The organism is Belnapia arida (assembly GCF_016773205.1).
In the GTDB taxonomy this organism is placed as follows: Bacteria; Pseudomonadota; Alphaproteobacteria; order Acetobacterales; family Acetobacteraceae; genus Belnapia; species Belnapia arida.
On the sequence record NZ_JAETWB010000012.1, the window covers coordinates 1 to 57,671 of the forward strand.

Annotated in this window: 48 protein-coding genes and 1 tRNA gene (1 of these 49 running past the window's edge); 21 read left to right on the top strand and 28 right to left on the bottom strand. The window is 68.8% G+C overall.

Translation table 11 applies throughout. The features are described 5' to 3' along the window. Positions 1-508 precede the first annotated feature (508 nt). Entirely contained in the window at positions 509-676 is a 168-nt protein-coding gene (locus JMJ56_RS19525) for a hypothetical protein (protein ID WP_202833452.1), read from the top strand. Positions 677-685: 9 nt separating this feature from the next. Here the strand turns inward: JMJ56_RS19525 and JMJ56_RS19530 are convergent, their stop codons facing one another. The 8 genes from JMJ56_RS19530 to JMJ56_RS35550 form a co-directional block, all read right to left on the bottom strand. Then, positions 686-1,735 (bottom strand): 5-methylcytosine restriction system specificity protein McrC, encoded by a 1,050-nt coding sequence (locus JMJ56_RS19530; RefSeq protein ID WP_202833453.1) that lies wholly within the window; start codon positions 1,733-1,735, stop codon positions 686-688. Then, complete coding sequence (locus tag JMJ56_RS19535) at positions 1,735-3,759, bottom strand: AAA family ATPase (RefSeq protein WP_202833454.1); 2,025 nt, start codon at positions 3,757-3,759, stop codon at positions 1,735-1,737. The genes JMJ56_RS19530 and JMJ56_RS19535 overlap by 1 nt, the downstream gene beginning before the upstream one ends. A gap of 561 nt (positions 3,760-4,320) precedes the next feature. After that, positions 4,321-4,890: a hypothetical protein gene (locus JMJ56_RS19540; protein WP_202833455.1), complete on the bottom strand. Its 570-nt coding sequence runs from the start codon at positions 4,888-4,890 to the stop codon at positions 4,321-4,323. 41 nt (positions 4,891-4,931) lie between these two features. Next, positions 4,932-7,520 (bottom strand): hypothetical protein, encoded by a 2,589-nt coding sequence (locus tag JMJ56_RS19545; protein ID WP_202833456.1) that lies wholly within the window; start codon positions 7,518-7,520, stop codon positions 4,932-4,934. An 11-nt stretch (positions 7,521-7,531) separates the two neighbouring features. After that, positions 7,532-7,846 (bottom strand): hypothetical protein, encoded by a 315-nt coding sequence (locus JMJ56_RS19550; protein ID WP_202833457.1) that lies wholly within the window; start codon positions 7,844-7,846, stop codon positions 7,532-7,534. Positions 7,847-7,982: 136 nt separating this feature from the next. Next, positions 7,983-8,204, bottom strand: coding sequence for a helix-turn-helix transcriptional regulator (locus JMJ56_RS19555; protein WP_202833458.1), 222 nt, complete (start codon positions 8,202-8,204; stop codon positions 7,983-7,985). A gap of 88 nt (positions 8,205-8,292) precedes the next feature. Next, a complete protein-coding gene (locus JMJ56_RS19560) occupies positions 8,293-8,805 on the bottom strand; it encodes a hypothetical protein (protein ID WP_202833459.1) in 513 nt (170 codons plus the stop codon). 274 nt (positions 8,806-9,079) lie between these two features. Next, entirely contained in the window at positions 9,080-9,358 is a 279-nt protein-coding gene (locus JMJ56_RS35550) for a helix-turn-helix transcriptional regulator (RefSeq protein WP_202833460.1), read from the bottom strand. 1,039 nt (positions 9,359-10,397) lie between these two features. On the opposite strand from JMJ56_RS35550, the gene JMJ56_RS19570 reads away from it, so the two are divergent. Then, on the top strand, positions 10,398-11,138 hold the full coding sequence (locus JMJ56_RS19570; protein ID WP_202833461.1) for a site-specific integrase: 741 nt from the start codon (positions 10,398-10,400) through the stop codon (positions 11,136-11,138). Positions 11,139-11,376: 238 nt separating this feature from the next. Here the strand turns inward: JMJ56_RS19570 and JMJ56_RS19575 are convergent, their stop codons facing one another. The 9 genes from JMJ56_RS19575 to gyrA all read right to left on the bottom strand — a co-directional run bounded on the left by JMJ56_RS19575 (position 11,377) and on the right by gyrA (position 20,579). Then, a complete protein-coding gene (locus JMJ56_RS19575; protein ID WP_202833462.1) occupies positions 11,377-13,209 on the bottom strand; it encodes a hypothetical protein in 1,833 nt (610 codons plus the stop codon). After that, positions 13,166-14,377 carry a VPA1262 family N-terminal domain-containing protein gene (locus JMJ56_RS19580; RefSeq protein WP_202833463.1) on the bottom strand — a complete coding sequence of 404 codons (1,212 nt, stop codon included), beginning with the start codon at positions 14,375-14,377 and terminating at the stop codon, positions 13,166-13,168. Before JMJ56_RS19580 ends, JMJ56_RS19575 begins: the two co-directional genes overlap by 44 nt. A 483-nt stretch (positions 14,378-14,860) precedes the next feature. Further along, a complete protein-coding gene (locus JMJ56_RS19585; RefSeq protein ID WP_202833464.1) occupies positions 14,861-15,079 on the bottom strand; it encodes a hypothetical protein in 219 nt (72 codons plus the stop codon). A 198-nt stretch (positions 15,080-15,277) separates the two neighbouring features. Continuing rightward, a complete protein-coding gene (locus tag JMJ56_RS19590; RefSeq protein WP_202833465.1) occupies positions 15,278-15,469 on the bottom strand; it encodes a hypothetical protein in 192 nt (63 codons plus the stop codon). Between the two features lie 470 nt (positions 15,470-15,939). Next, positions 15,940-16,015 (bottom strand) — tRNA-Lys (locus tag JMJ56_RS19595). A gap of 60 nt (positions 16,016-16,075) precedes the next feature. After that, positions 16,076-16,669, bottom strand: coding sequence for a peptidylprolyl isomerase (locus JMJ56_RS19600; protein ID WP_202833466.1), 594 nt, complete (start codon positions 16,667-16,669; stop codon positions 16,076-16,078). A 22-nt stretch (positions 16,670-16,691) separates the two neighbouring features. Further along, positions 16,692-17,237, bottom strand: a complete 546-nt coding sequence (locus JMJ56_RS19605; protein WP_202833467.1) for a peptidylprolyl isomerase — start codon at positions 17,235-17,237, stop codon at positions 16,692-16,694. A gap of 29 nt (positions 17,238-17,266) precedes the next feature. Further along, positions 17,267-17,779 carry a pantetheine-phosphate adenylyltransferase gene (gene coaD, locus JMJ56_RS19610; protein ID WP_202833468.1) on the bottom strand — a complete coding sequence of 171 codons (513 nt, stop codon included), beginning with the start codon at positions 17,777-17,779 and terminating at the stop codon, positions 17,267-17,269. Next, entirely contained in the window at positions 17,772-20,579 is a 2,808-nt protein-coding gene (gene gyrA, locus JMJ56_RS19615) for a DNA gyrase subunit A (protein ID WP_328702427.1), read from the bottom strand. Before gyrA ends, coaD begins: the two co-directional genes overlap by 8 nt. 194 nt (positions 20,580-20,773) lie before the next feature. Here gyrA and JMJ56_RS19620 point away from each other — a divergent pair, with 194 nt between their 5' ends. From JMJ56_RS19620 to JMJ56_RS19630, 4 genes are all read left to right on the top strand, one after another. Next, complete coding sequence (locus JMJ56_RS19620; protein WP_202833469.1) at positions 20,774-22,975, top strand: N,N-dimethylformamidase beta subunit family domain-containing protein; 2,202 nt, start codon at positions 20,774-20,776, stop codon at positions 22,973-22,975. 104 nt (positions 22,976-23,079) lie between these two features. Next, positions 23,080-23,781, top strand: a complete 702-nt coding sequence (locus tag JMJ56_RS19625; RefSeq protein WP_202833470.1) for an ImuA family protein — start codon at positions 23,080-23,082, stop codon at positions 23,779-23,781. Beyond that, positions 23,778-25,277, top strand: a complete 1,500-nt coding sequence (locus JMJ56_RS33990; RefSeq protein ID WP_328702428.1) for a DNA polymerase Y family protein — start codon at positions 23,778-23,780, stop codon at positions 25,275-25,277. The genes JMJ56_RS19625 and JMJ56_RS33990 overlap by 4 nt, the downstream gene beginning before the upstream one ends. Continuing rightward, positions 25,274-28,576 carry an error-prone DNA polymerase gene (locus JMJ56_RS19630; protein WP_328702429.1) on the top strand — a complete coding sequence of 1,101 codons (3,303 nt, stop codon included), beginning with the start codon at positions 25,274-25,276 and terminating at the stop codon, positions 28,574-28,576. The genes JMJ56_RS33990 and JMJ56_RS19630 overlap by 4 nt, the downstream gene beginning before the upstream one ends. A 10-nt stretch (positions 28,577-28,586) precedes the next feature. Here the strand turns inward: JMJ56_RS19630 and ssb are convergent, their stop codons facing one another. Further along, complete coding sequence (gene ssb / locus JMJ56_RS19635) at positions 28,587-29,111, bottom strand: single-stranded DNA-binding protein (protein ID WP_202833472.1); 525 nt, start codon at positions 29,109-29,111, stop codon at positions 28,587-28,589. A gap of 135 nt (positions 29,112-29,246) precedes the next feature. Between ssb and uvrA the strand changes: the two genes are divergently transcribed. Next, entirely contained in the window at positions 29,247-32,129 is a 2,883-nt protein-coding gene (gene uvrA / locus JMJ56_RS19640) for an excinuclease ABC subunit UvrA (RefSeq protein WP_202833473.1), read from the top strand. Here uvrA and JMJ56_RS19645 read toward each other — a convergent pair. From JMJ56_RS19645 to JMJ56_RS19655, 3 genes are read right to left on the bottom strand one after another with little or no spacing between them, the layout of a single operon-like run. Next, a complete protein-coding gene (locus tag JMJ56_RS19645) occupies positions 32,126-32,731 on the bottom strand; it encodes a thiamine pyrophosphate-dependent enzyme (RefSeq protein ID WP_202833474.1) in 606 nt (201 codons plus the stop codon). The genes uvrA and JMJ56_RS19645 overlap by 4 nt on opposite strands. Continuing rightward, complete coding sequence (locus JMJ56_RS19650; protein WP_202833475.1) at positions 32,728-33,258, bottom strand: thiamine pyrophosphate-binding protein; 531 nt, start codon at positions 33,256-33,258, stop codon at positions 32,728-32,730. The genes JMJ56_RS19645 and JMJ56_RS19650 overlap by 4 nt, the downstream gene beginning before the upstream one ends. A gap of 5 nt (positions 33,259-33,263) precedes the next feature. Next, positions 33,264-33,659, bottom strand: coding sequence for a VOC family protein (locus JMJ56_RS19655; RefSeq protein WP_202833476.1), 396 nt, complete (start codon positions 33,657-33,659; stop codon positions 33,264-33,266). Positions 33,660-33,755: 96 nt separating this feature from the next. On the opposite strand from JMJ56_RS19655, the gene JMJ56_RS19660 reads away from it, so the two are divergent. Continuing rightward, a complete protein-coding gene (locus JMJ56_RS19660) occupies positions 33,756-34,406 on the top strand; it encodes a TetR/AcrR family transcriptional regulator (RefSeq protein WP_202833477.1) in 651 nt (216 codons plus the stop codon). Here JMJ56_RS19660 and mfd read toward each other — a convergent pair. Together mfd and JMJ56_RS19670 are read right to left on the bottom strand one after the other, a co-directional pair. After that, on the bottom strand, positions 34,403-37,903 hold the full coding sequence (gene mfd, locus JMJ56_RS19665) for a transcription-repair coupling factor (protein WP_202833478.1): 3,501 nt from the start codon (positions 37,901-37,903) through the stop codon (positions 34,403-34,405). The two genes, JMJ56_RS19660 and mfd, sit on opposite strands and share 4 nt — an antisense overlap. Next, entirely contained in the window at positions 37,900-38,220 is a 321-nt protein-coding gene (locus JMJ56_RS19670) for an FAD assembly factor SdhE (RefSeq protein ID WP_202833479.1), read from the bottom strand. The genes mfd and JMJ56_RS19670 overlap by 4 nt, the downstream gene beginning before the upstream one ends. An 87-nt stretch (positions 38,221-38,307) precedes the next feature. Here JMJ56_RS19670 and recG point away from each other — a divergent pair, with 87 nt between their 5' ends. The 7 genes from recG (at position 38,308) to JMJ56_RS19705 (ending at position 46,351) form a co-directional block, all read left to right on the top strand. Next, positions 38,308-40,389, top strand: a complete 2,082-nt coding sequence (gene recG / locus JMJ56_RS19675; protein WP_202833480.1) for an ATP-dependent DNA helicase RecG — start codon at positions 38,308-38,310, stop codon at positions 40,387-40,389. A 74-nt stretch (positions 40,390-40,463) separates the two neighbouring features. Then, positions 40,464-41,192, top strand: coding sequence for an ABC transporter ATP-binding protein (locus tag JMJ56_RS19680; protein ID WP_202833481.1), 729 nt, complete (start codon positions 40,464-40,466; stop codon positions 41,190-41,192). Beyond that, complete coding sequence (locus tag JMJ56_RS19685; protein ID WP_202833482.1) at positions 41,192-41,923, top strand: ABC transporter permease; 732 nt, start codon at positions 41,192-41,194, stop codon at positions 41,921-41,923. The genes JMJ56_RS19680 and JMJ56_RS19685 overlap by 1 nt, the downstream gene beginning before the upstream one ends. A gap of 4 nt (positions 41,924-41,927) precedes the next feature. Continuing rightward, positions 41,928-43,874: a GldG family protein gene (locus JMJ56_RS19690; RefSeq protein WP_202833483.1), complete on the top strand. Its 1,947-nt coding sequence runs from the start codon at positions 41,928-41,930 to the stop codon at positions 43,872-43,874. A 10-nt stretch (positions 43,875-43,884) separates the two neighbouring features. After that, entirely contained in the window at positions 43,885-44,907 is a 1,023-nt protein-coding gene (locus JMJ56_RS19695) for a DUF4340 domain-containing protein (protein ID WP_202833484.1), read from the top strand. Beyond that, complete coding sequence (locus JMJ56_RS19700) at positions 44,904-45,332, top strand: NUDIX hydrolase (RefSeq protein WP_202833485.1); 429 nt, start codon at positions 44,904-44,906, stop codon at positions 45,330-45,332. The genes JMJ56_RS19695 and JMJ56_RS19700 overlap by 4 nt, the downstream gene beginning before the upstream one ends. A gap of 26 nt (positions 45,333-45,358) precedes the next feature. Continuing rightward, the gene (locus JMJ56_RS19705) at positions 45,359-46,351 is read left to right on the top strand and encodes a Bug family tripartite tricarboxylate transporter substrate binding protein (RefSeq protein ID WP_202833486.1); all 993 of its coding nucleotides are present in this window, start codon (positions 45,359-45,361) and stop codon (positions 46,349-46,351) included. A gap of 37 nt (positions 46,352-46,388) precedes the next feature. Here JMJ56_RS19705 and msrP read toward each other — a convergent pair whose 3' ends face one another. Then, positions 46,389-47,321: a protein-methionine-sulfoxide reductase catalytic subunit MsrP gene (gene msrP, locus JMJ56_RS19710; protein WP_202833487.1), complete on the bottom strand. Its 933-nt coding sequence runs from the start codon at positions 47,319-47,321 to the stop codon at positions 46,389-46,391. A gap of 190 nt (positions 47,322-47,511) precedes the next feature. Between msrP and JMJ56_RS19715 the strand changes: the two genes are divergently transcribed. Together JMJ56_RS19715 and JMJ56_RS19720 are read left to right on the top strand one after the other, a co-directional pair. Then, entirely contained in the window at positions 47,512-48,291 is a 780-nt protein-coding gene (locus JMJ56_RS19715) for a response regulator transcription factor (RefSeq protein ID WP_202833488.1), read from the top strand. Positions 48,292-48,446: 155 nt separating this feature from the next. Further along, a complete protein-coding gene (locus JMJ56_RS19720) occupies positions 48,447-49,178 on the top strand; it encodes a transglycosylase SLT domain-containing protein (protein WP_202833489.1) in 732 nt (243 codons plus the stop codon). On the opposite strand, the gene JMJ56_RS19725 is transcribed toward JMJ56_RS19720, so the two are convergent. Continuing rightward, complete coding sequence (locus JMJ56_RS19725) at positions 49,175-49,645, bottom strand: DUF192 domain-containing protein (RefSeq protein ID WP_202833490.1); 471 nt, start codon at positions 49,643-49,645, stop codon at positions 49,175-49,177. The two genes, JMJ56_RS19720 and JMJ56_RS19725, sit on opposite strands and share 4 nt — an antisense overlap. Between JMJ56_RS19725 and JMJ56_RS19730 the strand changes: the two genes are divergently transcribed. Beyond that, positions 49,644-50,582, top strand: coding sequence for an alpha/beta fold hydrolase (locus JMJ56_RS19730; RefSeq protein WP_236038053.1), 939 nt, complete (start codon positions 49,644-49,646; stop codon positions 50,580-50,582). The two genes, JMJ56_RS19725 and JMJ56_RS19730, sit on opposite strands and share 2 nt — an antisense overlap. Before the next feature lie 7 nt (positions 50,583-50,589). Here JMJ56_RS19730 and JMJ56_RS19735 read toward each other — a convergent pair whose 3' ends face one another. From JMJ56_RS19735 to tpiA, 3 genes are read right to left on the bottom strand one after another with little or no spacing between them, the layout of a single operon-like run. Next, positions 50,590-51,777, bottom strand: a complete 1,188-nt coding sequence (locus JMJ56_RS19735) for an aminotransferase (protein WP_202833491.1) — start codon at positions 51,775-51,777, stop codon at positions 50,590-50,592. A gap of 27 nt (positions 51,778-51,804) precedes the next feature. Next, a complete protein-coding gene (locus JMJ56_RS19740) occupies positions 51,805-52,932 on the bottom strand; it encodes an acetoin utilization protein AcuC (RefSeq protein ID WP_202833492.1) in 1,128 nt (375 codons plus the stop codon). Next, positions 52,929-53,675, bottom strand: a complete 747-nt coding sequence (gene tpiA / locus JMJ56_RS19745; RefSeq protein ID WP_202833564.1) for a triose-phosphate isomerase — start codon at positions 53,673-53,675, stop codon at positions 52,929-52,931. Before tpiA ends, JMJ56_RS19740 begins: the two co-directional genes overlap by 4 nt. A 117-nt stretch (positions 53,676-53,792) precedes the next feature. On the opposite strand from tpiA, the gene JMJ56_RS19750 reads away from it, so the two are divergent. The 3 genes in view from JMJ56_RS19750 to JMJ56_RS19760 are tightly spaced (at most 16 nt apart) and all read left to right on the top strand, a layout consistent with a single transcriptional unit that may run on beyond the window. Beyond that, a complete protein-coding gene (locus JMJ56_RS19750) occupies positions 53,793-55,682 on the top strand; it encodes a peptidylprolyl isomerase (RefSeq protein ID WP_202833493.1) in 1,890 nt (629 codons plus the stop codon). Between the two features lie 16 nt (positions 55,683-55,698). After that, positions 55,699-57,204 carry an anthranilate synthase component I gene (trpE, locus tag JMJ56_RS19755; RefSeq protein WP_202833494.1) on the top strand — a complete coding sequence of 502 codons (1,506 nt, stop codon included), beginning with the start codon at positions 55,699-55,701 and terminating at the stop codon, positions 57,202-57,204. Beyond that, positions 57,201-57,671: the 5' portion of an amidohydrolase family protein gene (locus JMJ56_RS19760; protein WP_202833495.1), read on the top strand. It continues 396 nt past the right edge of the window; only the first 471 of its 867 coding nucleotides appear in the window; it begins with the start codon at positions 57,201-57,203; its stop codon lies off the right edge, out of view. The genes trpE and JMJ56_RS19760 overlap by 4 nt, the downstream gene beginning before the upstream one ends.

The following is a 57,671-nucleotide window of genomic DNA, read 5'->3' on the forward strand; positions in this document are numbered from 1 at the left end:
GCCAAGCTCGATCCGACGCAGCGCGTCCAGGCGTTGCTGCGTGGGCTCACCTACAACCTTCAGCGCCTCGTCCGTCTCGGTGCTCCCGCGTGAGCCTCGCGACAGGGCAACCCAAACTCACAATCCTGGCGTGGTCTGGCCGGAGAACGAACCCGCTACCGCGGGAGTGGTCCTGTTGGCGCTGACGCGGCGCCACCTCGCACGGCGCGCTTGAGTTGAGCGGGCCCAGACCCGGGCCGACGCTGAGAGCTCCCCCGATCCAGAGGAGCTCTCCATGACCCTTCTCTCACCCGCAACGGCCCAGTGACGGCCTGCGTGAGCGCTTCATCGCCGACATGACCGAGCGCGGGTTTACCGACAAGACCCGCAAGGACTATCTCCGCACCGCCACGGGCTTTGCCCGCCTTTCTCGAGCGCTCGCCCGGCACGGCGACGGCCGCGGAGATTCGCAGGCGTCGCCGATAACCAGAGGCCGGTCAAACTCACCCGCCGGCTATCGACACATCTGATGCATCAGAAGTTTTCCAGATATTTTCAGATGGCAGGAGGAATTATCGCCGGACAGATCGTGACCAAATGGATGTCCGGGCAAGCAACGCCTTTCTTGTTCCTGCAAATGACTGATATTGCTTCCGGAAAGGCTTTGGGAATTTCCCACGAAGCCGCAGAACTCTGAGGTCCGATCCTAGCCCAAGGCCAAGCCGAGCATCCGCTCGTGAACGTGTGTCCAATGGCGCGCCAGGTCGATCACCCGAACCCCAATGCGGTGCGATCCGAGCGTGTAGTCGAGGCGGAGCTCCTGTCCGTCTATAGACGGATAGACGAGCAGACCTCGCACAGGCCTGCGCCACAAGTCCGCACGCCCGGCATGCTCGAGGTAGGACAGGATCTGGTACAGGTGCTCTGACCGGATTCGCGGATGCCCTCCGCGGTAGGCTCTGAATGTTTCGGCATAGAACTTGGTATCGATGATGACGACCTCAGCGTCCGATCGCAGCACGACGTCCGCCCGCATTCCGGGCAGATAGCGTTCGTGCAGCTGATCCAGTTCCCCGGCGCTCCATTCAACGAACTCCGCGCCAACGCGGTAGGCCAACTGCTCCCGATCAAGGAAGTTGCGCACAAACTGCTCGAAGACCATCGACATGCGAACCTCGTCCTCAAGCAAAGCAGTGAATTTTGACCCTCGGCCGCCCTCCTCGGGTAGCGAAGCCTCGAACGCCATCTCGCAGATCCGCAGCAGCAGGTCGTAGTGGCCACCGCCTCGCGGCGGTCGCGTGCGGCGGAACAGGTTTCTCGAAAGCGGGACGTCGTGCACCTCATCGAAGCGCCGTGCCAAGGTTCTGAGCTCATCTCTGAGGCCGGGCTGAACCTCATGGTGTGCGGCAAGCCGCCGTAGGGTAGCCTTTAGGATGCGGTTGGCCGGAGCGTCCGGCGTCAGCTCGTCGTAGGCACAGACTAGCCTTTGGCGCACCAGCGCGCCGCCGGCGATAGATGGAGAGGGCAAAAGGCGTCCCCGCGGGTGTCTCAGCTCCTCGATGCGCTCCTGGTAATCGCGGTCAATCCCACGCCGGAGGAGACGCCGCACCCCGTTGGCCAAGACTCGCGCGAGCAGGTTGGCTAAGTCCGGGCTGTCGTCTGTGCCGACCTCCACCTGCCGCCCCTCGGCGAAGCGCCCCCAGGCATACAGGAAGAGGTAGTAGATGTTCCTGATCGGGATCGCGCGCGCGCGCATCAGGGCTCGGGCGCTAGCAGCATCCGGCGCCACTGCTCGACCTTGTCAGGGTCGTCGAAGCTGTACTCCTCGAGGAGTGGCAGGACTTCGGTTGCAATCACAGCTTCGTACCAACCCTCTCCCGTGACCTCGGCGTCGTCGCGCGGCACGAAGAAGCTATGACCGATGCAGAAGCCCGGGCCGAGGTTGGCCCGGTCGGCGGCGATCTCCCGGTTCAGCGCCGCCATCCGACCGCAGATCTGCGCTACCAACGCGACTGGCACCCCCTTGCCGGCAAGGTGTGCAGCGAAGGCCGGCCGGTCGTAAGCCGGTTGCGCCGTGACAAAGGCGAAGCGCCGGCGCAGTGCGTAATCGACCACCGCTAGGCTGCGGTCGGCGGTGTTCATCATCCCGATGAGGAATACGTTTTTTGGTACGTGGAAGGGCTGATGCATGGGGTCGCCAGCAGCCTGCCGGTCAGGCGAGGCGTAAGCAAGCCGGGTAGCCCAGCTTCGGTCCCGCTTGTCCGGCTCAATCAACAGCATCATCTCGCCAAGGATTTTCGACAAGTTGCCGCGGTTGATCTCGTCGATGATAAAAACGTAGCTTTCATCCGGGTCCGCGAGGGCGCGACGGCAGAAGGCGACGAAAGCGCCGTCCTGCAGCTCGAACCCACCGCCTTCGCGTGGGCGGAAGCCTTGCACGAAGTTCTCATAGGCATAGGACTGGTGGAACTGCACCATGGCGGCCCTGCCTGGGTCCTCGTAGCCGATCAGCGCATAGGCGAGGCGGCGGGCGATGAAGCTCTTGCCGACCCCAGGCGCCCCCTGAAGCACCAGGTTGCGCTTGCCGCGCCAAACCGCGAGCCAGCGTGCGAACTCCTCCTCCGGCAGGAACAACCCCTCAACGGCCCGCTCCATGGGATAGGGCGGCCGCGCCTCGACCGCCTGGGCGGGCGCCGCATCTGAGTTCACGGGCGGGACGCTGTCGTCGAGGAAAGGGGGCGTTGGCGGCAGCTCGCCGGGCTCGCTGCCTGGAGTGAGGTCATGCAGAAGCGGGCCGAAGAGCTCGACGGCCTCGCAAAGCTGGGTCGTGAAGTCCGAGCCAACCTGCCCCAACTCGTCCGCGGTGACGTAGCGGCTGATTGCGCCGCCTGCCCAATGGCGGCCGCGATCGGACCTCAGGAAAGCAAGCCATTCGTCGAAATTCTCGAACTCGCCCGGTCCAGGCTCAAGACGGGTCTTCTGACGGAATCGCCAGCCGCCGCTGCGCCGGAGTTCCGCGGCCAGCCGCGCCGCAGGCGCCGAGCCCGGGGCAGGCAGACGAGCGAAGATCTCTGGGGCAGCCGCGCGGACCTTGTCCTTAATCCCTTGCTGGGAGAAGTCGCTGGGGTGGATGGCCGGCGCGAAGCCGTATTCGACCCCGCGCTCGGATACAATTGTGAAGAGCTGCGGCATACCGACGAAGTCGGGCAGGTTCGCGGCGTTGTGGACGCCGAACCACAGATCCTTGGGCAGAGCGCCGCGCACGCCGCTCTGCGGATTAAAGCCGCTGGTTAGCTTGGCTGGAAAGGCGGCGTCCGACCCAAGCGCCGCCTGTACCGTCCTCGCCATGTCGCGCAGGAGGAGGTCGATGCGCGAGTAGACATCCCGCTCCTCGTCCGAGAGCTCGGCGTAGCGCTTTTGCCGCCTGCTCTGGCGCAGAAGTAGGAGGTCGCGCCCAGTTAGGAGCCTGGACGGCTGGAGTTGTCTTGGCTGTGGCTGATCGCTTTCGGGCACACGGTGTCTTACGTCCATCCCCCGATAGCAGCAACGGCTTGACCTTGAGCTAAGACCTAGTCGCCGAGAGCGTGACTCGTTAGGGATTCCATATCGCCGACAGGCTGATTCAATCTGGCGACCAAGGGAGGTTCGCCATGCCCATCCCACCTCAGGCTGATTTTGCCGCAGGCGGACAGCACGCGGCAGCGCGGCAGACGAAGGACGCGGCCCAAGCCGCGTCGCCTGGGTGGCCTTGGCTACCATCAACGATGCAGCATCCTGCATCGAGGCTGCCCGGATGCGTATCCATCGATGTGTTAGACCGGCCTCAGCGGGTCATCCTGGCCGTTAGGCGACTGGCACCCCCAACGCATTGAGGAGGTGCCGAGCTTCGGCATCGAGATGTCGGAGTTGTCGAAGGCGAACCGGCCGAGGCCGGCATCGCCCCTGGAGCGTGCCGAGCTGGCGCAGGAGCCACCGGGCAGTCTTCAGGGCCGCGGCTGTCTCCGCACGCTGGATTTCCGCCTGCCGGGACCGCCGACCATGCTTTAGGGCGTTGGAATTGCCTGGTTGTCCACCCCGGCGATGGAGTATCGGTCCGGCGAGTTGTGCCGGACCTGCCTCAGGTCGCTCGGTAAATCGCGCTGCAGGGTGTTGAGGAGAACTCAGTGTGGCCGTTCCATCTCCCCTGCCACCAGCCTTCATGGCCGCCCTAGACGCATTCTGACACATCCTCGACGAGCTCCCAGCTCAACCATTCCGCCGATACAGCCGAGACCTACCGTGCCCCTATTTCGACCCATCGCGGTCCATCCTGCTCCCTATCCGCTGGACAGCCCTCCCAGATCACGTCCGCACCTCCACCACAGCTGTCGCTGGCCGTCCATCCGGTGGATGGCAGGTCCAGCAGCACCAACCCGGCCTCTCAGCCTCGCGCCACCAGCGCCCGCCGGTCTGGGTGAACCGGCCGCAGGCCGTGCACCAGCTCCCCGATGGCGGACTGAACGGCTCGGACCAGGCGGGCGGGCAGCCCAGGTCGGAGGTGTCCATCTCCTGCTCCGGCGGCAGTGAGGGCAGCAGCCCAACCTCGGCCAGCGAGGCGACAACGTGCGGCGCCACCATGGCCCGCCGGCCGTCCGGGCGGACCAGCACGAGCCAGCCTGCGGGGTCGCGCTCGCGGCACGCCCCCTGCGCCAGAGCTCGGGCAACAGACCCAGCGATCGAACGGAGCCATGTGTCCGGGCAAGACGGGATGGCGGACAGGCCAATGCTTCCCGGTGCCGCGGTCTCGGCGGCGCGGGCGGCGAGAAGGGCCGCCATATCCTCCCGGTGCTGACGCGCCTCCTCCAGCAGCTCCGTTGGGAGGCGGGAGGCGTTGCCGATCGCCACCCGCCCATCCGGCCGCAAGGAGGCCATGCCGCCGGCCTCCTCGATCCGCGCCAGGACCGTGGCGGCAGTCAGAGCAACACCTCATCCGCCGCATTTTCGCACGATGGACCAGCAGCGTTCCCAGCGTCCCCAGTGTCCCAGCGATCCGGTTCAGAAGCGGAGGCTGTCTGGCCGGAGCGCTCGGAACACTCGGAACGCTGGGTGCCCACTGTACGGATCGTGATCATGCGGCCGCCCCTGCCGCCGCTCTCAGGTAGGGCCAGGTCGACCCCGGCGCGACGCAGGGCCGGCGCCACCCGCCGCAGCTTCCCCGACATCCGGGTCGCGTCCTTCGGCCAGTCGCGCTCACGCTGGCGGTCAGGGGAGGTGCGACCGTTGATCTCCAGCAGCAGCTCCGACGCTGTACCCTGCCAGATGCCCTCCTCAGCGGCGATCGCCTGGACCGTCGCGGCGATGGTGTCGGCCTCGATCACCCCGGCCACGGCGCCGGCCCGGTTGTCAGCCATGGCGGCGAGCATCTGGTCGACCGTCCAGCCGAAGGCGGGTGCCGCAGCGCAGGCGACCCGTGCGAAGTCGGCCATGCGCGGCAGTCGCTCCAGTTTCATTCCAGGCGCGTCGCGCAATGCCAGCACCAGCGCGTCGAGCAGCAGCGCGAGGACGCCTGGCGCGGCCGCGTTGAAGTCCTGCCAGACCTCAGCCTCCGGGCGGCGTTGATCGTCGGGGATCGCCGGCAGGGTGATGGCGACGGCCCGGTCGGCTAGATCGCCGCGCGCGAGCAGGGACGGGATGCCATTGAGCAGCACCGGGTTTTGCGCATAGGCGACGTGCTCCTCGCCGTTGGTGAATAGCGCCCGCTCCCCAAGCCCGCTGCCGGTCGCTAGGCGGCACAGCGCATCAGCCATCTCCGGGGACAGCGAGGAGAGGTTGTCGAGCGCCACGACGCGGCCATTGCGCGCGGCGATGACAAGATCGCGCTCGTCCTTCGGCACCGCCCGCACGTCCGCCGTGTTCGGGTCCACCAACCGTCGCAGCATTTTTGCCGCGGTCGTCTTGCCGCTGCCCTGTTCGCCGTCGAGCGCGAGAACCGCGAAGGGACCTTCTGGGTAAAGCGTCGCGACCAACCATGTAGTTGCCAGTATGAAGTCGTCCGAGGGGCGCCCGTCCTGCCCCGGTCGGACGTTGAGGAGGCGATGCAGCCCATCCTGTGCGCCTGCCGCACGCTGCGGCACCGGCAACGCGCCGAGCCCCGCCGGCCGGATCAGCGGCACGTCGGCACCATCGATCACCTGCCAGCCCTCTGGCGTTACCCTGACCAGCGCCCAGTCCGGGCAGCCGAGGTCGAGCCACACGGCACCGTCGGCGGTGCGGCAGAGGCGCGGGCGCGGCTCCCGCTCGTCGCCGCGTAGCGCGAAGGCATCGAAGGCCCCGAGCGCTTCAGACAGCGAGTGATCCGACACTGCCCCTGGCCGCACCGTCTCCCCGGCCTTGCCCTTCACCGTCACCGGGTTCGCGTCGCCATAGATTAGTCGCACGATGTTCTTGAACGCAGTCCAGCGGACCGGATAGCGCTCGGTCCGCCCTTCGCGGGGTACGGTCGCGTAAGCGGTCCCGCGCGGATCACGCCAGAACGTCACCCCAGCGTCGAGGACCGCCGCGATGATCTTCTCGGTCTTGGTCTCGCGTATCGCAACCCGGTCGAGAGTTTCACGAGACTCAGAGTCGGCGCTCGCTCGATTCCACATCCGGTGCAGCTCGCGGGCTCCCGCCACCTCGCCCTTCTCAACAACCCAGTCGCGGGTGTGCTCGCACCGCCGCAGCAGCGCGCATGTCTCATCGAAGCTGAAGCCCTCGCGTTTCAGGAGGGCACCCAGCGCCATTGCGAGCGCAGACCGGCTGCCGTCGTTCATGTCCGCCATGTCGCCCGCCCAGCGTCGGGCGAGCGTGGCGTTGGACCCTATCGCCCGGTGGAGGCGAGCCACCAGCGTGTCGCCGCCGCCCGGAGCGGCGCTGTCTTGGGATGCCTTGCCGACCGTGACGAAGGCTGGGCCAGCCTCGCGCGCCAACCAGAGCAACGTCGCCACATCGACTGAGCGGATATCGGCCGGCGTGTTGGTCAGGTGCTGGTCGGTCACCGCGAAGTATTTGTTCGCCAGGTACAGCTCGATGGCGGGCGGGTGCTCTTTGCCTGGGCGCTTCCACGTCCTGCCGTACTTGCTGCCCATGGCGGCGCGTAAGGGTGGCAAGACAGTGGTCGAGTACAAGAAGTAGACCTTCACGCCGGTCCCCGATGGGGACACTTCGGTGTAGCTGGCGAAGCGATGGATCACCTCCACTGCCCAAGCTTCGATCTCCCCGGAGGCGGGGTCGCGGCAGGTGTCGAGGTCACAGCCGCCAAGGGCGAGGGTGCCCCCCTCCTGGAGAGAGCCCAGCTCTAGACCGACGCCGCCGCCTTCGCCGTTGACGTGCTGTGCTGCCCATCGCTCGGCCGCGCTGCGGGGCGCCCAGGTCGCAGGATTGTCGGCCTCAGCCCGTCGTCCGGTTCTTGCGTCGAAGGGGACCTTCGTGGGTCTGGCGTCGGGCTTGTCGCCGCGGAGGACGTTCTTCCAGCCAACCCAGCGTGGCATCGGCGCGACGGCTTCCATGCTGATCGGGCCCATACTGTCGGCACTCACGCCACACCGCCCGGGGCGGAGGCCCGGTCGTCGTGAGCGATACGCGATGCATAAGCCATGGCATCGGTGGAGTTGTCGAAGAGCAGCGCGACGACACCACCCTGCGAGAGCGCGCCAGCGGCCAGGGCTTCGCTGAGGGGATCGAGATGGTCCGCCCCTGGGGCAATATGCGCGAAGACCACCATCCCGCCAGGCTGGCCCAGGAGATCGGGTGTCGGCTCCAGCGGCGGGCGGGCCAGGATCATGACGGGCTGGCCGTGCAGGACGTGCAGCCGCGCCGCAGCACCGGCGTGGAAGCAAGAAGCAGACATGTCGAGGTCCTTGCAAAAAGGGACCGCGCCTGCGAACACTAGGTTGTTGGCAGAGTATTCGGCGGGGCGGCAACGTTGAAAGACGAGGCAGCCCCGCCATTTCGCGGAGCTAAGACCGCGTGTGTGGCGAAATGGGCTATTCGCAGTTGCCCGCTGCGTTCTCCGCCATCTCTGCAATCCGGTTCGGGTGAGTGTTCCCTGCAACCCAGGCTGCAAGGCCGGCAGCAGCGTAGGCGACGCGCCGCCGCCCAAGGCGAAGGTACGGCGGCCCCTCGCCTTCCTCGCGCCAGCGTCCCAGGGTGCACTCACTGATACCGAATCGCTCAGCGACCTCCTTCGCGGAGTGGTAGGCGTTCATGTCCTTTCATGGCTCCTGTATCGGGATGCGGACAGTTTCGGCGTGACGCCAGACGTCTGTCGTGGAACAGGTGTGCAGTTCGACCCGTTCACTCGGGGAGCAGCGGCAGCCGATCGATGTTGAGGACAACAGATTCTGGATCTAGGGCGGCCGCTGCCGTCCGGTGCCCGTTCGCATACTTCTCATAGAGAGTGACCCGCCGAATCACAGCCAGAGTTACGGCACGGAGAAAATCACCGCCGACGGCGTAGGTATTGATCCCCAGCGCCCGTGCGTTCTCAGGTGTCATGGCTTGGGCGACCCGGCGCGCCAACATGTTGCGGGTTGGCTGTGGGTTCTCCCCCTCGGCCTTCTGCCGCTCGGCCAAATAGCGTCGCACCAGGCCGAGGTCACCATCCGATAGCTGTTTAATGCTACGCTCGCGTGGCTTCCGCGAGGCCTTGGCCCAGATCCGCTTCGCCACGTCCGACCCGAAAGTCACCTCGATAAATCGGAACAGATATGCTGCAAGGATAGCGCAACGCTCCTCGGTCCATACCAGGGAGGCTGGTGAGGGCTCTGCCGGACGGCTGGCGGTCCGACCGGTCTTCGGTGTTCTCATGTCAATTTGCCCGCGAGTGGCGAGGTGCACGGAAAGTGAGTAGCCGGACGGCGCCAACGGAGTGACGGACCTCCAGGGTTTGCCTCTACCGCTGCACGGCGTATTAGACCGTGCGCCATCGACCCGGCGCTCGTCCCACGCATCTTCCGGTGCACTACACCGGTCCGCTCCGGGTGGCCAAAGACCGCAACCGACCGGTTACCTCTTGAGCTGCTGTCCTGGATGTGTCCGATGGACAAGGCACCAAGCAAGCGCCGATGATAGATCTTCACGATCAGTGCGCCGGCTCGCGCGCTGCGAGCCACGCCTCGATCTCTGAAATCCGCCAACCTACGCGCCTACCCAGAAGGCGAACGGGCCGAGGGAAGGAATCGTCGGTATGGACTGCGCGCCACACGGTGGCACGAGCGCAGCCAAGCAGACGAGCGACCTCTCGATCGGAAGCGATAAGCGGTGCGGAATTGCCGCCGAAAGAATTCGCAGCGGGCGTGAACGGAGGGGTTCGGATCATGGACGGTCCCAACAAGCGTCGATCGTGATTGATCGGCCGCATCTGTTGGCTTGCACCGTCGCCCGCCTGCCGTGCTTGTCCCACGTAGCCTCTCAGATGTCAGCTACAAAGTTTTGGATTTCATCCATCGGGATAGGTTGGAGTCTTCCGGGCGGAGAGATACCCGAAGGGTTTGAGGACCCAACAAAGATCCTGGGAGCGGCGGAATTGGAGATCGGGTGAGCAGAACTCGATGTAGTCGGCCGCGGAGGACCCTTTCGCGTTACCTCCTCCCCCACCCGGTACCCTCGCGCGGTGCGCGCGTGGGCGCGCGTCTCGCCGCCGCAATCCGTCTCTGTCGTGCAGGGCCACGGCGGTGCCGCCCTGCCGCCGAGGTATCCTGACCCCGCGCTTCGCGTTGTACGCGCTATAAGCGAAGATGCCCGCGCATTCGGCTGGGGCGATTTCCAGAACCCGCAGCTACTCCCTGGCCGTGGCCGCCAAGTTGTTTCGGTAATTTGCCGCGATGAGGACAAGTTAGCGGGCGACGGGCTGATCGCCCTTTCGGACGAGGCGATTAGCCATGGCCAGCGTTTTTCCGAATGTGGCCATGATGCCTCCTCAGCCCGCGCCCTATAACCAGCGGGCCTGGTTCACTTGCGGGAGCCATCAGCACCGCCGCGCGGCAGAGAGCCCCGCCATGCTGTCTCGCAGTCTCGGTTTCAGCCTTCGCCAACATCGTCTGCGGCACCACCAAGCTCCAGCTCCGGCGGTAGCTGACCGCCCTGCTGTCGGCTTTGCAACGATGGCGCTTGCGCCTGCATCCTGGCTTCCGATAAGAGAACCTTATCGGAAGTGTAAGAAATAGTCAGGTGGCCGCCAGCAGTCTCACCACGTCCACCCAGGGCAGCATCGCCACCCTCCACGCCGGCCCCTTCGCCCGCGCCGCCGGCTATGCCAGCACGGCCAGTGCCGACGCGACTCGGAAGGGGTACGGCACCGACTGGACCTGCTTTGCCGCCTGGTGCCAGGGGCAGGGCCTAGAGCCCTGCCCGCTCGTCCGGAGACAGTTGGCGGCTACCTGGCCGACAAGGCCGGGACGTTGAAGGTCAGCACCCTGGGCCGCCGGTTGGCGGCCATCGCCATCGGCCACCGCATGGCTGGGCACCAGCTCGACATGAAGCACCCCGCCATCGCCGCCGTGCTGAAGGGTATCCGCCGGCAGCACGGCAGCGCCCAGCGCCAGGCCGCACCGGCGACGGTGGACGTGGTGAAGGCCATGGTCGGCACCTGCCGTAGCGATCTGGTTGGACTGCGCGACCGGGCGCTCCTGCTGCTGGGCTTTGCTGATGCCTTCCGCCGCGCCGAGTTGGTGGCGCTGCGGGTGGAGAACTTGGCCGAGGATGCCTCTGGTGGCGGCCTCCGCGTCACCATCCGCCGCAGCAAGGGCGACCAGGTCGGCGAAGGTCAGGTTGTCGGCATCGCCGGGACCGGCACCGCGACCTGCCCGGTCGCAGCGCTGGCCGCCTGGAGACAGGCCGCCGGCATTGAGACAGGCCCCTTGCTGCGCTCCTTGGATCGCCATGGCCGCGTCGGTGACAGCCTTTCGGACAAGGCCGTGGCGCTGGTGGTGAAACGCCGCGCGGAAGTCGCCGGCCTCGACCCCGCGATGTTCGCCGGGCACAGCCTCCGCGCCGGCCTCGCCACCAGCGCCGCCGCGCATGGCCTGGAAGAGCGCGACATCCAACGGCAGACCCGGCACCGCAGCGTCGCCATGCTGCAGCGCTACATCCGAGACGGCGAGTTGTTCCGCGCCAACGTGTCTGGAAGGATCGGCTTGTGACAGAGAATGTAGATGATGACATTGGCCTTGGCACGCCAGTTAACGAGCTGCCATTTGCATCTGCCCCCAATAGGCCCGGACCTGTAGATTACGGTCCTTGGGCCGGGGATTTGATCATGGCCTGGCTCTGATCAGTAGCTAGACCGGAGCAATGTTCTAGAAGCGGCACCGCCAAAATCGGCTAGTCAAGTTCATAATGCGAAATCCGCTTGCGCGAAAATTCGCTAATCGAAAGAAGTCAGAGGCGGGCCGCGAAGTCCAACAGATCGGCACGTCCGTCTTGGTCGAAGACAGTATTCCATTTACGCGTGGCATCATCCGCAAGTGCCGCCTGAAGTGCTTGACGCACTTCAGGTGCTCCTACGAAGCGACCTACCTCTATCGCCGTGGCGTCTGATGCCGCTGATCGTACTATCCGCCACAACACAGCATGTTCAATATCCGGCTCCAACTGGTTGGCCAAAAAATTACCAATGTCGGCAATGCCGAGTACACGACCTTCCGTAAGCGCCGCCCCGAGTTGGATCGCCACTCTGCAAATAGATGGGATCGCGCCGTTGGGAAGATCCGCATTAGGGTCAGTAAGCTGGGTCTCAAAGAGCGCATCTGCCAGCCGCCGCCAGAACTTGACTGCATCGCTGCCCCCCCCAACGCTGACGTTGAGGCCGTGCAGTCCCCAGGCAAGTGCCGGGCAAGCTGGATTATCTAGATTGCGGTGCACCTGGAAGCTTAGATGCTCACGCGCCTCGTAGGTCGCGCGCCAAAGTTCCTCGAACCAGGCAGCGGGGTCGGGGATCTCTGCCAAAACGCGTCCGACAATCTTTGCCTCGGTCGTGCTCGTGACCAAGCCGTCAGCGCGGCCGGTTGCACTCACAAGCCCTTTGGCCACAGCGCTGGCAAGGATTTCTGCGGCGCCTTGTGGATCACCGTGGGCGTGCACGACAGACACCTCCGCCAGAACTCGATCGACCTGCCAGAGCGCCTCCTCGGCCTGTACCCAATCCCAGAGGTTCACGCCACGCGGGAACGTGCGCCGAGAGAGCTCATAAAGGAGTGCATCGCTCAGCGCGCCCCAAGCGTCCATTTCGATATTAGACCGACCTGCGCGGCGCCGCGCTCCGCGCCAGATCGTTTGCTGCAGCCAAGCTCGTGCAATCCAGGCCCCTTCGGCACGCGCGAACAGGACATCCAAGACGTTGTCCAGATCTGGCTTCGGTGCCTCGGCATTGGCAACCGCCTTCCGGATTAGCTCTTCCTCAAACTCCTCGAGAATGCCGAAAATCACTGTCGGACCAAATGGAGCGCCTTCCTCGGAAAACACTGGAGGCGAAGCTGCGATCAAAGCCACCACGACTCGGATCTCAAGCGGCGCAAGGATGTTGGCGGCGGCGTGCTGGAACGGTGCAGGATACCCAGCCAGCACCTGCAGGTAGCGAACCGGCCAAAGTGTCCCGATCACACGATAAATCCAGTGCTCCCTCATCGGCCACTCGGCCCGACCAGGCCAGAGATCACGGGTATTCAGAGGCTCCTCAGGCTTCTTTTCCGCATATTGGCGGAGACGATCGTAGAAGTGCGAGGAGTAGACAGATTGCATCCGCGCTTCGAGCGTCTGCGGTAACGGGTGATCGTCAGATGGTGCTCCGAGGCGCACGCACAGCGCATCTGCTAGCGCGACAGCGGTGTCTTCGCTGAGGCTCTGCAGGTCGCCGGTCAGCTCAAACAGCTGCGGGTGATCGGCCGTTTGGGCCAACTCGAGTGCTGTTTGCGCAAACAGCCATTGGACGCTCCTGTTCGCCCCAAGAGGCTCGGCCACTCCACACATGCTGGCCTGGATGGACTCCGACCAGTCCTTCAAGCCCGCCGCCCGCATCCGGGTGACAAGGTTATCGGTTGCGTCGGGGGTGCCCAGGACCCGCAGCGCCGCCGACCCATGCCCTTTCGGCCAAAGGGGCTCCCGCAGCCACTTCAGTGCGACAATGAGTGCCGCCTCCCCGTCGACAGGGGCGGGAAGCGTTAGGCCGGAGTCAGCCACGTTGCCGCTCTTTTCGCCGCCTTCGCGGTCGCTCAACCCAAGTCGCCAGCTTCCGCAACGCTTCTGCGATCTCCTGGCGGAGCGACCACTGCGGTATTGGGCGGTTGCGCCAATGGGTCTCGAAAAGTTCGGCCTCCGCGAACGCCACTGCCAAGACCTCACGCACTTCGGCAGGCTGCTCGACCCTGGTCATGAGGCTAATCTCGGCTTTGCCCACCTGATTGAACGAATGGCCACAATGCCAGATCACGTCGTCAATCTGCAGAAACCGGTCGTGTAGACGCCGGGAAACAGAGACACGAATGTCAATCTCACCGAAGCCCTGCGCCGGATCTCGCATGGTCTCGATTTGTTGCACCAACAGGTCGCCGAGCTTGTCACCATCCTTGTCGGATGCTCTCCTTCGCCCTGTTCGGGGGTTGAGCAAACCGCGGATCGCTACGCCCTCATGCTCCGCCGCCATAGCGAATTCCTGGAGGTCGTCAGCCTCCAAGTACGGATCGACGAGCAAAACTTGTTGGCGTGCCTGCGCGACAAGCTTGCGAATCAGCGTGACCGCGGCCACCCGATCATTCTCTAGTAGATAGACAGTCGAAGGTGCGGCCTGGGTTTCAGCTGGACGAAACTCGCCTGCCCGCTGCTGCTGTGCCTGTTGAAGAAGCTCTAACTTCCGCAGCGCCGTAAGTGGCGGTGCCGGCGGTCCTTTAGCCTTTCCGCGGACCTGAACCTCCACCGGATCAGCGGCTGGCGTCCGGCGCGGCGGCGCCACGTGCCGAAGGCGGCCCTCGTTCAGTCGTTCTGTCCACAAGCCGCGGAAGAACTTGGCCGGCTCTTCCTGATCCAAGACTCCCCGGAGCCTGCAGACGACTTCGTGGCGCACAGCGTCCACCTCCGACGGCGCAGTCGCCCACAAGCGACCGAGAGCGTCAGGTTCCTGATCCACCCGCCAGGCTACCTCGCCGCCTCGGCGTTCCTCAACAGTGATGGCCACTGTTGACAAGTCAGCGCCCATTCGCGGAGGCCCACCGACCATAAGTGTCTCACCCCCCGACGAGCGCAAAGCGATCCGGGCACCACAGCGCCGGAAGAGTGGGTTTGGCGCGACAAGCACACCAGTTCCCAGCCACAGATCGTAAGCCAGCAGGTCGAAGTGTACGCAGTCCCGCAACCAGGCGCGCGCGCGGATGCAGAGGTCGATCTCCACCGCCCCATCCCGGAGCTTGGCAATCGGTTCGGCCAACGCCTCCATGGGTACGAGCCTATGGAGTCGCGGCTGGCCATGCCACGCCGGGGAGAAGGGTGGCGGCTTAATAGGTAGAACGAACCCCTTGTATTTCGGCTCCGGTTCAAACTGAGACGTTGTGATACGAAAAGACTTGCCTGGTACGCGTGCCTGACCGCGCCATAGGGTCTCGTACCAGTCGAGTGCGTCCCCGACAGGCATAACGGTCCGTCCAACGCAGATGCGATCGGAGCCGAAATTATGATAGAATTCCCCATTGGGAGGTGGCGGCATCTCCTTCGGCAGCAATTCTACTGACGCAAAAAGAAGGTGATTTACGCGTTCGTGAATGACTGTCACCAGCCGAACAACGCCCACTGCGTAGTCGCCGTCGATAATCCTGGTCCACTGCCGCGATAGCGGCGCCGATGCGCCAGGAGTTGGATTATGCATAGGACGTTCTATTTAGTTGCGTTCTGGCAGCTTCGCCAGCCGCAGCTGCTCCGAAAACCAGCCATAATGATGAAACCAAGCTCTGTAACTGAACTCTGCGATGCGCAGGCTAAGGATAGTGGCGACGAGCTGGGCGAAGCCCATCCATTTGCAATGGGTTTTGTTGCGCCTAAGGGCGATGGGCACCCAGTGCTTGAGCCAAGAGAGCAGGTTCTCGATGTAGTGGCGCACGGCACACGGCGTAGGCTTCCAGTCTGGCGGATCGACCTTGCGGCGCTTGGGCGGGGTGTGGACGGTGCAGCCTTCGACGGCAAAGCTCGCGTGAAGCGACGCCGAGACATAACCATGATCGAGCGCGGCGTCGCAGACCGGGATACCCGAGCGAGCCCCGGCGTATAAACTAGCCGGAGTAGTGGCCGGGACTGGCGCTCAGCTGCTGGACCCGGCCCGCGCCATCAACGCAGGCATGCAGCTTGGGCACAGCCCGCCAAGGCTGCGGCCGAGCGCCTCGGCGGTCGCCGTGCCGCCCGCTGCCCCGCTCGCAGTACGGTGGGCCTTCCAGGTGGTGCTGTCCAGCAGCAGCAGCCCGGCAACGGGCAAGGCCGGGCGGGAGAGCCTCAAAAATCACCTCTCACCAATCGTGTAGGTACCAGCGGCGCTAGCGGTGGTGGACGCTGGACCAACTGCCCAACTCATCGGACAGGTCACGCCACGGCGCACCGATTCGGCAGATTCAGAATGCTGCCTCGACAAAGCTGCGCAGCGCCACCTCTTCGCCATTCCACGTCAGTGGGGTCTGCTGCCGCACCAGCATCAGCGACACCCATTGGGCATCTCCTAGAGCGTCTTGGTCACGGTCATGTCCCCGAAAACCCGAGAGAACGTCCGTCGGCACACAGCCAGAGACCGTTGGAAAACGAATAGATCAGCCAGCCACTCCGGTCACAGAGCCTAAATACGCCGCTTCACAAACGGCAAGCCGAGACACTGAACCAGGCGACTTCGGCCGCTCGTCTGATTCACACTGCTTACTGCGTGGCTTACTGCGAACCCCACCAGATCACGGCGTGCAGATAAGCCTTTGTGAAATATGGTGAGCCGGGTGGGATTCGAACCCACGGCCACGAGATTAAAAGTCCCGTGCTCTACCAGCTGAGCTACCGGCTCACAGGTGCCGCATGCAGTGCGGGCGCCCCCAAAACCCCGGGGACGCCCGTCTGTCAAGCCTCAAGCCGCAGCGGGGGCATCCGCGGCGATGCTCGCCTTGATCAGCTTGTCCGGCCCCTGGACCATGCCGTTGCCGCCGGAGCCGCGCTTGATCTTGTCCACGACCTCCATGCCGGAGACGACACGGCCCCAGATCGTGTACTGGCCGTCGAGGCTCGGCGCCGGCCCGAACATGATGAAGAACTGGCTGTTCGCGCTGTCCGGGTTGTTGGTCCGCGCCATGCCGCAGGTGCCGCGCACGAAGCGCGCCTTGGCGGGTGGCGAGAACTCCGCCGGCAGGTCGGCATGGCCGGCGTCCCGCGCACCGCCCGTGCCGGTGCCGGTCGGGTCGCCGCCCTGAGCCATGAAGCCCTCGATGACGCGGTGGAAGGGCGTGCCGTCATAGAAGCCGGCGCGCACCAGCGTCTTGATCCGTTCCACATGCTGCGGCGCCAGGTCGGGCCGCAGCTCGACCGTCACCTTGCCATCCTTCAACTCGAGGATCAGCGTGTTCTCCAGCGCCGAATCGGGCGTGGCGGTGGCAGGCGCCGCGGCGGGCTCGCCGATCGGGGGTTCGCCGGGGATCTCGGCAGGGCTGCCAGCTTCGTCGCTCATGGCTCTCTCCTCGGTAATTAGTTCAGGCGGTGACGATGCGCGCGCGGATCAGCTTGTCCGGGTTCTGCACGACCCCGTTGCCGCCGCTGCCCCGCTTGATCTTGTCGACCGCATCCATCCCGGCGACGACCTTGCCCCAGATCGTGTACTGGTTGTCGAGGCTCGGCGCCGGGGCGAACATGATGAAGAACTGGCTGTTCGCACTGTTCGGGCTGCTGCTGCGCGCCATGCCGCAGGTGCCGCGCAGGAAGCGGTACTTGTTGGTGAACTCGGCCGGCAGGTCCGGCAGGTCCCGCGCGCCGCCCGTGCCGGTGCCGGTCGGGTCGCCGCCCTGGGCCATGAAGCCCTCGATCACGCGGTGGAAGGGCGTGCCGTCATAGAAGCCGCGGCGGACCAGCAGCTTGATCCGCTCGACATGCTTCGGCGCCACATCGGGCAGGAACTGGATGGTGACGGTGCCGTCCTTCAGCTCCAGCTGCAACCGCTCCTCGGCTTGTGCCAGGGCGGGGGCTGCAAGGCTGCTGGTCGTGGCGAGGGCGGCGAGCCCTGCCAGGTCGCGTCGGCGCATACTTTTCTCCCCAATAAGGCCGGTCGGGCTCAGCCGGCCTGAGACTCGCGAATCCGGGCCAGGGTCCGTTCCAGCACCAGAGGCGGCACGAAGCTGCTGATGTCGCCCCCGAGCCGCGCGATCTCCTTCACCAAACGCGAGGCGATGAACTGGTTCGTCTCGCTGGCCAGAAGAAACACCGTCTCGATCCCGTCATCCAGGCGACGATTCATGCCCGCCATCTGGTATTCGTAGTCGAAATCCGTCACGGAGCGAAGGCCGCGGAGGATCATTCCCGCCCCGACCTTCCGCGCGACATCGACCACGAGCCCCTCGAAGGGCTGCACGTCGATCCGGGCACCGCTGCGCTCGGCGAGGGGCGCGGCCTCGGCCCGCATCAGCTCCACCCGCTGCTCGAGCGGGAAGAGCGGCCCTTTGCCGGTGTTGATGGCCACGCCGATAACCAGCCGGTCGAGCAGCCGTGCCGCCCGGCCGATGACATCGAGATGCCCATTGGTCACCGGATCGAAGGTGCCCGCATAGAGTCCGACGCGCTCACGCATCGGAGGGCGTCTCGGGCTCGGTTGCCGCCAGGGCACCCGTCTGCGCGGCGCCCGAATCCGGCCCAGCCTCGCCCTGGTCGTCGACAACCGGGAAGCAGCTCGTCACCCGCTCCCCCTCGTTCAGCCGCAGCATCATCACACCGAGGCCACGCCGCCGGGTCAGGCGCACCTGGTCCGCCGGCAGGCGGATCAGCCGGCCGGTATCGGTGACGAGCATGACATCGTCGCCCGGCCGCGCCGGGAAGGTGGCGACCACCTCGCGCCCGGTGCGGCGGCTGAAGACCATGTTCTCCAGCCCCTGCCCGCCACGGCCGGTGATGCGGTAGTCATAGGCGAGGCTGCGCTTGCCGAAGCCGCCATCGGTGACGGTGAGGATGATCTCCTCCTGTTCCTCCAGCTCCCGCGCGCGGTCGGCCGAGAGGGTGATCTCGGCGACCCCTTCCTCCTCGCCCTCCTCGGCTGCGACGGCGGGTGTCACCACCTCCACCTCCTCGGCGCCGTTGCCGTTGGCGCGGCGGCGCTGCGCGGCATTGCGGATCGCCGCCTCGCGCTCGGCCGGCGTCGCCTCGACATGGCGCAGCACGGACAGCGCGATCACCTCGTCTTCCTTGCCGAGGCGGATGCCGCGCACCCCGCTGCTGTCCCGGCTGGCGAAGACGCGGAGCACGTCCTCGGTCGCCTGGAAGCGGATGGCGCGGCCGCGGCGCGTGGCGAGCAGCACGTCGTCGCCCTCGCGGCAGGTCTGCACGCCGATCAGGTTGTCGCCAGCGTCGAGCTTCATGGCGATGAGGCCCGCGGCGCGGACGTTGCGGAAGTCGGACAGCCGGTTCCGCCGCACCCCGCCCGAGGCGGTGGCGAAGACCAGGTGCAGCCCGTCCCACAGGCTCTCGTCCTGCGGCAGCGGCAGCACGGCGGTGACCTGCTCGCTCTCCTGGAGCTGCAGCACCTGGCGGAGGCTGCGCCCCTTGCCCTGCGCGCCGCCCTCCGGCAGCTGCCAGATCTTCTCGCGGAAGGCGATGCCGCGGCTGGTGAAGAACATCACCCACTGATGGGTATGCGCGATGAAGCTGCGCACCACCACGTCGTCCTGCCGCGTGCCGGCCGCGCTGCGCCCGCGCCCGCCGCGGTGCTGCGCGCGGAAGACGTCGAGCGGCGTGCGCTTCACATAGCCGTCCCGCGTCAGGGTGACGACCATGTTGCCCGGCTCGATCAGGCTCTCGTCGTCGAGGTCGGCGACGTAGTCGACGATCTGCGTCATGCGCGGCGAGGCGATCTGGTCGCGCACCGCCCGCAGCTCCTCCGACATCACCTCCATCCGCCGCACATGGCTGCCGAGGATGTCGAGCAGCTCGCGGATGCGGCCCCCGACCTCCTCCAGCTCGGCCGCGATCTTCTCGCGCTCGAGCCCGGTCAGCCGGTTCAGCGTGAGCGCCAGGATGCCGCGGGCCTGCGCCTCGGTCAGGCGCACCGTGCCCTCCGGCGTCACCAAGTTGCCGGCATCCTCGATCAGCGCCAGCAACGCGCCGACATCGCCCGCCGGCCAGTCCCGCGCCATCAGGGCGAGGCGCGCCTCGGTCCCGTCGCGGCTGGCGCGAATCAGCCGGATGACCTCGTCGATATTGGCGACGGCGATGGCGAGGCCGATCAGCAGGTGCCCCCGCTCCCGCGCCTTGGCGAGGCGGAAGCGCGAGCGGCGGAGGATGACCTCCTCGCGGAAGGCGATGAAGGCGCGGAGTGCCTCGATTAGCCCCATCTGCCGCGGCCGGCCGTTGTCGAGCGCCAGGAAGTTGACCGCGAAGGAGGTCTGCAGCTGCGTCATGCGGTAGAGCTGGTTCAGCACCACCTCCGCCGTCGCATCGCGCTTCAGCTCGATGACGATGCGCATGCCGTCGCGGTCGCTCTCGTCGCGCAGGTCGGAGATGCCCTCGATCGCCTTGGAGCGAACGAGCTCCGCGATCTTCTCGATCAGGTTCGCCTTGTTGACCTGATAGGGGATCTCCGTGGCGATGATGGCCTGCCGGCCACGCATATCCTCGATCTCGCACTTCGCCCGCAGCGGGATGGAGCCGCGCCCGGTTTCGAAGGCGTTGCGGATGCCGCTGCGGCCGAGGATGAGCCCGCCCGTCGGGAAGTCCGGCCCGGGCATGATCTCCATCAGCTGCTGAAGCGGCGTCTCCGGATCGGCGATCAGGGCGAGCGTCGCGTCGATCACCTCGCCCGGATTGTGGGTCGGGATGTTGGTCGCCATGCCGACCGCGATGCCCTGCGCGCCATTGACCAGCAGGTTCGGGAAGGCGGCGGGCAGGACGCGCGGCTCGCTCTCGCTCTCATCGTAATTGGGTTGGTAGTCGACGGTATCCTCGTCGATCCCCTCCAGCAGCGCCGAGGCGGATTTCGCCAGCCGCACCTCGGTGTAGCGCATGGCCGCCGGCGGGTCGCCATCGACCGAGCCGAAATTGCCCTGGCCGTCGACCAGCGGCACGCGCATGGAAAAGGACTGCGCCATGCGGACCATGGCGTCGTAGATCGCGGAGTCGCCATGCGGGTGATACTTGCCCATGACGTCGCCGACGACGCGGGAGGACTTGCGGTGCGGCTTGTCCGCCGTGTAGCCGCTCTCCTGCATCGCGTAGAGGATGCGGCGGTGCACGGGCTTCAGCCCGTCCCGCGCATCGGGCAGCGCGCGGGAGACGATCACGCTCATGGCGTAATCGAGGTAGGAGCGGCGCATCTCCTCCTCGAGCGCCACCGGGGCGGTGTCGCCCGGCCCTCCGTCAGCGCCGTTCTGGGTTTCGCTCACGCGTCTCGGTTTCCTTGGGGCTCGGCCGGCCCTGCCGGAATGGCAATGACCGGGCGCCCGGCGGGCCTCGGCCCGCGGGTTCCATCGGCCCCCTATATAGGCATTCCGGGCCCCAACGCCAAATCCGTGGGTGCGATTGACACTCCCCCCGGCCGACGAAACACTTCCGGCCTCATCGCCGCGGAGGTCGCCCCATGCTCCCCATCACCGGCTATGCCGACCGCTGGAGCGTGAAGCCGGGCGAGACCATCCGTTTCATGGTGAGCGTGCAGGGCGGTGCGGACTATTCCGCCCGCGTCGCCCGCATTCATTGCGGCGACCCGAACCCGGCCGGGCCGGGCTACCGCGAGGTGTCGATGCCCTCGGCCATAGAGGGACGACACCCCGGTATGGAGCAACCTATCCGGCGCGGCAGCTTCGTCGATCTCCCATCGGTCGATCTCGGCCGGGGGGATCGGGCGCTCGGCATCGCCGTGACGGTCTGGCCTACCCTGCCGGATCAGCCCGGCGTGGTGCTGGCATGGGACGGCGGCGGAGTGGCGCTCCGGCTCGGCCTCGGCCCCGAGGGTGCCTTCTGCGAGTTCAACGGCCAGCGTGTATCGACGGGCCGGCCGCTCACCGCGCGCGCATGGCATGACATCGCCCTGGTGCTGGACCCGGCGAGCGGCACCCTCACCCTCCGCCAGCAGCCCCGCAAGCCGCGGCTGGACCGATGCGAAACGGCCGAGGCCGAACTTGCCCTGTCAGCCCCCTTCCCTACCGGTCCCGGCAGTGCCGCCATCGCCACCGACCGGCCGGCGGGCCGGTGTTTCAATGGCAAGATCGAACGCCCGCGCCTCGCAACCGGCCTCGGGGCCGACGAACTCCTCGCCGCCCAGGCCGCGGGCACGGCCCTGCAGGCCGGCGCCCTGCTGGCGGAGTGGGATTTCGCCATCGGCATCACCGGCGACCATGTGGCCGATACCGGCCCCGGCCGCTGGCACGGGCGCTGCGTGAACCTGCCGACCCGCGCCATGACCGGCAGCCGCTGGACCGCCGCCCACCAGCGCTGGACCGAGGCGCCGGAGCATTGGGGCGCCATCCACTTCCACGAGGATGACATGGGCGATGCCGGCTGGCAGCCCTCGCTCAGCCTCACGGTCCCGGAGGACTGGCCGAGCGGCGTCTACGCCCTGCACCTGGAAGGCGCTGGCTGGCGCGACAACATCCCCTTCTACATCCGCGCCGCCCGTCCGGGCACCCGGGCCAGGGTCGCCTTCCTGGCTCCCACCTTCACCTATACGATCTACGGGAATTTCGCCCGGCCCGGCCGACAGGCCCAACTCCACGACCGCGCCGTCGCCTGGGGCGCGCTGCAGCAGTCGCCGGACGGGCACCCGGATTACGGGTCTTCGACCTACAACTGGCACACGGATGGCAGCGGCATCGCCTATGCCTCCATGCGTCGGCCGATGATCGACAAGCGGGTCAACCACATCCAGATGATCGATCCTTCGCCGGAGGGCTCCGGCACTTACTGGATCAGCGCCGACAGCTACATCATCGACATGCTGGACCGGCACGGCATCGACTACGAGGTCGTCACCGACCACGACCTGCATGCCGAGGGGGCCGCAGCGCTTGCCCCCTACAGCGTGGTCCTGACCGGCCAGCACCCGGAATACCATTCGGAGCAGACGCTCGACGGCATCGCCGGCTACATCGCGGGCGGCGGCCGCTTCGTCTATCTCGGCGGCAACGGCTTCTACTGGAAGGTCGTGCCGCATGGGGACGGCCCCTGGGCCCTCGAGGTCCGCCGGGCGGAGGGCGGCATCCGGCTCTGGGCGGCCGAGCCCGGCGAGTCCTACCATGCCTTCGACGGTAGCTATGGCGGGCTCTGGCGCCGCCTCGGCCGGCCGCCGCAGAGCATCGTCGGCATCGGCTTCAGCACCCAGGGCGACTATACGGGCCATCCCTATCGCTTCGCCGCCGGGATTCTGGACGCGCGTGTTGCCTTCCTGCGCGAGGGGATCGAGGCGGTGCCCGGCCAGGCGTTCGGCGAGCGCGGCTTCATGGGCGGCGGCGCCGCCGGCCATGAGCTGGACCGGGCGGATGTCCGCCTAGGCACGCCGCACCACGCCCTCATCGTGGCGACCGCGATCGTCACCGAGCCAAGCTATGCCCCGGTGAACGAGGAGCGCTATGACCATACGCTCTGGCCGCGCCAGCATGACGAGGTGATGCGCTCCGATATCACCTTCTTCGAGGCACCCAAGGGCGGCGCGGTGCTGTCCTTCGGCTCGATGAACTATATCGGCGCCCTGCCGGTGGACGGTTACGCGAACGCGGCAGCCCGGCTGGCTCTGAACGCCGTCCGGCGCTTCAGCGACCCGGCGCCTTTTCCCGGCTTCGGGTAAGGCATCGCCTGAGAACAGGATGTCGTCGGGGTCACTTGCCCCGGGCTTTGGTCGGTCCGATTTGTTCTTGCTTCGTTCGATTGCTTCCACCATCGTCCACGGCGATGCGCTCCGCCGATTCTACCGCCTCCGCTGCGTTCGACCAGGCGGCGATGCTCGCCGCGCTGCGGGCCCGGGTGGCTCGGCTCGAGGGCAGCGGCCGGGCCGCGGCGGGACACCTCGATATCCCCGGCCTGCCGGGCGGCGGGCTGGCACGCGCAGCGCTCCATGAGGTGCTGGCCGCCGCCCCTGGCTGCGGCGCCGCCTTCGCCGCCGTGCTTCTTGGCCGTTGCGGCGGCACCGTGCTCTGGATCGCGGGGGCGGCCGATAGCTTGCAGGCTTGGCCGCCGGGCCTTGCCGGCTGCGGGCTCGACCCGGCCGACCTCATCCTGGTTCGCGCCGAGCGGCCGCAGGATGCGCTCTGGGCCATGGAGGAGGCGCTGCGCTGCCCGGCGGTGGCCGGGGCGGTGCTGGTCCTGGCCGACAACCTTCCGCTGACGGCGACGCGGCGGCTGCAGCTCGCCGCCGAGGCCGGCCGGGCGCTCGGCCTGCTGCTGCGGCCCGGGATGCTGACGGCCGAGCCCAGCGCGGCCCTCACCCGTTGGCGGGTGACACCGCTGACCGCCGTCGAGTCGCCGCGCTGGCGCCTTGAATTGCTGCGGGCCAAGGGCGGCGCGCCAGATGGTCCCTGGACCTTGGCCTGGCAGGCCGCAACGCGGCAATTGCGCATCGAGGAAGCCCCTGCCGTGCACCAAGCCACCCGATGATGGGCCGCTTCCTCGCGCTTCACCTGCCGCATTTCGCCACCGACCGGATTCGCAGGGCCGAGCGCGGCCTGTCGCCGGATTGGCCGCTCGCCGTCTGGGCCACGCAGGGCAGCCGCCGCCTGCTCGCCGCGGTGGATGCAGTGGCCGAGGCGGCAGGGCTGCGGCCGGGCCAGCCGCTCGCCGATGCCCAGGCGATGCTGCCCGCGCTGCTGCTGCGCCAGTCCGACCCGGTCGGCGAGGCGCAGGCCCTGGCCGAACTCGCCCTCTGGGCCCGGCGCTACACGCCGCTGGCCGCCGCGGGCCCGCCGGATGGGCTGCTGCTCGACATCACCGGCTGCACTCATCTGCATGGCGGCGAAGCGCCGCTGTTGCAGGAGGCGCTGGGGCGATTGCGCCGCGCCGGCATCGCGGCACGCGGCGCCATCGCCGGGGCCGCTGCCACGGCGGGCGCCCTGGCCCGCGCCCGGAGCGACAACCCGATCGCCGTCTCCGGCACCGAGGCGGCGGTGGCCGGACCCTTGCCGGTTGGCCTGGCGCTGCGCCTGCCGCCCGCCATGCTGCAAAGCCTCGCTTCGCTCGGGCTGCATCAGGTTCATGCGCTGGCAGGCCTGCCGCGCGGCCCCTTGGCCCGCCGCTTCGGCCAGGATTTGCTGGACCGGCTGGATGCGGTGGTTGGCCGGCGCCCTTCCCCCATTCAGCCAGCCCTGCCGCCGCCCGAACTGAGCGCGGCGCGGGAGATGCTGGAGCCGATTGTGACCCGCAGCGGCATCGATGCCGTGCTGGACCGGCTGCTCGACGAGCTTTGCGACCGGCTGCGCACCGCCGGGGTTGGGGTGCGGCAACTCACCCTGCTGGCCTGGCGGGTCGATGGGGCGGTGCAGGAGGTGCCAATCGGCACCGGCCAGCCGATGCGGGAGGCAGCGCATCTCCGCCGCCTCTTCGCCACGCGGCTGGAACGGTTGGAGCCCGGCCTCGGCTTCGAGCGGATGGCGCTCGAGGCGCGCGCCACCCAACCCATGACGGCCGGGATGCAGCCCGGCCTCGCCATCGGCAACCGGGCGGAGGAAGCGGATGCCGAGCTGGCCCTGGCGCAGCTGCTGGACCGGCTGGGCCAGCGCCTGCGGGTGCGCCGCGTGGCGCCCCGGGCCAGTCACTGGCCGGACCACGCGGTCGCCGCGCTCGACCCGCAAACCTGTCCGCCGCCGATGCCGGAGGGCTGGGCAGCCCCGGCCTGGCCGGTTCTGAGGCTGCGCCGGCCGCAGCCGCTGGAGGTGGCGGCGGCCTTGCCTGAGGCCATGCCCGCCCTCCTGCATTGGGGCGGTCGCACCCACCGGCTGCGGCGGCTGGAAGGGCCACTGCGGCTGGAGGCTGAATGGTGGCGGGCGCAGCCGGGCCAGGCACGGCGCGACTATTACCGCGTGGAGCTCGACTCGGGCCTGCGGCTCTGGCTCTGCCATGCGCAAGGCCGCTGGGCGCTGCACGGCCACCTGCCGTGAGCGGCTACGCCGAGCTTGGGGCACGGTCGAATTTCTCCTTCCTCGATGGCGCCTCGCATCCGCATGAGCTGGTGGAGCGCGCGGCCATGCTGGGCCTTGCCGGGCTTGGGATCTGCGACACCAACAGCCTGGCCGGGGTGGTGCGCGGCCATGTGGCAGCGCGCCAGGCCAAGCTGCGCTTCGCCGTCGGCTGCCGGCTGGTGCTGGCCGATGGCAGCACCTGGCTCGCCTGGCCGACCGACCGCGGCGGCTATGGCAGGCTGACCGCGCTGCTCTCCCATGGCCGCATGACGGCGCCGAAGGGCGAGTGCCGGCTGCAGCGGACCGATCTGCTGGCCGCCGCCAAGGGCTGGGCGCTGGCCATCATCCCGCCAGCCGGGGCAGATGCCGGCTTCGCCGAGCAGCTGCGTGCCGATGCCGGGGCGCTGCGCGGCCGGCTCGCCCTGCCGCTGCTGCTCGCGGCATCCTGTCCCTTCCTCGGCGACGACCAGCGCCGGCTCGACCGGCTGGCGGCGATGGCGGAGGCCGCAGGCGCCGGGCTGCTCGCCACCAACGACCCGCGTTTCCACGACCCGGCGCGCCGGCCGCTTGCCGATGTGTTGACCGCCATCCGCCTCCGCACCACCGTCGATGCGCTGGGCTATGCGGCCGAGCCCAATGCCGAGCGGCACCTGAAGCCGCCGGCGAGGATGGAGCGGCTCTTCACCCGTCATCCGGAGGCGCTGGCCAATACGCTTCGCGTGCTGGAGGCGAGCGCTGGCTTCTCGCTCGACCAGCTGCGCTACGAATACCCGGAAGAGCTGCTGGAGCCCGGCCGCAGCGCGCAGGAAACGCTGGAGGCGCGGATCGGCGAGGCGGTGGCGCTGCGCTGGCCGGGCGGCGTGCCGGAGAAGATCGCTCATCTTCTGCAGTACGAGCTTGGGCTGATCGACCGGCTCGGCTATGCGCCCTATTTCCTGACGGTCCATGAGATCGTCCGCTTCGCCCGCAGCAAGGACATCCTGTGCCAGGGTCGCGGCTCGGCAGCGAATTCGGTGGTCTGCTTCGTGCTCGGCATCACCGCCGTCGATCCGGCGAAGCACGACCTGCTCTTCGAGCGTTTCATCTCCGAGAGCCGCGGCGAGCCGCCCGATATCGACATCGACTTCGAGCATGAGCGGCGCGAGGAGGTGATCCAGCACCTCTACGAACGTTACGGGCGGAACCGCGCGGCAATCTGCGCCACCGTCATCCGCTACCGCACACGCAGCGCCATCCGCGAGGTGGGCAAGGCGATGGGGCTGAGCGAGGACGTCACCGCGCGCCTTGCCAAGGCGAGCTGGGGGCCCGGGCGGGAAATGCCGCTCGCGGCGCTCGCCGCCTCGGTGGGGCTGGAGCCGGGCGATGCGCGGCTCGGTCTGGCTTTGGCGCTGGCCGAGGAACTACTCGACTTCCCCCGTCATGCCGCGACGCATGTCGGCGGCTTCGCCATCACCCGCGGCAAGCTGACGGAGCTGGCGGTGGTGAGCCAGGCGGCGATGGACGGGCGCACCGTCCTCGAATGGGACAAGGACGACATCGACGCGCTCGGCATCCTCAAGGTGGATGTGCTGGGACTCGGGATGCTCTCCTGCCTGCGGCGCGGGCTCGGGCTGCTGCGGCGGCACCGGCTGGGGGAATACGCCGATCTCGCCGCGCTGCCGCAGGACTGCCCGCAGACCTACGGGATGCTGCGCCGGGCCGACAGCCTCGGCGTCTTCCAGGTCGAGAGCCGGGCGCAGATGAACATGCTGCCGCGGCTGAAGCCGGAGAAATTCTACGACCTCGTCATCCAGGTGGCGATCGTCCGGCCGGGGCCGATCCAGGGCGACATGGTGCATCCCTATCTGCGGCGGAGGCAGAAGCTGGAGGAGGTTTTCTATCCCTCTCCTGACCCGGCGCATGGCAAGCCGGACGAGTTGGAACAGGTACTCAAGAAGACGCTCGGCGTGCCGCTCTTCCAGGAGCAGGCGATGCGCCTCGCCATCGTCGCCGCCAAATTCTCACCGGCGGAGGCCGACCAGCTTCGCCGCTCCATGGCGACCTTCCGCATGACGGGCGGCGTCAACCGCTACCGCGACCGGTTGGTGGATGGGATGGTGCGGCGCGGCTACGCACGGGACTTCGCCGAGCGGGTCTTCTCGCAGATTGACGGCTTCGGCAGCTACGGCTTCCCCGAGAGCCATGCGGCGAGCTTCGCCCTGCTCGTCTACGCCTCGAGCTGGATCAAGTGCCATCACCCCGGCGTCTTCGCCTGCGCATTGCTGAACAGCCAGCCGATGGGGTTCTACGCCCCGGCACAGATCGTCCGCGATGCGCGGGAGCATGGGGTGGAAGTGCGGCCGGTCGATGTGAATGCCAGCGACTGGGATTGCGCGCTGGAGTCGGCGACGGAGGGACCCGACCGGCTCGCGCTGCGGCTTGGGCTGCGGCTGGTGGCGGGGCTGGCGAGGGTGGAGGCGGATGCTATCACCGTGGCCCGCCTGGAGCGAAACGGGGCGCCTTTCGAATCGGTCGAGGATCTCGCCTGGCGCAGCGGCCTCCATCGCCGGGCCATCGAGGCCTTGGCCGCAGCGGATGCCTTCGCCGGTGCCGGGCTGCCACGACGGCAAGCGGCCTGGGCAGCGCGTGGCATCGCCAGCGGGCCACAGGACCTGCCGCTCTTCGCCATCGCCCGGGATTCGCCCGAAGCCGCCATGGCCGGCCGCGCCGGGCTGCTGCCGGAACCCGAGGTTCCGCTCGCCGCCCCGGACGAGGGAGAAATGGTGGTCGGGGACTACCAGTCGACCGGCCTCACCCTGCAACGCCACCCGCTGGCCCTGCTACGGCCGCGGCTGGAGGCGCTGCGCCTGGCCGACACGCGGCAACTCAACACGGTCCGGGCCGGGACCGTGCTGCGCCTGCCCGGGCTGGTGCTGATGCGGCAGCGGCCAGGCTCGGCCAAGGGCATCGTCTTCCTGACCGTGGAGGACGAGTTCGGCACCGGCAACCTTGTCGTCTATCCCGACATCGTCGCGCAGGACCGGGCGGCGCTGGTCGCCGGCCGGCTGCTGGTGGCGGAGGGCCGGGTGGAGCGGGAGGCGGAGCGGGCCGAGGTGCCGATCGTTCACCTGATCGTCCGCCGGCTGGTCGACCGGTCCGACCTGCTGGACAAGCTGATAAAGGCGGGAGATGCCGCCTGGGCAGAGCGCAATCTTGGCCATGCCGACGAGGTGCGCCGGTCGGAACCTGGAAGTCCTAGACCAAAGGCACGGCTGCCAGGCAGCCGTGACTTCCGCTGAAGAGCCGCCGTCAGAACGGGATGTCGTCGTCGAGGTCGCTCGCCCCGCCCTTCGGCTTGTCCCAGCCACCACCGCCACCGCCACCGCCGCGTGAGGCGCCACCCCCGCCCGAGCGCTCATAGCCGCCCGAGGATCGGCCGCCGCCGCCACCGCCGCCCTCGCCCATCTCGCCGCCGGCGCCGCCGCGGCCGTCAAGCAGGGTCAGCTCACCACGGAAGCGGCTGAGCACCACCTCGGTGACCTCGCGCTCATTGCCGTCCTTGTCAGTGTATTTCCGGCTCTCCAGCTGGCCTTCCAGATAGACCTTGCTGCCCTTCTTCAGGTATTTCTCGGCAATCTCGCCGAGTTTCTGGTTGAAGATGGCGATCCGGTGCCATTGCGTCCGCTCCTTCCGCTCGCCGGAGGCGCGGTCCGCCCAGGACTCGCTGGTGGCGATGGAGAAACTAACAACCCGGTCGCCGGACTGCATGTTGCGGACCTCGGGGTCACGCCCCAGATTGCCCACCAGGATCACCTTGTTGACGCTGCCGGCCATGCCGTCCGAACCCTTGGAAGCTGAGAGGGGAGGACCATGCCTGCCGAAGGCCCTTCCCGCCAGTCCCATATAATGTCATCACTGCCAGAACACAAGGCGAACGCGGGCCGCGCGCCCCGTGGAGCACGACCCCGTATGGCCATCCCCTCCCCCCTTTCCGGCGCCGGCTTCCTCCGCATCCGCGGTGCCCGCACGCATAACCTCAAAAATCTCGATCTCGACATCCCGCGCGGCACGCTGACGGTCATCACCGGCCTCTCCGGCTCCGGCAAATCCTCGCTCGCCTTCGATACGATCTATGCCGAGGGCCAGCGGCGCTATGTCGAATCCCTCTCGGCCTACGCGCGCCAATTCCTGCAGCTCATGCAGAAGCCGGATGTGGACAGCATCGAGGGGCTGAGCCCGGCCATCTCCATCGAGCAGAAGACGACGAGCCATAACCCCCGCTCGACCGTCGGCACCGTGACCGAGATCCACGACTACATGCGCCTGCTCTGGGCCCGTGTCGGCGTGCCCTACAGCCCGGCGACCGGCCTGCCGATCGAGGCGCAGACCGTCTCGCAGATGGTCGACCGCGTCATGGCGATGCCGGAGGGCACGCGCCTGCTCCTCCTCGCGCCTGCCGTGCGCGGCAAGAAAGGCGAATACAAGAAGGAGCTGGCCGAGTTCCAGCGCCGCGGCTTCGAGCGGGTGAAGGTCAACGGCACGCTCTACCAGATCGCCGAGGTGCCGGCGCTCAGCAAGAAGCTGAAGCACGACATCGAGGTGGTAGTGGACCGAATCGTAGTCCGCGAGGGCATCGCGCCGCGCCTGGCCGACAGCTTCGAGACCGCCTTGGCGCTCGCCGACGGCATCGCCTATGCCGAGAATGCCGACACCGGCGACCGCACCGTCTTCAGCGCGAAGTTCGCCTGCCCGGAATCGGGCTTCACCATCGAGGAGATCGAGCCGCGGCTCTTCTCCTTCAACAGCCCTCAGGGCGCCTGCCCGACCTGCGACGGGCTCGGCACCCAGACCTTCTTCGACCCGATGCTGGTCGTCCCTGACGATCTCCGCACGCTGGCCGAGGGCGCCGTTGCCCCCTGGTCCGGTGCGCAATCGCCCTATTACGACCAGACGCTGGAAAGCCTGGCCCGCCACTACAAGGTCCAGACCTCGACGCCCTGGGGCGACCTGCCGGCCAGGGTGCGCACCGCCATCCTGCACGGCACGGGTGAGGAGGTCGTCACCCTCCGCTACAAGGACGGCCTCCGCAGCTACGACGTAAAGAAACCCTTCGAGGGCGTGCTGCCCAATCTCGAGCGCCGCTACCGCGAGACGGACAACCCTTGGATTCGGGAGGATCTCTCGCGCTACCAGGCCGCCAAGCCCTGCCCCGCCTGCGACGGCTACCGGCTGAAGCCCGAGGCGCTCTCGGTGAAGGTCGCGGGACGCCATATCGGCGAGGCGGCGCGGCTGTCCATCCGCGACTGCGAGCAGTGGTTCGGCACCGTCTTCGACACGCTGACGCCGCAGCGCCAGGAAATCGCCCGCCGCATCCTGAAGGAGATCGCGGAGCGGCTGAAATTCCTCGTCGATGTCGGCCTCGACTATCTCTCCCTCGGCCGCTCCTCGGCGACGCTCTCCGGCGGTGAGAGCCAGCGCATCCGCCTGGCGTCCCAGATCGGCAGCGGCCTCACTGGCGTGCTCTACGTACTGGACGAACCCAGCATCGGCCTCCACCAGCGCGACAACGAGCGCCTGCTGACCACGCTCCGCCGCCTCCGCGACATCGGCAACACCGTCCTCGTCGTCGAGCATGACGAGGACGCCATCCGCGCCGCCGACCACTTGGTCGATATCGGCCCCGCCGCCGGCGCCGGCGGCGGCCGCGTCATCGCGCAGGGAACGCCCGCCGAGGTCGCCGCCAATCCGGCCAGCCTCACCGGCGACTACCTCGCCGGCCGTCGTCGGATCGAGGTGCCGGCGACGCGCCGCAAGGTCGACCGCAAGCGCGCGGTGAAGGTCGTCGGCGCCAGCGGCAACAACCTGAAGTACGTCACGGCGGAATTCCCGCTCGGCACCTTCACCTGCATCACCGGCGTCTCCGGCGGCGGCAAGTCGACACTGGTGATCGAGACGCTCTACAAGGCCGCCGCCCGCCGCCTGATGGGCGCCGGCACCGTCCCCGGGCCGCATGAGAAGATCGAGGGGCTCGACCAGCTCGACAAGATCATCGACATCGACCAGTCGCCGATCGGCCGCACGCCACGCTCCAACCCGGCGACCTATACCGGCCTCTTCGCCCCGATCCGCGACTGGTTCTCCGAGCTGCCGGAGAGCCGCGCCCGCGGCTACAAGCCCGGCCGCTTCAGCTTCAACGTGAAGGGCGGCCGCTGCGAGGCCTGCCAGGGCGACGGACTCGTCAAGATCGAGATGCACTTCCTGCCGGATGTCTACGTCACCTGCGACGCCTGCAAGGGCAAGCGCTACAACCGCGAGACGCTGGAGGTGAAGTTCCGCGGCAAGTCCATCGCCGATGTGCTGGAGATGACGGTGGACGAGGGCTGCGACTTCTTCTCCGCCGTCCCCGCCATCCACGAGAAGCTGAAGGTGCTGCGCGAGGTCGGCCTCGGCTACATCCATCTCGGCCAGCAGGCGACGACGCTCTCGGGCGGCGAGGCGCAGCGCATCAAGCTGTCGAAGGAGCTCTCCCGCCGCGCCACGGGCCGCACCCTCTACATCCTCGACGAGCCCACCACCGGCCTCCACTTCGAGGATGTGCGGAAGCTGTTGGAGCTGCTGCACCAGCTCGTCGATGCCGGCAACACGGTGGTGGTGATCGAGCACAATCTTGAGGTCATCAAGACGGCGGACTGGCTGCTCGACCTGGGACCCGAGGGTGGCGACGGCGGCGGCCGCATCGTCGCCGCCGGCACGCCCGAGGATGTGGCGGCGACGGAGGAGAGCCATACCGGCCGCTTCCTCGCGCCGCTGCTGGCCCAGGCGGCGCCGGTGAAGAAGCGGAAGCGGGCTTAACCGGGAAGCTTGCTTCGCTTCGCTCCCATCCCCCGCATGAACCGGTCACGGATCTGCGGGGGATCGCGTTCCGTCTGCGTCACCGGCGGCTGGTCGTCCAGCTTCACCGCGATGAAATGCGGCCCGTCGCTGGCAAGGCACTGCCCCACCTGCCGCTCGAAATCCGCCTCATCCGCTGCCCAGGCCGCGCCGACGAGGCCGCAGCCACGGGCAATGGCGGCGAAATCCGCCCGTAATGCCGGCGTCTCCTGCCCACCGGTGATCTGGTACATGCCGTTGTCCAGCACCAGGATCGCCAGGTTCTTCGGCGCCAGTGTGGCGACGGTAGCGAGGCAGCCAAGCTGCATCAGCAGCGAGCCATCGCCCTCCACCGCGAAGACCTTGCGCTTCGGCTGCGCCAGTGCCACGCCAAGGGCGATCGGCACCGCGAGCCCCATGCTTCCCAGCATGTAGAAATTCTGCGGCCGGTGCCCGGCGGACCAGAGGTCGAAATTGGTGTTGCCGATGCCGCCGATGACGGCCTCCTCATGCTCCAGCCGGGCCACCAGCCGCTGCATGAGGTCGAATCGGTACATCCGCTTCGCGTTGTGCGCCGCGGTCATGCCGTCACCTGCCTGGTCACGGCCTTGCCGCCAGTCAGCAGCGGCGAGAGGATCAGCGCCGCCGGCAACTGCGTCAGATGCGCCTGGCGGATGGTGCGGTCCATGATGAACTCGCACTCGTCGAGCCGGGAGATGACGTGATGCTCCATCGCCAGCGCCTCCAGCGTCGGTCGCATCGTCCGCCACACTGCTGCCTGGCCTTGGTTGAACTCGCCGAGCGTCCCGCGCTCGCTCACCATCAGCAGCACCGGGATCTGGAAGGCGCAGGGCAGGCTCGCCAGCACATTGGCGAGCGTTGCGAAGCCGCTGGTCTGCATCAGCACCATGCCCTTGGTGCCCGCCATCCAGGCCCCGGCGACGATGCCTACGGCTTCCTCTTCCCGTGCCACGGTGAAGGCATGGAAGTAGGGATCGGCATGAATCGCCGCGATCAGCGGCTTCAGCACATTGTCAGGCACATAGGGGATAAGGCTAACCCCATTGGCCTTCAGCACGTCGAGGGCGATCTGGTACCAGGCGCGCTCCATGCGGGTCAGACCGTCTCGCTCGGCGGGTAATTCAGCTCCACCGCCACGCCATCCGGGTCGAACAGGAAGAGTTGGGTCTGCCGGTCCCGCGGGATCACCCGTTCCTCATGCTCGATCTGCCGGGCGGCGAGCCGCGACTTCATCTCGGCAAGGCCGGTGCAGGAGAAGGCGATGTGGTCGAGCAGCCCGGTCGGCCCGACATTCCGAGGGATGTGCGCGTCCCGCTCCCGCGGGCCGATGAGGTGGACGGTCGGTTCCCCGCCGCAGTAAAGCCAGTAGCCCTCGAAACCGAGCGGCGGCCGGTAGCCTATCTCGAGGCCGAGGATATCCACGTAGAAGTCCTTGGTCCGCTCCAGGTCGGCGGGCCGGATGGTATAGTGATTCAGCCCGTGCAGCGGCATGAAGCCCCTCCCTTGCCAGGCAGTCGGTCGCTCGACCATATCTCGATACCCGCCGCCTTCCCTGTCAAGGCGCGCCGACAGGACAGAGGGACCGCGTTGACCGAGAAGCCCAGGCCGGCCGAGGCCGCCCCCAGCGCCCGGGAGCGCATCCTCGACATGGCCCAGGCGCTCTTCGCCGAGCATGGCTATGCCGCCGCCTCCACCCGCGCCATCGCCCAGGCCGCCGGGGTGAACCTCGCCCAACTCCACTACCATTTCGGCGCGAAGCGGGAGCTGTTCAAAGCCGCCTACCGCCGCGGCGCCGAACAGGTGACGGAGGCCCGCCGCCGCGCCCTCGCCGAGGCCCGCGCCAAATTCGGCGAAGCGCCGATCCCGCTGGAGGCGCTGGTCCGCAGCTTCGTCACCCCCTTCATGCTGAACGGCCAGACGTCGGAAGGCCGCGCCACCATGCGCATGCATGCCCGCCTCCATACCGAGCCGGATGACATCGCCAAGGAGGTGCTGAGCGCGGTCTATGACGAGACGACGCTCGCCTATGTCGCCGAATTCCAGCGCGTGCTGCCGGAGGTTCCCCATGAGGTGCTGTGCTGGCGCCTCTACTTCATGATGGGCGCCTATCGCTACACCCTGCTCCGCACCGGCCGGCTTGAGGCCATGTCCGGCGGCGCCTGCAACAGCGGCGACTTTGAGCGGGCAGTGGCGGAGATCCTGCCCTTCCTCTGCGCCGGCCTCGCCGCACCTCCCTAAGCGGCCTTGGCCTGCGCCACCACCTTCACCAGCGCCCCCACCAGTTCCTTCGCCACGCGGATGCGCTGCGGCAGTTCCATCTCGCGCAGCAGCGCCAGCTTATGGTCCGGTCGCAGCTTCACCAGCCCCTTCTGCGCCGTCACCCAGGCGATCAGCCCGCCCGGGTTGCGGAACTGGTTGCGGTGGAAGCCGAGCACCACGCCCTTCGGCCCGGCATCCAGCTTCTCGACGCCCGCCGCGCGGCAGAGCGATTTGATGGCGACCACCTGCAGCAGGTTCTCGACCTCGGCCGGCAGTGGCCCGAAGCGGTCGCCGAGCTCGGCCGCCATCGCCTCGACCTCCGCCTCGCCCGCCAGCGATCCGATGCGCCGGTAGAGGCCGAGCCGCACTGGCAGGTCCCGCACATACTCCTCCGGGATCAGCACCGGCAGGCCGAGATTGATGTTCGGCGTGAACTCCCGGGCATAGTCACCCTCGGACTTCTTCTTCCGCCCCTGCCCGGCCTTCAGGTCGGCGACGGCATCCTCCAGCATCTGCTGGTAGAGCTCGATGCCGACCTCGCGGATATGCCCGCTCTGCTCGTCCCCCAGCAGGTTGCCGGCGCCGCGCAGGTCGAGGTCATGCGAGGCCAGGGTGAAGCCGGCGCCGAGGTTGTCGAGCGTCTGCATCACCTCCAGCCGCTTCTGCGCCGCGGCCGAGAGACGGTGGGAGGGCGGCCAAGTCAGGTAGGCATAGCCCCGCTGCTTGCCGCGCCCGACCCGCCCGCGCAGCTGGTAGAGCTGGCCGAGGCCGAACATGTCCGCCCGGTGGATGATGAGCGTGTTGACCGCCGGCATGTCGAGCCCACTCTCGACAATGTTGGTCGAGAGCAGGATGTCGTGCTTGCCGTCGCCGAACTCGGTCATGACGCGCTCGAGATGGGTCGGCGCCATCTGTCCATGCGCCTCGACGATGCGCGCCTCGGGTACGATCTCGCGCATCCGCTCGGAGACCTTCGCCATGTCCTCGAGCCGCGGCACCACGCAGAAGATCTGCCCGCCGCGGAACCGCTCGCGCTGGATCGCCTCGCGCAGCACCACCCCGTCCCAGGGCATGATGAAGGTCCGCACCGCCAGCCGATCGACGGGCGGCGTGGCGATCAGGCTCATCTCCCTGACGCCGGTCAGCGCCAGCTGCAAGGTGCGCGGGATGGGCGTCGCCGAGAGCGTCAGCACATGCACGTCGGTCTTGAGGTTCTTCAGCCGTTCCTTGTGGGCGACGCCGAAATGCTGCTCCTCATCGACGATGACGAGGCCAAGATCGGCAAACTCCACGCCTTTGGCCAGCAGGGCGTGCGTGCCGACGACGATGTTGATGGAGCCGTCCTTCAACCCGTCCTTCACCCTGGCCGCTTCCTTCGCTGTCACCATGCGGGAAAGCTGGGCGACATTCACCGGCAGCCCGGCGAACCGGGCGGAGAAGCTGCGGTAGTGCTGCCGCGCCAGCAGCGTGGTCGGTACGACAATGGCCACCTGCACGCCCGACATGGCGACGACGAAGGCCGCGCGCAGCGCCACCTCCGTCTTGCCGAAGCCGACATCGCCGCAGATCAGCCGGTCCATCGGCCGGCCGCTCGCCAGATCCTCCAGCACATCGGCGATGGCGCGCTGCTGGTCTTCCGTCTCGGCGAAGGGGAAGCGGGCGCTGAACTCGTCCCAGGCGCCCTCCGGCGGCGTCGCCAGCATGCCCTCACGGAGCTGCCGCTCGGCGGCGATGCGGATGAGCTGCCCGGCCATGTCCTGGATGCGCTGCTTGGCGCGGGCCTTGCGCGACTGCCAGGAGGAGCCACCGAGCTTGTCGAGCGCGACGCCCGCCGTCTCCGTGCCGAAGCGTGACAGCACCTCGATATTCTCGACAGGCACGAAGAGCTTATCGCCGCCATCGTAGAGCAGCCGCAGGCAGTCATGCGGCGCCCCGTTCACCTCGATGGTCGAAAGCCCGTCATACCGCCCGATGCCGTGGTCCTGGTGCACGACCAGATCGCCTTGCTCGATCCCCGTCGCATCGGCGATGAATTGGTCGGCCCGCTTCCGCCGCCGCGGCGGCCGGGCGATGCGCTCGCCGAGCAGGTCCTGCTCGCCGACGACCGAGAGGCCGAAACCGAGCCCCGTCGCCGTGGCAGGCGCGAGGAAGCCCCGCTCCAGCCCGATAACGGCCAGGCCGACGACGCCCTTCGGCAGCCGCCCCAGCTCCGCCAGGCTTTCCACCGGCTCCGCCGCCACCCGGTTTTCCCGCAGCAGGTTGCCGAGCCGCTCGCGCGAGCCGCGCGTCCAGGCGACGACGACCGGCCGCCTGCCCTGCTGGACCATCACCTCGGCATGTTCAGCATAGGCGGCGAAAACGTTTTGCCCCGCCGTCCGCGCCTCGGTGAAGAGCCGCCCCGGCCGCCCGCCGGCCTCGATCCCCACCGCGCCATCGGCCTGGGCGAAGGGCGAGAAGCGCAGCAACGTCCCCCCCGCCAGCGTCGAGTCCCAGCCACGCTGGTTCAGGTAAAGCGTCCCCGGCGGCGCCGGACGGTAGGGCACCTCGCCCTCATTCGCCCGGATCGGCGCCCGCCTTGCCTCGTAATGATCGGCGATCATCTCGAGGCGCGCCGACAGCACGTCCTCCGCCTGATGGTCGAGGCTCACCGAGGCCTCGGGCAGGTAGTCGAGCAGCGTCTCCATCCGCTCGTGGAAGAGCCCGGCCCAATGCTCCATACCCGGATGCTTCCGCCCGGCGCTGACCGAGACATAGAGCGGGTCCTCGGCCGCCGCATTGCCGAAGAGGTCGCGCCAAGCCGCCCGGAACCGGCTGATCGACTCGGCATCGAGGAAGACCTCGCCCACCGGCCGGAGCCAGAGCTCCTTGAGCGCCTCGCCGCTCCGCTGCGTGCCGGTATCGAAACGCCTGAGACTTTCGATCTCGTCGCCGAACAGATCGAGGCGGATCGGGTCCGCTTCGCCTGCCGGGAAGAGATCGATGATCCCGCCCCGCACCGCATACTCGCCCGGCTCCATCACGGTGCCGGTGCGGCCATAGCCATTGGCCTCGAGGAAGGCGGTCAGCGCCTCCGGCTTCACCCGCCCGCCCTTCCTGATCTGCAGAGTCGACCCGGCAAAGGCCTCCCGCGGCGGCACCTTCTGCACCAGGGCGTTGACGGTGGTGACGACGATTCGCGGCCGGTCCCCGGTCTCCAGCAACCGGGTCAGGGTCGAAACGCGCTCGGCGACGATCTCCGGGTTGGGCGAGACGCGGTCATAAGGCAAGCAGTCCCAGGCGGGGAAGCGCAACACCTCCACGTCCGGCGCGAAGAAGGCCAGCGCCTCGACGAGGCGCGCCGTGCGGGCATCGTCCCGGCAAATATGCAGGATCGGCGCCTCGGACTCGGCCCGGCGCCGCGCCAGCAGCAGCGCGTCGAACCCCTCCGGCGCGCCATGGACGGTGAGGCCGCGGGTTGCCGTCTCCACCTCGCTCATGGCCGGCGCAGACCCTCGGGAAGTCCGGCGCCCGGGCTGGCGCATTCGATGGCCATCCGGTCGAGCATCTGCGTCCGGCATTCGGGCGGGATGGGACGGCGGCCGGTCAGCCAATCCGACAGGTCGACGTCCGGGTATTCCAGCACCGCCTCAAGCTCATCCAGCTCCGCCTCGGTGAAGCCGGCGACCAGCCGCTCGACGAAGGCGCCGATCATCAGGTCGGCTTCCTTGGTGCCGCGGTGGCGGGCGCGGAAAAGCAGGCGCCGACGGCGCGGATCAAGTTCGTTTGGTGCGGAGGCGGAGGGATCGCTGGGCATGTCGCTGTCTGGCCTGGGGGCTGGCATATAGGGGCCCATGGGAATCCTGTCAGCCCGACGCGGCGGCCGCATCGGCGGTTCGGTGCGATGAATCCGGAGCAAACCGAGCTTACCCCCCTCTTTGCGCCCCTGGGCAGCCTGCCCGGGGTGGGGCCGATGATCGCCAAACGCTTGGCGGAGGCGGTCGGCGGCAACCGGGTACTCGATCTCCTGTTCCACTTGCCGGAGCGCTACGCCACCCGCATCCGCATCGAGAGCCCGGCCGAGGCACAGGCCGATGCCGAGGTCATCCTCCCCGCCCTGGTCGTCGGCCACCGCGCCGCCCGCTCCCGCACCGGCCGCGGCTATGTGGAGATCCGCGCCGAGGCAGCCGGCAAGCCGTTGCTGGTTCGCTTCATCAACGGTAGGCTCGAATGGCTGCGGCAGCTTCTGCCGGCGGGCACGGACCGCCTCTTCGCCGGCAAGGTGAAGGCTGAGGCCGGCGCCTATTCCATGATCAACCCGTTGACCGCTACCGGTCCGGAAGGCCTACCGGAACTGGAGCCGGTCTGGCCGCTGGTCCAGGGGTTGCGCACGGGCCAGATCGTCAAGGTCATGGCCCCGGCACTGGACCGCATCCCACCCTTGCCGGAATGGCACGACCCAGCGCTGCTCCGTCGCGAGGGCTGGCCCGGCTTCGCCCCGGCGCTGCGCGCCCTACAGACCCCGGAAAGCGCGCCGCCACCGGTCCATCGCACCCGCCTTGCCTATGACGAGGCGCTGGCCGGCCAGGTCGCCCTTGCCCTGGTCCGCCGCCGCGTCCGCCAGCGCCCGGGCCGCAGCCTGGAGGGCGACGGCCGCCTCCGCGAGCAGGCACTGGCCGCCTTCGGCCATCCCCTCACACCCTCCCAGGCTCATGCGCTGCGCGAGATCGATGCTGACCTCGTCGCCCCGCATCGCATGCTCCGCCTGCTTCAGGGCGATGTCGGCGCCGGCAAGACGCTGGTCGCGGCGCTTGCTATGCTCCGCGCGGTCGAGGCCGGCGCCCAGGCCGCGCTGATGGCCCCGACCGAGCTCCTTGCCCGCCAGCACGCCCGCACCCTCGGCCGCCTCTGCACCCCGGCCGGCGTGCGGGTCGAGCTGTTGGCCGGCAGCGTGAAGGGTGCCCAGCGCAAGCGGGTACTCTCCGGCCTCGCCAGCGGCGCCGTGCAGATCGCCATCGGCACCCATGCGCTGTTCCAGGAAGGCGTCACCTTCCGCGACCTCGGCCTCGCCGTGGTGGATGAGCAGCACCGCTTCGGCGTCGCCCAGCGCCTGTTGCTGGCCGAGAAGGGCGGCGAGGCGGACATGTTGGTGATGACCGCGACCCCCATCCCCCGCACCCTGCTGCTGACGCAATGGGGCGAGATGGCCGTCTCCCGCCTCGCCGGCAAGCCGGCCGGGCGGCAGCCCATCACCACCACCCTGCACGGCCTCCGCAGCCTGCCCGACGTGGTCGCCGGCATCGGCCGGGCGATGGAGCGTGGCGCCCGGGTCTACTGGGTCGTCCCCCATGTCGCCGAATCGGAGCTGGTGGACATGGCCGCCGCCGAGACCCGCTTCGCCGAGCTGTCGGAGCGCTTCCCCGGCCAGGTCGGCCTCGCCCATGGCCGGCTCGACCCGGACATCCGCGAGCAGGCCATCCGGGACTTCGCCGCCGGCCGGACCAGGCTGCTGGTCGCCACCACCGTCATCGAGGTCGGCGTCGACGTGCCGGAGGCGACGGTGATGGTGGTGGAGCATGCCGACCAGTTCGGCCTCGCCCAGCTCCACCAGCTGCGCGGCCGGGTCGGCCGCGGCTCGGAGGCCAGCTACTGCATGCTGCTTTATGACGAGGCCCTCGGCCTTGCCTCCCGCGAGCGCCTGCTGACACTCCGCGACACCGAGGACGGCTTCGCCATCGCCGATGCCGATTTCCGCCTGCGTGGCGGCGGCGAGGCGCTCGGCACCAAGCAGTCCGGCGCCCCGGTCTTCCGCCTCGGCCTGGCTGAGGCGGAGGCGCAGGACGGCCTCGTCACCATGGCCAACCGCGACGCTGCCCTGCTGCTGGAGAAGGACCCGGGCCTCGCCGCCCCCCGTGGCCAGGCGGTGCGCCTGCTGCTCCGCCTCTTCGGCAAGGAGGCTGCCATGGAAACCTTGAGGGCGGGTTGAACCAAGGGGGGTCTTGCAAAGCCGGCACATCCCGGTAAGTCCCCCCGCCGGGCTGCATGATGGGGGGTCTTGCCTTGGCTGCGCTGATCGAGATCGAGCGCCTGACCAAACGCTTCGCCGGCTTCACCGCGGTGGACGACGTCTCATTCAGCGTGGAACGGGGCGAGGTGCTGGGCTTCCTCGGCCCCAACGGTGCCGGGAAATCCACCACGATGCGGATGCTGGCCGGCTTCATGCCGCCCTCCGCCGGCACCGCCCGCATCTGCGGCGCCGATGTGGTGGAGCAGCCGGTGGAGGCCAAGCGCAACCTTGGCTTCCTCCCCGAGGGCGCGCCGACCTACCCGGAGATGACGGTCGCCGGCTTCCTCGCCTTCACCGGCCGCATCCGCGGCTACCGGGGCAGCGAGCTGGCCGACCGCACCGCCCATGCCATGGCGCTCACCCAGCTCGAAGGCGTCCGCCTGCAGCCGATCGAGACCCTCTCCAAGGGGTTCAAGCGCCGCGTCGGCCTCGCCCAGGCCCTGTTGCATGACCCGCCCGTGCTGGTGCTGGACGAGCCGACCGACGGCCTCGACCCCAACCAAAAGCACGAGGTGCGCGAGCTGATCCGCCGCATGGCGCCCGAGAAGGCCATCGTCATCAGCACCCATATCCTGGAGGAGGTCGGCGCCGTCTGCACCCGCGCCATCATCATCGCCCGCGGCAGGGTGGTGGTGGATGCGCCGCCTTCCGTGCTGGAGGAGCGGGGCAGCAGCCTCGACGACGTCTTCCGCCGCCTCACCCTCGGGCAGGAGGCCGCCTGATGCGCGCCGCCCTCACCGTTGCCCGGCGCGAACTGGCCGGCTACTTCGCCACGCCGGTCGCCACGGTCTTCATCGTCATCTTCCTGGTCCTGGCCGGTGCGCTCACCTTCACCCTCGGCAACTTCTTCGGCCGCGGCCAGGCGGACCTCGTACCTTTCTTCTCCTTCATCCCCTGGCTCTTCCTCTTCCTCGTCCCCGCGCTGACCATGCGCCTCTGGGCGGAGGAGCGGCGCCTCGGCACGATCGAGCTGCTGCTGACCCTGCCCCTGCCGCAATGGGCGGCGGTGCTCGGCAAATTCCTCGCAGCCTGGGCCTTCTGCGGAATCGCACTGGCGCTGACCTTCCCGCTCTGGATCACCGTCAACATCCTTGGCTCGCCCGACAACGGCGTGATCCTCTCGGGCTATGTCGGCTGCCTGCTGGTCGCCGGCGCCTATCTGGCGCTCGGCGCCGCGGTCTCGGCCTTGACGCGGAACCAAGTGATCGCCTTCGTCCTCGCCGTCGCCCTCTGCTTCCTCTTCGCTGCCGCCGGCAGCCCCGTCGTCACCGAATTCCTCGACACGCGACTACCGGTGCTGGCCGAGATCGCCCGCAACCTCTCCGTCGCGGATCGCTTCGGCGGCTTCACCCGCGGCGTCATCGCGGCGCGGGACCTCATCTGGTTCGCCAGCTTCATCGGCTTCTTCCTCTTCGTGAATGCCGTCGTGCTCGACCATCGGAAGGCGGACTAGTCCCATGAGCGAGACCACACCGCGCCGCGGCAGCCGCCGCCTCGGCACCTCCGCCCTCGGCCTGCTGGCCGCTGCTGTGCTCGTTATCGGCGTCAACATGCTGGCCGACCGGCTGCTGCCGCGCGCCCGCATCGACCTGACGAGCCAGGGCCTCTACACTCTCTCCGGCGGCACGCGGCAGATCCTCGGCGGGTTGCAGGACCCGATCACGCTGCGCCTCTTCTACTCGCGCCGGCTTGGTGCCGAGATCCCGATGTATGGCGCCTATGCCGACCGGGTGCGCGAGATGCTGGCGGAATACGTCTCGCTCTCGAAGGACAAGGTGAAGCTCGAAGTCTTCGACCCGGAGCCCTTCTCCGAGATCGAGGACCGCGCGATGGCCTATGGCCTTCAGGGCGTGCCGGTCGATCAGTCAGGCGAGCAGGTCTATTTTGGCCTCGCTGGCACCAACCTCGTCGATGACGAGCGCGTCCTCGCCTTCTTCCAGCCGGACCGCGAGCGTTTCCTCGAGGCCGATCTGACGCGCCTTGTCTACGAGCTTTCCAACCCGCGCCGCCCCACCATCGGCGTCATGTCGCCCCTGCCGCTGAACGGCGACCCGCGCGCGATGATGTTGCGCCAGCCCCAGCTCGCCCAGCCGGCCGCGGTGATGACGCAGCTCCGCCAGTATTTCACCGTGAAGGACGTCGCACTCGACGCCCAGGTGATCGACCCGGATGTGCAGGTCCTCCTCCTCGCCCATCCACAGGGGCTGGGCGACGCGGCGCAATACGCCGTCGACCAGTTCGTCATGCGTGGCGGCAAGCTTTTCCTGCTGGTCGACCCGCATTCGGAGAGCCAAGCCGCCCGTCCCGGCCCGACCGGCCAGCCGCAGACTAACACCTCCTCCTCGCTCGACCGTCTGCTGAACGCCTGGGGCATCGATGCATCCTCCGACAAGGTGGTGCTCGACCTGCGCGGCGCCTGGCGCGTCCGCGCTGGCCCCGGCGACCGCGTCCAGGCCGTGGACTACCTCGCCTGGTACAACCTCCAGGGCGACAGCCTGAACCGCTCCGAGGTCTCGCTCGCCCAGCTCGACCAGGTCACCGTCGCCTCCGCCGGCGAGCTGCGGAAGCGCGAGGGCAGCACGGTGGAATTCACCCCGCTGCTGACCTCCTCCGCACAGAGCATGGTGGTGGACGCTGCCCGCGTCAGCCAGGACCCAAGCCCGGCGCGCCTGCTCGCCGATTTCCGCGCCGACGGCAGCCGCCACGTCCTCGCCGCCCGGCTGCGCGGCGAGCTTGCTTCCGCCTTCCCGGATGGCCCGCCGCCGCTCGCTGAGGGCCAGCAGCGCCCGGAAGGTTTCCCCGCCCATCTCGCCCGCAGCCAGGGTCCGGCCAATCTCGTCGTCATTAACGACAGCGACATCCTGGAGGACCGCTTCTGGGTCCGCATCCAGGATTTCTTCGGCCAGGCGATGGCGACGCCGATCAGCGGCAACGGCGCCTTCGTCAGCAACATCACCGACACGCTTGGCGGTTCCGACGCGCTGATCTCGCTCCGCTCCCGCGGCGAGAGCCTCCGCCCCTTCGAGTTGGTGGAGGACATCCGCCGCAATGCCGACGCCCAGTACCGCCAGACCGAGCGCCAGCTGACCCAGAGGCTGGAGGAGACGGAGCGCCGCCTGCGCGAGCTGCGCCAGGGCACCCCGACCGCCCCCGGCGCCGAGCGCAACGCAAGCCAAGCCGTCATCACGCCCGAGCAGCGCACCGAGATCGACCGCGCCCGCGAGGAGATCCTTGCCACCCGCCGCCAGCTCCGCGCGGTGCAGCTCGAGCTGCGCCGCGACATCGAGGGGCTGGAGACGACGCTTCGCCTGGTCAACATCGCCCTCGTCCCGGCGCTGCTGACCCTCTTCGCCATCGGCCTCGCCGTGCTGCGGCAGCGCCGCCGCGCCGCCGCCCGGGCCTGAGGAGACATCGATGCAACGCCGGACCCTGCTGCTTCTCGGCGGCGGCGCCATCGTAACGGTGGGCGCCGCGCTTTTGCTCACCCCCCAGACCTTGCAAAAGGAGGTCGCCCCGCCCGCCGCCAGCCTCGCCTTCCCCGGCCTTGCCCCACGTCTTGCCGAGGCGGCGAGGATCGAGATCCGCAAGCATGACGGCAGCCTCACCCTGCTCCGCCAGGGCGAGTCCTGGGTTCTGTCGGAGAAGGGCAACTACCCCGTCCGTCCTGAGCGGGTGCGCGAGTTGCTGGTCGGCCTCACCGAACTGCGCCTGGTGGAGCCGCGCACCGCCGATCCCGGCCAGCACGACCGGCTGGGCGTCGACGATCCCTCCCGCCCTGGCAGCACCGCCCTGTTGCTGCGCGTCCTCGCCGCCGGGGACCAACCGGTCGCCGAAATCGTCATCGGCCGCCGCCGCGTGCGCACCCAGGGCAACGTGCCGGAGAGCGCCTATATCCGCCGCCCCGCCGAGAGCCAGGCCTGGCTCGCCGAGGGCCGCCTGCCCGCCGATGCCGATGCGCAGCTCTGGCTCGACCGCGACATCGCCAATATCGCCGGGGACCGCGTGCGCCGCGTCACCATCCGCCGTGCCGACGAGCCGGAGTTGATGCTCGCCCGCGGCGACGAGGCCGAGGCGAAGCTCCGCCTCGAACAGCCCCTCGACCCGCGTCCGCTTGACGACGTCTCGCTCGATGAGGTGGCGCGTGGCTTCGAATTCCTCACCTTCCTCGACGTGAAGCCCGCCGCCGAGGCGCCCGGCCGCGCTTTGGGCGAGTCCCGGTTCGCCCTCATCGACGGCCTCGCCGTCACCGTCGCCCCGAGCCATGAAGGCGAAACCCTTTGGATCCGCCTCGCCGCCGAGGGCCCGGGCAGCGAGCCGCTCAACGCCCGCTGGCGAAACTGGAGCTACCAGGTCGGCGTGTGGAAGGAGAAAGCCTTCATCCCCCGGTTCGAGGATCTCATGCCCCGCGCCGCGCCGCCACCGCCGCAGGCCCGATGAGCACCCGCGAGTATCCCGACCGCCCCTGGGTCGGCATCGGCATCGTCGTCTTCGACGGCGACCGCGTGCTGCTCGCCCGGCGCGGCAAGCCGCCCCGCGTCGGCAGCTGGTCGCTCCCCGGCGGCGCCCAGCATCTCGGCGAGCGGGCCGAGGCCGCCGCCAGGCGCGAGCTCTTCGAGGAGACCGGCATCGAGGCCGGCCCGCTCGAACTGGCCGCCGTGGTCGATGCCATCACCACCGACCCGGGCGGCGCCACGCGCTACCACTACACCATCATCGATTTCTGCGGCCGCCGCACCGGCGGTGAGGGCCGTCCCGGCGACGATGTCTCCGCCATCGCCTGGGCCCTGCCGGAGGAGCTCGCCACCTACGACCTGACGCCGGACGTGCTCAGGGTTATCGCCGAAGCTCGCCAACGCCTGTAGCCTGCACCGCGACAGGAGGTCGCGCCATGCCGGGACGTCGCAGCATCCTCACCGCAGGCGCTACCCTGCTCGCTGACCCTGCCTTCGCCCAACCCGTCGCAGGCGGCCGCCCCTTACGGCTGATCGTGCCCTTTCCGCCCGGCGGAGCTATCGACATCCTCGGCAGGCTGATCGCCGAGCGCCTCGGGACGCTGCTCGCCCAGACTGTCGTCACCGAGAACCGCGGCGGAGCCGGCGGCAATATCGGCGCCGATGCCCTGGCAAAATCGCCGTCCGATGGCTCCGCCATCGGCCTCATCGGCGCCACCACGCTTTGCGCTGCGCCCTTCCTATACAAATCCCTGTCCTTCGACCCGCAGCGCGACCTCGCCCCCATTTCCAACGTTACCACCGGCCCGGTGCTTTGCGTGGTGAACGCCGATACGGCGGCGAAGCGTGGATGGAGCGACTTCCCTGCCCTCATTGCCTGGTCCAGGGCACAGCCGGAGCAGGTGACGATGGGCTCCTCCGGCACCGGCACCACCAGCCACCTGACCATCGCCGCGGTGAACCAGGCAACCGGGGCGCGCATCACCCATGTTCCCTATCGTGGCGGCGGCCCGGCCATCTCCGACCTGCTCGCAGGAACCATCGACATGATGTTCGACGTCATGCCGGCGTTGATGCCGCATGTGGAGGCAGGCCGTTTCAGACCCCTCGCCGTCAGCAGCGCCGAGCGCTTGCCCTTCCTGCCGGATGTGCCGGGGATGAGGGACCTCGCGGCCCTCGGCCTCGGCGACCTAGACATCCAAAGCTGGAACGCGATGATGGCCCCGGGTAGCACCCCCGCCCCGGTCCTTGCCCAGCTCAACGAGACGGTGAGGCGGATCGCCGCCGACCCCGCCTTCGTCGAACGCCTGCGCCCGCTCGGCTACCAGGTCCTCACCAGCGAGACGCCCGAGGCGCTCACCGCCCGCATCCAGGCGGAGACCCCGCGGTGGAAGCGTCTCGTCGAGATCTCAGGCGCCCGCCTGGACTAGCCAGCCCGGATCCCAGCTCGGCGGGGCCGCATCGGGATCAGGTCCAGAGCCTTTCCCGCTGCAGGTTGCCGTAGAGCCCGGCGACGAACTCGCCATAGCCGTTGAAGAGCTGCGTCGGCACTCGCTCGCCCGTGCCGAGCACCCGCTCGCTCGCCTGGCTCCAGCGCGGATGCGGCACTTCCGGGTTGATATTAGCCCAGAAGCCATATTCCTGCGGCTGGATGGCCTCCCAAAAGCTCTTCGGCCGCTCCGCCACCAGGCTGATGCGTGTCAGCGACTTGCCTGCCTTGAAACCGTATTTCCAGGGCTGGTGAAAGCGGATCGGCCCGCCATTCTGCGCCAGCAGCGGCTTGCCATAGGCCCCGACGACCAGGAAGGATAGGTCGTTCCCCGCCTCCTCAATGGTGCAGCCCTCGACATAAGGCCAAGGGTACCAGGACTGCCGCAGCCCCGGCATCACCGCCGGCAAGGCCGCCGTTTCGAAGCGCACATACTTGGCTCCTGCCTGCACGCCGACAGCCGACAGGAGCGCTGAGAGCGGGAAGCCCGTCCAGGGCACCACCATCGACCATGCCTCGACGCAGCGCAGCCGATAGACGCGCTCCTCCACCGGCATGGCCTTGGTCAGGTCCTCGACCGAGAACTCCCGCGGTCGGTCCACCAGCCCGTCGACTTTCACTGTCCAGGGCGAGAGCGGTAGCTTCTGCGCGGGTCGGTAGATGCCCTTGTCGGTGCCGAACTCGTAGAAGTTGTTGTAGGTGGTTGCCTCTCGCTCGGCCGTGATGGCGCGGCCGGGCTCGTACCGGGCGTTGCGCGCGGCCGCCGGGAAATCCGCCGCCCGCGCCAGCCCAGGCAGCCCGATCGAGGCCAGCCCCGCCGCCTTCAGCGCCGTCCGCCGGCCGAATACCAGCGCCTCCGGCGTCACCGCGCTTTCCGGCATCTCCCAGCCACGGCGCCTGCGAATGAACATCTCCATACTCCTAGGGCAAGGGCAGGCTACGAAGCAGCCTGTCTGATTTGGCCTCGCACAGGTGTTTCGCCAGAGCCACAGCAAGGGTTACCGACACACGCATCGCGCGAATTGGATTGTATTCCATATCCTGCACACTATCCTGTGATCACCAACGGCCTTGCAGACGATCCACCTGGCGGAGCAGCGCATGCACATCCTCCTTGCCTCCCCTTCGGCCAACGCCGCGACCCTTGTCGCAGGCCTCGCCGATCTCGGCCTCCGCTGTGACGATATCGACACCTTGGACGACCTGCCCTCCGCCCTTGCGCTGAGCGGGCCCTATGACGGCCTCATCCTGCGCATCGACGGCCCCGTCCGCGAGGCCCAGACCGCCATCGCCGATCTCCGCCGACGCGGCCTCAACCTGCCTGTTGCCGTGCTCTGCGGCCGCACCGCGCAGCCGGCCGAGGAGGAAGCGCTGCTTCACGCCGGCGCCGATGACGTACTCGCCAACCCGATCCATCTCCGTGTGCTGGCCGCCCGGCTCCAGGCCCTTGCCCGCCGCGCCCGCGGCCATGCCAGCGCCCGCCTGGTCTGTGGCAACGTCACGCTCGATCAGGCGCAACACGCCGCCGTGGTCGATGGCCGTCGCGTCAACCTGACCGCCCGTGAATTCGACTTCCTCGAGACGCTGATGCTGCACAAGGGGGTGCTCCTGACCAAGGAACGCTTCATGAGCAGCCTCTATGCCGACGGCATGGCGCCTGATTCCAAGATCGTCGACGTCTTCGTCTGCAAGCTGCGCCGGAAGCTCGCCGATTGCGGCGCGGCGGAGATGATCCGCACCGTCTGGGGCCGCGGCTATGTCGCCTTCGAGCCGAGCCCGGCCGCGGTCGAGACCGCGCGCAACGCCCGCCGGCCGGAAGCCGCCATCGATCCGGTCCCGCGGGGGTGGACGCGCCGGAGCCAAGTGCTGGCGACCGCCTGAGCCGGGAAGCAGGGATCGGCGGCCTAGCCTCCGATCCAATGGCCATGCTCCGGCTTCCTTTACCGCGCTGTTCGCCATCCCTAAAGCCTGGCTTGGCACGCCCCTTGCGCTGAACCCCTCCGCCGCCCGCATGCCGCGGGCGCGGGAACCCAGCGATGCCCCGTCACCGCCTGCTCTTCGTCCTGGCGCTGCTTCTGCTTCCCCTGCCCGCCGCGGCAACGCCGAATGGCTCGTGCGAGGCCGCCATCGCCACGGTGGAGCGCGAGGCAGGCCTTCCGTCACGCCTCCTGGCCGCCATCGCCCGCGTCGAATCCGGCCGCCGCAACCCGGCCACCGGCACGCTCGAGCCCTGGCCCTGGACCATCAATGCGGAGGGGCGCGGCAGCTTCTTCCCAGACAAGGCGGCAGCTATTGCCGCCGTCCGCTCCCTCCAGGCCCAGGGCATGCGATCCATCGACATCGGCTGCATGCAGATCAACCTGCGCCACCATCCGAACGCCTTCGTCAGCCTGGACGAGGCCTTCGATCCGCTCGCGAATGCCCGTTACGCCGCCCGCTTCCTGAACGAGCTGAAATCCACCCGTGCCGACTGGATGGCAGCCGCCGCCGCCTATCATTCCCAGACACCGGAACATGCCGAGCCCTACCGCGCCCGAGTCGCTGCCGCCTGGGCACAGGAGCAAGCGCGGCCGACGCCCGCGCCACAGGTGGCGCTGCCCCTCTTTCGCCCGAGCCAGCCCGGCGGCGGCTTCATGCTCTCGAACGGCGCCGACCGCGCTCCGGTCCTCGCCAATGCAAATCCAGGAAGCGGCCGCGGTCTTTCCGCCTATCGCGCCGCACCCATCCCCCTCGCCGGCCGTATGGCGATGCCGCCGCCGCGGCTCTAATTCGCGTTGTTGAAGATCCGCTGGATCACCCGGTCCCCGACGCGCAGCCCCAGCCGTTCCGCCGTCCCCGCCGCCAGTTCCAGCGTCGCCCGCACCGGCCCGCGGCTGTCGATGGCCGCGAGGGAATAGGGCACCGTCCGCTCCGCAATCCGGTGGATGCGCCCATCCGCGCCGATGAAGACCATGTCGAGCGGGGCGACGGTGTTGCGCATCCACATGCTGGACTCGCGCGGCTGCCCCCAGTCGAACAGCATCCCCTCATCTGCCCCGACGCTCGGGCGGAACATCAGCCCGACCATCTGCTGCTCCATGGTCAGCGCCATCTCCACCCGGAATTCATGCCGCTTGCCGTCGCGCGTGACGATGGCGAGCTTCTCCTCGGGCAGCCGCGGCTGCGGTTCGGTCTGGGCGAGGGCGGGGGTGGCTAGGAGGAGGCCGACGAGGCCGAGCAGGGAGCGTCGAAACATGGCGGCCAGCTTGGCATCAGCGCGGCCCGCCGACCATACTCCCCGCATGGAAGCGCTCCGCACCATCCGCACCCCGAAACTCGAGATCGCCTATGCGGAGGCGGGCCCGCCCGACGGTCCACCCGTCCTGCTGCTGCACGGCTTCCCCTATGCCCCGCACGCCTACGCGGAGGTCGTGCCTCGCCTCGCCGCCGGCCGCCGCTGCATCATCCCCTATCTGCGCGGCTATGGCCCGACCCGCTTCCTCTCGCCCGAGACGCCCCGATCCGGCCAGCAGGCCGCACTCGGCCAGGACCTGCTTGATCTGCTCGACGCGCTTGCCATCCCTTGCGCGACCCTCGCCGGCTATGATTGGGGCGGTCGCGCCGCCTGCATCGTCGCGGCGCTTTGGCCGGAGCGCGTCGCCGGCCTCGTCTCCTGCACCGGCTACAACGTCCAGGACATCGCCGGCTCGGCGAAGCCGGCCTCCCCGGAGCAGGAGCACCGCCTCTGGTATCAATACTACTTCCACACCGAGCGCGGTCGCGCCGGGTTGGAGGTCGACCGCCGTGGCATCGCCCGCCTGCTCTGGCGCCTCTGGTCACCCGAGTGGCATTTCGACGCCACCACCTTCGCCGCCAGCGCCAGCACCTTCGACAACCCGGATTTCGTCCCGGTGGTGATCCAGTCCTATCGCCACCGCTTCGGCTATGCCGGGGGCGACCCGGCGCTGGAGCCGATCGAGGCCGCCCTCGCCCGACAGCCCCGCATCACGGTGCCGACCATCGCCCCGCATGGCGGTGCCGATGGCGTCGGCCCAGCCGCGGCCTCCGCCGACCACCACCGCCATTTCACCGGTCCCTATGAGCGCCGCGTGCTGCCCGGCATCGGCCACAATGTGCCGCAGGAAGCGCCGGAGGCCTTTGCCCAGGCGGTGCTCGACCTACCCTCGGCCTGACCAGGCCTCACCCCGCCGCGGCCAGGGCCGGTCGTTCCTCCTCCACCCGCCGCAGGCGCTCCAGCAGTGCCGACACGCCTGCCACGTCCACATTGGCGAAGGCGATGCGCAGATGCCGCTCCGCCCCGGCGAAGGCCGGGCCGGGCAATGCCATCAGCCCATGCTCTGTCGCCAGGTGCCGCGCCACGTCCCAGGCCGAGGCCTCGCCGAAGGGGTGCCGCACATAGGCGAAATAGGCCCCAAGAGCCTCCAGCCGCCATCCGGCCAGATCCTTGAAGCCGGCGCGCAGGGCCCGCCCCCGCGCGTCCATCTCCGTCCGCTTCTCCTCCCGCCAGCCCGCCAGCGCATCGATCCCCCAGGCTACCGCAGCCTGGGCCGGCCGGTTGGCGCAGATCTGCACGCAATCCATCACCTTGCCGAGCTGCGGCAGCAGCACCTCCGGCGCCGCCAGCGCCCCCAGCCGATGCCCCGGAATGGCGAAGGATTTGGAGAAACTGTAGAGTTGAACGAGGTTTTCCGGCCATCCTTCCCCCTGCAGCAGCCCATGCGGCGCACCATGCCCGGGCGGCAGGAAGTCCCGATAGGTTTCGTCCAGCACCAGCCAGATCCCCCGCCGCCGGCACAGTGCATGGAATCGCGCGACGAGCGCCGGTGGGTAGGCCGCCCCGGTCGGATTGTTCGGCGTCACCAGGACGATGGCTCGCACCCGGCCATCGATCAGCGCCTCCGCCGCTTGCGGATCGGGCAGGAAGCCCGGGCCGCAGGGCAGGCCCCGCGCTTCGATCCCCAGCATGTCGAGCGACATCGCATGGTTGAAATACCAGGGCGTGGGCACGATCACCGCATCGCCGCGCCCGGCCAGCGCCATCATGGCCACGAAATAGGCCTGGTTGCAGCCAGCGGTGATGGCAACATTCTGCGCCGCACAACTCCCGCCATAAAGCCTGCGCAGATGCGCCGCATAGGCTTCCCGCAGCGCGGCGTCTCCCTGGATCGGCCCATAAGCGGCCGCCTCCGCGCTACCCGCCGCCGCCGCAAGCCGCTCCAGCATCTCCGGCGGCGGCGGATAGGCCGGCACTGCCTGACAGAGATTCATCAGCGGCCCATGCTTCCCGTCATAGCGCCGGCCCCAGGCCTGGATTTCGGGGATGGGCGGGCTGCCGGTATCGATCAGTCGGGGGTTGAGTCTCGGCATTGCAGATCCTGTAAGGGGGATGAACCCCTAACGTACCGGCGGCGCGATGGTGGCGAGGTCCCGCACTACGGCCGCCGCCACCCGCTGCACCGCCGCCCGCACCACGCCCGGCCGCGGCATATCCCGCAGGGTCGTGAACCAGTGGTCCGGCGGATTTCGCCCAGCCGCCCGCCCGAAGCGCAGCGCCCGCAGCACCTGTTCTGCGGCGGGTGGCAGCCGCTCCGGGATGTCATACCCGTTGAGTACCGCCCAGACCCCCGCCCAGCACCGCCCGACCGTCCAGGGATTATACCCGCCGCCCCCCAGGACCAGCAGCCGCGGCGCCAACCCCATCAGCGCCCGCACCACCCCCCAATGCGCATTGTTGGAGAGCGCGAGGCGCGAGAGCGGGTCCTCCTCCAGTGCATCCGCCCCGCATTGCAGCATGATCGCCTGCGGCTGCAGGCGCAGCGTGATGGGCAGGATCGCCTGATGCAACACCCAGAGCATCTCGGAATCGTTGAAACCAGGCGGCACCGGCAGATTACGCGCCGCCCCACCCGCCCGGTCCTCCACCGCCCCGGTTTGCGGCCAACGTCCCGCTTCATGCACAGAGAGGGTGAAGACCCGCGGATCGTCCCGGAAGGCGTCCTGCACCCCATCTCCGTGATGCGCATCGATATCGACATAGAGGACATTGTCGAGCCCGGCATCGAGCCAAGTCAGCAGCCCGAGCACCGGGTCGTTGAGGTAGCAGAAGCCGCTCGCCCGGTCCGTCCGCCCGTGATGCGTCCCGCCACCCAGACAATAGACCACCCCACCCTTTGCGGTGAGCCTGGCGGCCAGCATGCATCCGCCCGCGCTGGTCGCCGGCCGGGAGAAGACCTCCCGGTAGACCGGGTTGCCATGCGCCCCGATATGGAAGCGCGCCTGGTCCTCCGGCGTCGCCCGCTGCATCGCCTCCGCCCGCTGCAACGCGGCGATGTAGTCTGGCGCATGAAACCGCGCGAGTTCCGCCGGCGTCGCCATCGGCGCCTCGATCCAGCCGCCCGGCGGCAGCCAGCCCAGCGCCTCGATCAGGTCGAGCGCCGTCGAGACGCGGGGGATCGCCAGCGGATGCTTTGGCCCATAGGAGGAGTGCCGGTAGATCTCCGAGCCGATGAGCTGCGGCGTCACGCGGCGTCCGGCACCCCCGCAGCAATCGCCAGGAAATCCGCCGCTGCCAGGCTCGCCCCGCCGACCAAGGCCCCATCGACATGCGGCAGCGCCAGGATGGCCTTCGCGTTGCCTGGCTTCACCGAGCCGCCATAGAGGATACGCAGCCCCCCGCCTGGCGTGCCAAATCGCCCTTCCAGGTTGGCCCGGATCGCCGCGTGGATGGCCGCGATCTCCGCCTCGGTCGGCGTCCGCCCGGTGCCGATGGCCCAGACCGGCTCATAGGCGACGACGCCCCCGGCGGCCGCAAATCCATCCGGCAGGCTGCCATCGAGCTGCTGGGTAACGACGGTCTCCGCGTCGCCCGCCAGCCGCTGCGCCTCGCTCTCCCCGACGCAGACGATGGGGACGAGCCCCGCCGCCAGCGCCGCCTCCGCCTTGGACCGCACCATGGCATCCGTCTCGCCATGATCCGCCCGCCGCTCGGAATGGCCGAGGATCACGTAGGTGGCCCCGACGTCCTGCAGCATCGCCGCCGCCACGTCGCCGGTATGGGCGCCCTTCTCCCGTGCATGGCAATCCTGCCCACCGAGTGCGATATCGGCTCCCAGGGCGCCCCCGACCGGCACCAGATAGGGAAAGGGCGGGCAGACCAGCAACTCGGCCCGCGCCCCTGCCGCGCCGGCCCGGACCCCTTCGGCCAGCGCCCCGGCCTCGAGCAGGGTGCCGTGCATCTTCCAATTGCCGGCGATCAACGGGCGCACTCCGGGGGTCATGGCGGCATCCTCTCTGTTGGCCGAAACCGGGTATCCGCGACCAACAGGTTTGGCAACGGCCGACGCCTCCGCTATGCACCCCGCCCGGATCACAGACGGACCATCATGCTCACCGCTCTCCGCCGGCTCGCCTCGACCTGGGTCGCCAAGCTGCTCTTCGTCCTGCTGATCGGCTCCTTCGCCGTTTGGGGCATCGGCGACACAATCCGCAGCTTCGGCCAGGACAATGCCGTCGCCCGGGTCAATGGCGCGCCCATCGAGATTGAGGAGGCCCAGGCCGCCATCCGCCGGGAGATGCAGCGTCTCTCCCGCCAGCTCGGCGGCCAGTTCGACAACGACCCGCGCATCCGTCGCGCCGTCGCCCAGCAGGCGATCGAGCAGCTGATCCTCGACCGTGTCCTGCGCGCCGAGGCAAGCGATCTGGGCATTGCCGTGCCGGACCAAGCGGTGCGTGACTTCATCTTCTCGATCCAAGGCTTCCGCGGCATGAGCGGCCAGTTCGAGCGCCCGGTCTTCGAGAATTTCCTGCGCAGCAACGACCTGACCGAGGCCGGCTTCCTCGCCCTGGTCCGTGCCGACCTGGCCCGGCAACAGCTGGCGCTCGCCATCCGCTCCGGTGCCGCCATTCCCGACGCGCTGGGCAACACCTTGTTGCAGTGGCAGCAGGAGCAGCGCAGCGCCAGCCTCGTCACCCTCCCCCTCGCCGCCGCCCCCGAGCCCCCGGCGCCGGAGGAAGCCCAGCTCCGCCGCTTCCACGAGAACAACCCGGACCGCTTCTCCAGCCCCGAATACCGCGAGGCGAGCGTCGGCGTGCTGACCGCCGACCGGATCAGCCGCGAGATCGAGGTTTCCGACGCCGACCTCGCCGCCGCCTATGACTCCCGCCGCAACCAGTTCGAGACGCCGGAGCGCCGCAAGCTGGAGCAGGTGCTGGTCCAGGACGAGGAGAAGGCCAAGGCCATCGCCGCCGCCTGGTCAGGCGGCGCCGACTTCGCCACCATCACCCGCGAGGCCGACGCCGCCGGCGGACAGGCGGTGGATCTCGGCGCCATCGACCGCGCCGGCCTGCCCTTCCCGCAGCTCGCCGAAGCCGCCTTCGCAGCCGCGCCCGGCACCGTCACCACCCCGGTGAGGACCGATTTCGGTTGGCACGTCCTCAAGGTCGAAGGCATCGAGCCAGGCGCCACCCGGCCGCTCGCCGAAGTCCGCGATCAGCTCCGTACCGACCTCACCGCCGAGAAGGCCGCCGACCTCGCCTTCGAGCGCGCCAACCAGGTGGAGGACGCGCTGGCCGCCGGCGCGACCCTCGCCGAGGTCGCACAGCGCTTCAACCTCGGCTTTGCCACCATACGCACGGATGCCAATGGCCTCGAACCCGAGGGCAAGGCGGTCGAGCTACCCGTGATCGAGGCCGCCCGCGCGCCCCTGCTGCGCACCGTCTTCACGACGGAGAAGGGCGCCGCCCCCCGCCTCGCCGAAACCGAGGCCGGATTCGTCGCCGTCGATGTGAAGGAGGTCACGCTCCCCACCCTCCGCCCCTTCGAAAGCGTCGAGCCCCAGGTCCGAGAGGCCTTCATTGCCGAGGCCAAGCGCCGCGAGATGGAGGAGCGCGCCGCCGGCCTCCTCGCCGCCGTGAAGGGCGGTAAGAGCCTGGCCGATGCCGCCCGCGAGGCCGGCTTCGGCGTCCGTGAGATCGGCGCCGTGACCCGCGACCAGCGCGACGGGCCGGTGCCGGCCGAAATTCTCGCCCCGCTCTTCGAATTGAAGGCGAACGAGCCCACCATGGCACGGACGCGGGACGGCTTCGCCGTCGCCCAGCTCTTGGAGGTCACCCGCCCCGACCCCGCCGCCGACCCGGCGGCCCTCGCCCGCCTCAAGGCCGAGACTAGCCAGGCCATGGCCGGCGACCTTGAGACGGAATACGTCGCCGCCCTGCGCAACCGGGCCGATGTCCGCATCAACGCCCGCCTGCTCGACAGCCTCGCCCAACCCTGAACCCGGAGCACCCGCCATGCCCTCCCCCGATTTCGCCGCCTTCAGCGCTGGTCTTGCCGCCGGGCAGGCCCAGGTGCTGTGGCGGGAGCGGGTGGCGGACCTGGACACGCCGGTTGGGGTCTTCCTGAAGCTCGCCTCCGGCAAACCGAACAGCTTCCTGCTGGAGAGCATCGAGGGCGGCGCCGCCCGCGGCCGCTACTCCGCCGTCGGGTTGGAGCCGGACCTCATCTGGCGTTGCCGCAATGGTCGCGCCGAGGTGAACCACCACGCGCTAGCCGCCCCTCACGCCTTCGAACCCGCCGGCGAGGATGCGCTGGAAAGCCTCCGCGCTGCCATCACCGCGGCGCAGATGACGCTCCCGCCCGGCCTGCCGCCCATCGCCGTCGGCCTCTTCGGCTATCTCGGCTATGACATGGTCCGGCTGATGGAGCGCCTGCCCTCGACCGCCCCGGATGTGCTCGGCGTGCCCGATGCGGTCCTTGTCCGCCCCACCCTCGTCGCAGTCTTCGACCATGTGCGGGACGCGCTCAGCCTCTTCACCACCGTGTGGCCTCAGCCAGGCCAGGACCCGCAGGCCGCCTGGGACGCCGCCCAGGCCCGGCTGGACGAGACCGAGGCCGCGCTCGACCGCCCGCTGCCCCGCCCCGCCGCCCCAGTCAGCCTGCCGAAGCTGCCCGAACCCTCCAGCAACTTCACCCGCAAAGGCTTCATCGCCGCAGTGGAGCGCGCCAAGGACTACATCCGCGCCGGCGACTGCTTCCAGGTCGTGCCCAGCCAGCGCTTCTCGATACCCTTCGCCCTGCCGCCCTTCGCCCTCTACCGGGCGCTGCGGCGGATCAACCCGGCGCCCTTCCTCTTCTTTTTCGATTTCACCGGCTTCGCCGCCGTCGGCGCCTCGCCCGAGATCCTCGTGCGCCTCCGCGACGGCGAAGTGACCATCCGCCCGCTCGCCGGCACCCGCCGCCGCGGCGCCACGCCCGAGGAAGACAAGGCGCTCGAGGCCGAACTCCTCGCCGACCCGAAGGAGCGCGCCGAGCACCTGATGCTGCTCGATCTCGGCCGCAACGATGTCGGCCGCGTCTCCGCCATCGGCACCGTCCGGGTGCCGAGCCAGTTCCAGATCGAGCGCTATTCCCAGGTGATGCATATCGGCTCCGAGGTGCGCGGCCGCCTCCGCCCTGGCCTTACCGCCGTCGATGCCCTCGCCGGCGGCTTCCCGGCCGGCACGTTGACCGGCGCCCCCAAGGTCCGCGCCATGCAGATCATCGAGGAGTTGGAGCCCTCCCGGCGCGGCATCTATGCCGGCGGCTTCGGCTATTTCGGCGCCGATGGCGGCATGGACACCTGCATCGGCCTCCGCACCGCGTTGGTGAAGGACGGGGTGATGCATGTCCAGGCCGGCGCCGGCGTCGTCGCCGACAGCGACCCGGTCGCCGAATACGAGGAAACCCAGCAGAAGGCCCGCGCCCTGTTCCGCGCGGCCGAGGAGGCCGTCCGCTTCGCCGCCGGCCGCCGTGGATGACCCGCCCCTGCCCGGGCGCCCGCGCCGTCACCAGCCGCCCGCATTGGCAACCGCCTGCTGGCGCGACCGACTGCCACATGCACATCTTCGGCCCCTATGAGCGCTACCCGCTCTCCCCCGGCCGCTCCTACACCCCGCCCGAAGCCTCCGTCGCCGCCTACCGGGCGATGTGTGACACGATCGACATCGCCCGCACCGTCATCGTCCAGCCGAGCATCTACGGCACCGACAATGCAGTAACCCTCGATGCCGTCGAGGCTCTCGGCCGAGATCGCGCCCGCGCCGTAGTGGTGGTCGACGAAAGCTTCGACCTGTCCACCCTCCGCGCCATGGCCGACCGCGGCGCCTGCGGCGTCCGCTTCAATGCGGTGAGCGGCAACGGCACCCCGCTCGCCCAGATCGAAGCCCTTGGCGCCCGCCTCGCCGAGCTCGGATGGCACATGCAGCTCTATGCCCATCCCACTGAA

Excerpts from the sequence above, each read along its gene's own strand:
- JMJ56_RS35550 (WP_202833460.1), bottom strand. The coding sequence starts at position 9,358 with ATGCGGCCGATCAATCACGATCGACGCTTGTTGGGACCGTCCATGATC.
- JMJ56_RS19625 (WP_202833470.1), top strand. The coding sequence starts at position 23,080 with ATGCGCTCCGCCGATTCTACCGCCTCCGCTGCGTTCGACCAGGCGGCG.
- JMJ56_RS19605 (WP_202833467.1), bottom strand. The coding sequence starts at position 17,237 with ATGCGCCGACGCGACCTGGCAGGGCTCGCCGCCCTCGCCACGACCAGC.
- JMJ56_RS19695 (WP_202833484.1), top strand. The coding sequence starts at position 43,885 with ATGCAACGCCGGACCCTGCTGCTTCTCGGCGGCGGCGCCATCGTAACG.
- JMJ56_RS19735 (WP_202833491.1), bottom strand. The coding sequence starts at position 51,777 with ATGCCGAGACTCAACCCCCGACTGATCGATACCGGCAGCCCGCCCATC.
- JMJ56_RS19725 (WP_202833490.1), bottom strand. The coding sequence starts at position 49,645 with ATGTTTCGACGCTCCCTGCTCGGCCTCGTCGGCCTCCTCCTAGCCACC.
- trpE (WP_202833494.1), top strand. The coding sequence starts at position 55,699 with ATGCCCTCCCCCGATTTCGCCGCCTTCAGCGCTGGTCTTGCCGCCGGG.
- JMJ56_RS19750 (WP_202833493.1), top strand. The coding sequence starts at position 53,793 with ATGCTCACCGCTCTCCGCCGGCTCGCCTCGACCTGGGTCGCCAAGCTG.
- JMJ56_RS19715 (WP_202833488.1), top strand. The coding sequence starts at position 47,512 with ATGCACATCCTCCTTGCCTCCCCTTCGGCCAACGCCGCGACCCTTGTC.
- JMJ56_RS19540 (WP_202833455.1), bottom strand. The coding sequence starts at position 4,890 with ATGGCCTCCTTGCGGCCGGATGGGCGGGTGGCGATCGGCAACGCCTCC.
- JMJ56_RS19525 (WP_202833452.1), top strand. The coding sequence starts at position 509 with ATGCATCAGAAGTTTTCCAGATATTTTCAGATGGCAGGAGGAATTATC.
- JMJ56_RS19545 (WP_202833456.1), bottom strand. The coding sequence starts at position 7,520 with ATGGGCCCGATCAGCATGGAAGCCGTCGCGCCGATGCCACGCTGGGTT.
- JMJ56_RS19645 (WP_202833474.1), bottom strand. The coding sequence starts at position 32,731 with ATGACCGCGGCGCACAACGCGAAGCGGATGTACCGATTCGACCTCATG.
- ssb (WP_202833472.1), bottom strand. The coding sequence starts at position 29,111 with ATGGCCGGCAGCGTCAACAAGGTGATCCTGGTGGGCAATCTGGGGCGT.
- mfd (WP_202833478.1), bottom strand. The coding sequence starts at position 37,903 with ATGAGCGAGGTGGAGACGGCAACCCGCGGCCTCACCGTCCATGGCGCG.
- JMJ56_RS19685 (WP_202833482.1), top strand. The coding sequence starts at position 41,192 with ATGCGCGCCGCCCTCACCGTTGCCCGGCGCGAACTGGCCGGCTACTTC.
- uvrA (WP_202833473.1), top strand. The coding sequence starts at position 29,247 with ATGGCCATCCCCTCCCCCCTTTCCGGCGCCGGCTTCCTCCGCATCCGC.
- JMJ56_RS19550 (WP_202833457.1), bottom strand. The coding sequence starts at position 7,846 with ATGTCTGCTTCTTGCTTCCACGCCGGTGCTGCGGCGCGGCTGCACGTC.
- JMJ56_RS33990 (WP_328702428.1), top strand. The coding sequence starts at position 23,778 with ATGATGGGCCGCTTCCTCGCGCTTCACCTGCCGCATTTCGCCACCGAC.
- JMJ56_RS19600 (WP_202833466.1), bottom strand. The coding sequence starts at position 16,669 with ATGAGCGACGAAGCTGGCAGCCCTGCCGAGATCCCCGGCGAACCCCCG.
- JMJ56_RS19690 (WP_202833483.1), top strand. The coding sequence starts at position 41,928 with ATGAGCGAGACCACACCGCGCCGCGGCAGCCGCCGCCTCGGCACCTCC.
- recG (WP_202833480.1), top strand. The coding sequence starts at position 38,308 with ATGAATCCGGAGCAAACCGAGCTTACCCCCCTCTTTGCGCCCCTGGGC.
- msrP (WP_202833487.1), bottom strand. The coding sequence starts at position 47,321 with ATGTTCATTCGCAGGCGCCGTGGCTGGGAGATGCCGGAAAGCGCGGTG.
- JMJ56_RS19730 (WP_236038053.1), top strand. The coding sequence starts at position 49,644 with ATGGCGGCCAGCTTGGCATCAGCGCGGCCCGCCGACCATACTCCCCGC.
- JMJ56_RS19655 (WP_202833476.1), bottom strand. The coding sequence starts at position 33,659 with ATGCCGCTGCACGGGCTGAATCACTATACCATCCGGCCCGCCGACCTG.
- JMJ56_RS19560 (WP_202833459.1), bottom strand. The coding sequence starts at position 8,805 with ATGAGAACACCGAAGACCGGTCGGACCGCCAGCCGTCCGGCAGAGCCC.
- JMJ56_RS19555 (WP_202833458.1), bottom strand. The coding sequence starts at position 8,204 with ATGAACGCCTACCACTCCGCGAAGGAGGTCGCTGAGCGATTCGGTATC.
- JMJ56_RS19720 (WP_202833489.1), top strand. The coding sequence starts at position 48,447 with ATGCCCCGTCACCGCCTGCTCTTCGTCCTGGCGCTGCTTCTGCTTCCC.
- coaD (WP_202833468.1), bottom strand. The coding sequence starts at position 17,779 with ATGCGTGAGCGCGTCGGACTCTATGCGGGCACCTTCGATCCGGTGACC.
- JMJ56_RS19535 (WP_202833454.1), bottom strand. The coding sequence starts at position 3,759 with ATGCAGGATGCTGCATCGTTGATGGTAGCCAAGGCCACCCAGGCGACG.
- JMJ56_RS19700 (WP_202833485.1), top strand. The coding sequence starts at position 44,904 with ATGAGCACCCGCGAGTATCCCGACCGCCCCTGGGTCGGCATCGGCATC.
- JMJ56_RS19650 (WP_202833475.1), bottom strand. The coding sequence starts at position 33,258 with ATGGAGCGCGCCTGGTACCAGATCGCCCTCGACGTGCTGAAGGCCAAT.
- JMJ56_RS19530 (WP_202833453.1), bottom strand. The coding sequence starts at position 1,735 with ATGCGCGCGCGCGCGATCCCGATCAGGAACATCTACTACCTCTTCCTG.
- JMJ56_RS19620 (WP_202833469.1), top strand. The coding sequence starts at position 20,774 with ATGCTCCCCATCACCGGCTATGCCGACCGCTGGAGCGTGAAGCCGGGC.
- JMJ56_RS19705 (WP_202833486.1), top strand. The coding sequence starts at position 45,359 with ATGCCGGGACGTCGCAGCATCCTCACCGCAGGCGCTACCCTGCTCGCT.
- JMJ56_RS19670 (WP_202833479.1), bottom strand. The coding sequence starts at position 38,220 with ATGCCCAGCGATCCCTCCGCCTCCGCACCAAACGAACTTGATCCGCGC.